General features: G+C 39.7%; 50 protein-coding genes and 1 pseudogene (1 of these 51 running past the window's edge). 34 read left to right on the top strand and 17 right to left on the bottom strand.

Features of this window, described 5'->3' with window-relative positions; translation table 11 throughout:
* Positions 1–228: 228 nt before the first annotated feature.
* Positions 229–666, top strand: coding sequence for a VOC family protein (locus AC58DT_RS13730; RefSeq protein ID WP_497217387.1), 438 nt, complete (start codon positions 229–231; stop codon positions 664–666).
* Positions 667–791: 125 nt separating this feature from the next.
* On the opposite strand, the gene AC58DT_RS13735 is transcribed toward AC58DT_RS13730, so the two are convergent.
* The gene (locus AC58DT_RS13735; RefSeq protein WP_497217388.1) at positions 792–3,065 is read right to left on the bottom strand and encodes a T9SS type A sorting domain-containing protein; all 2,274 of its coding nucleotides are present in this window, start codon (positions 3,063–3,065) and stop codon (positions 792–794) included.
* 185 nt (positions 3,066–3,250) lie between these two features.
* Between AC58DT_RS13735 and AC58DT_RS13740 the strand changes: the two genes are divergently transcribed.
* The 4 genes from AC58DT_RS13740 (at position 3,251) to AC58DT_RS13755 (ending at position 6,068) form a co-directional block, all read left to right on the top strand.
* Entirely contained in the window at positions 3,251–4,543 is a 1,293-nt protein-coding gene (locus tag AC58DT_RS13740) for an aminopeptidase P N-terminal domain-containing protein (RefSeq protein ID WP_497217389.1), read from the top strand.
* A 109-nt stretch (positions 4,544–4,652) separates the two neighbouring features.
* A complete protein-coding gene (locus tag AC58DT_RS13745; RefSeq protein WP_497217390.1) occupies positions 4,653–4,967 on the top strand; it encodes a DUF3784 domain-containing protein in 315 nt (104 codons plus the stop codon).
* 21 nt (positions 4,968–4,988) lie between these two features.
* The gene (locus AC58DT_RS13750) at positions 4,989–5,759 is read left to right on the top strand and encodes an alpha/beta fold hydrolase (RefSeq protein WP_497217391.1); all 771 of its coding nucleotides are present in this window, start codon (positions 4,989–4,991) and stop codon (positions 5,757–5,759) included.
* A 63-nt stretch (positions 5,760–5,822) separates the two neighbouring features.
* Entirely contained in the window at positions 5,823–6,068 is a 246-nt protein-coding gene (locus tag AC58DT_RS13755; RefSeq protein ID WP_497217392.1) for a DUF1660 family phage protein, read from the top strand.
* A 73-nt stretch (positions 6,069–6,141) separates the two neighbouring features.
* Here AC58DT_RS13755 and thiL read toward each other — a convergent pair whose 3' ends face one another.
* Positions 6,142–7,197, bottom strand: coding sequence for a thiamine-phosphate kinase (gene thiL, locus AC58DT_RS13760; protein WP_497217393.1), 1,056 nt, complete (start codon positions 7,195–7,197; stop codon positions 6,142–6,144).
* 168 nt (positions 7,198–7,365) lie between these two features.
* Between thiL and AC58DT_RS13765 the strand changes: the two genes are divergently transcribed.
* The 16 genes and pseudogenes from AC58DT_RS13765 (at position 7,366) to AC58DT_RS13840 (ending at position 21,187) form a co-directional block, all read left to right on the top strand.
* Positions 7,366–8,775: a choice-of-anchor B family protein gene (locus AC58DT_RS13765; RefSeq protein WP_497217394.1), complete on the top strand. Its 1,410-nt coding sequence runs from the start codon at positions 7,366–7,368 to the stop codon at positions 8,773–8,775.
* Between the two features lie 19 nt (positions 8,776–8,794).
* On the top strand, positions 8,795–10,147 hold the full coding sequence (locus tag AC58DT_RS13770; protein WP_497217395.1) for a hypothetical protein: 1,353 nt from the start codon (positions 8,795–8,797) through the stop codon (positions 10,145–10,147).
* Between the two features lie 33 nt (positions 10,148–10,180).
* A complete protein-coding gene (locus AC58DT_RS13775) occupies positions 10,181–10,948 on the top strand; it encodes an MbnP family protein (RefSeq protein WP_497217396.1) in 768 nt (255 codons plus the stop codon).
* Between the two features lie 25 nt (positions 10,949–10,973).
* The gene (locus AC58DT_RS13780; protein WP_497217397.1) at positions 10,974–12,062 is read left to right on the top strand and encodes a cytochrome-c peroxidase; all 1,089 of its coding nucleotides are present in this window, start codon (positions 10,974–10,976) and stop codon (positions 12,060–12,062) included.
* Between the two features lie 154 nt (positions 12,063–12,216).
* Entirely contained in the window at positions 12,217–12,546 is a 330-nt protein-coding gene (locus AC58DT_RS13785; RefSeq protein ID WP_497217398.1) for a HesB/IscA family protein, read from the top strand.
* Between the two features lie 13 nt (positions 12,547–12,559).
* Positions 12,560–14,008 (top strand): Fe-S cluster assembly protein SufB, encoded by a 1,449-nt coding sequence (sufB, locus tag AC58DT_RS13790; protein WP_497217399.1) that lies wholly within the window; start codon positions 12,560–12,562, stop codon positions 14,006–14,008.
* A gap of 48 nt (positions 14,009–14,056) precedes the next feature.
* Positions 14,057–14,461, top strand: a complete 405-nt coding sequence (locus AC58DT_RS13795; RefSeq protein WP_497217400.1) for a hypothetical protein — start codon at positions 14,057–14,059, stop codon at positions 14,459–14,461.
* Between the two features lies 1 nt (position 14,462).
* On the top strand, positions 14,463–15,212 hold the full coding sequence (gene sufC, locus AC58DT_RS13800) for a Fe-S cluster assembly ATPase SufC (protein ID WP_497217401.1): 750 nt from the start codon (positions 14,463–14,465) through the stop codon (positions 15,210–15,212).
* 47 nt (positions 15,213–15,259) lie between these two features.
* Positions 15,260–15,649, top strand: a pseudogene (locus AC58DT_RS13805) (four helix bundle protein).
* 38 nt (positions 15,650–15,687) lie between these two features.
* On the top strand, positions 15,688–17,001 hold the full coding sequence (gene sufD, locus AC58DT_RS13810) for a Fe-S cluster assembly protein SufD (RefSeq protein ID WP_497217402.1): 1,314 nt from the start codon (positions 15,688–15,690) through the stop codon (positions 16,999–17,001).
* Positions 17,002–17,095: 94 nt separating this feature from the next.
* Positions 17,096–18,313, top strand: a complete 1,218-nt coding sequence (locus tag AC58DT_RS13815) for an aminotransferase class V-fold PLP-dependent enzyme (RefSeq protein WP_497217403.1) — start codon at positions 17,096–17,098, stop codon at positions 18,311–18,313.
* Positions 18,314–18,370: 57 nt separating this feature from the next.
* Positions 18,371–18,805, top strand: coding sequence for an META domain-containing protein (locus AC58DT_RS13820; RefSeq protein WP_497217404.1), 435 nt, complete (start codon positions 18,371–18,373; stop codon positions 18,803–18,805).
* A 12-nt stretch (positions 18,806–18,817) separates the two neighbouring features.
* Positions 18,818–19,243: a SufE family protein gene (locus AC58DT_RS13825; RefSeq protein WP_497217450.1), complete on the top strand. Its 426-nt coding sequence runs from the start codon at positions 18,818–18,820 to the stop codon at positions 19,241–19,243.
* Between the two features lie 4 nt (positions 19,244–19,247).
* On the top strand, positions 19,248–19,577 hold the full coding sequence (locus AC58DT_RS13830; protein WP_062622830.1) for an SUF system Fe-S cluster assembly protein: 330 nt from the start codon (positions 19,248–19,250) through the stop codon (positions 19,575–19,577).
* Between the two features lie 66 nt (positions 19,578–19,643).
* Positions 19,644–20,147, top strand: coding sequence for a DUF2480 family protein (locus tag AC58DT_RS13835; RefSeq protein ID WP_497217405.1), 504 nt, complete (start codon positions 19,644–19,646; stop codon positions 20,145–20,147).
* Positions 20,148–20,260: 113 nt separating this feature from the next.
* Entirely contained in the window at positions 20,261–21,187 is a 927-nt protein-coding gene (locus tag AC58DT_RS13840; RefSeq protein WP_497217406.1) for a DUF3078 domain-containing protein, read from the top strand.
* Positions 21,188–21,265: 78 nt separating this feature from the next.
* On the opposite strand, the gene hflX is transcribed toward AC58DT_RS13840, so the two are convergent.
* Positions 21,266–22,477, bottom strand: a complete 1,212-nt coding sequence (hflX, locus tag AC58DT_RS13845; protein WP_497217407.1) for a GTPase HflX — start codon at positions 22,475–22,477, stop codon at positions 21,266–21,268.
* A 253-nt stretch (positions 22,478–22,730) separates the two neighbouring features.
* On the opposite strand from hflX, the gene AC58DT_RS13850 reads away from it, so the two are divergent.
* The 3 genes from AC58DT_RS13850 to AC58DT_RS13860 are packed head-to-tail and all read left to right on the top strand — an operon-like array spanning position 22,731 to position 28,088.
* Positions 22,731–25,223, top strand: a complete 2,493-nt coding sequence (locus AC58DT_RS13850) for a T9SS type B sorting domain-containing protein (protein ID WP_497217408.1) — start codon at positions 22,731–22,733, stop codon at positions 25,221–25,223.
* Between the two features lie 37 nt (positions 25,224–25,260).
* Positions 25,261–26,178: a PorP/SprF family type IX secretion system membrane protein gene (locus AC58DT_RS13855; RefSeq protein ID WP_497217409.1), complete on the top strand. Its 918-nt coding sequence runs from the start codon at positions 25,261–25,263 to the stop codon at positions 26,176–26,178.
* A gap of 23 nt (positions 26,179–26,201) precedes the next feature.
* Complete coding sequence (locus AC58DT_RS13860; RefSeq protein WP_497217410.1) at positions 26,202–28,088, top strand: OmpA family protein; 1,887 nt, start codon at positions 26,202–26,204, stop codon at positions 28,086–28,088.
* A 365-nt stretch (positions 28,089–28,453) separates the two neighbouring features.
* Here AC58DT_RS13860 and AC58DT_RS13865 read toward each other — a convergent pair whose 3' ends face one another.
* Both AC58DT_RS13865 and AC58DT_RS13870 read right to left on the bottom strand, forming a co-directional pair.
* Positions 28,454–29,824 (bottom strand): DUF5689 domain-containing protein, encoded by a 1,371-nt coding sequence (locus tag AC58DT_RS13865; RefSeq protein WP_497217411.1) that lies wholly within the window; start codon positions 29,822–29,824, stop codon positions 28,454–28,456.
* Between the two features lie 29 nt (positions 29,825–29,853).
* Complete coding sequence (locus AC58DT_RS13870; protein WP_497217412.1) at positions 29,854–32,604, bottom strand: carboxypeptidase-like regulatory domain-containing protein; 2,751 nt, start codon at positions 32,602–32,604, stop codon at positions 29,854–29,856.
* Positions 32,605–32,736: 132 nt separating this feature from the next.
* Here AC58DT_RS13870 and AC58DT_RS13875 point away from each other — a divergent pair, with 132 nt between their 5' ends.
* On the top strand, positions 32,737–33,786 hold the full coding sequence (locus AC58DT_RS13875) for an endonuclease/exonuclease/phosphatase family protein (RefSeq protein WP_497217413.1): 1,050 nt from the start codon (positions 32,737–32,739) through the stop codon (positions 33,784–33,786).
* Between the two features lie 83 nt (positions 33,787–33,869).
* Here the strand turns inward: AC58DT_RS13875 and AC58DT_RS13880 are convergent, their stop codons facing one another.
* The 8 genes from AC58DT_RS13880 to uvrC all read right to left on the bottom strand — a co-directional run bounded on the left by AC58DT_RS13880 (position 33,870) and on the right by uvrC (position 46,409).
* The gene (locus AC58DT_RS13880) at positions 33,870–34,310 is read right to left on the bottom strand and encodes a hypothetical protein (RefSeq protein WP_497217414.1); all 441 of its coding nucleotides are present in this window, start codon (positions 34,308–34,310) and stop codon (positions 33,870–33,872) included.
* Between the two features lie 95 nt (positions 34,311–34,405).
* Entirely contained in the window at positions 34,406–37,039 is a 2,634-nt protein-coding gene (locus tag AC58DT_RS13885) for a TonB-dependent receptor (RefSeq protein WP_497217415.1), read from the bottom strand.
* Between the two features lie 186 nt (positions 37,040–37,225).
* Positions 37,226–38,449, bottom strand: coding sequence for a M23 family metallopeptidase (locus tag AC58DT_RS13890; RefSeq protein ID WP_497217416.1), 1,224 nt, complete (start codon positions 38,447–38,449; stop codon positions 37,226–37,228).
* Positions 38,450–38,476: 27 nt separating this feature from the next.
* Positions 38,477–39,250, bottom strand: coding sequence for a DUF3108 domain-containing protein (locus AC58DT_RS13895; protein ID WP_497217417.1), 774 nt, complete (start codon positions 39,248–39,250; stop codon positions 38,477–38,479).
* A gap of 103 nt (positions 39,251–39,353) precedes the next feature.
* Complete coding sequence (hppD, locus tag AC58DT_RS13900; RefSeq protein WP_497217418.1) at positions 39,354–40,514, bottom strand: 4-hydroxyphenylpyruvate dioxygenase; 1,161 nt, start codon at positions 40,512–40,514, stop codon at positions 39,354–39,356.
* 157 nt (positions 40,515–40,671) lie between these two features.
* Positions 40,672–41,832, bottom strand: a complete 1,161-nt coding sequence (locus AC58DT_RS13905; RefSeq protein ID WP_497217419.1) for a homogentisate 1,2-dioxygenase — start codon at positions 41,830–41,832, stop codon at positions 40,672–40,674.
* A gap of 127 nt (positions 41,833–41,959) precedes the next feature.
* Positions 41,960–44,194: a patatin-like phospholipase family protein gene (locus tag AC58DT_RS13910; RefSeq protein ID WP_497217420.1), complete on the bottom strand. Its 2,235-nt coding sequence runs from the start codon at positions 44,192–44,194 to the stop codon at positions 41,960–41,962.
* 418 nt (positions 44,195–44,612) lie between these two features.
* The gene (gene uvrC, locus AC58DT_RS13915) at positions 44,613–46,409 is read right to left on the bottom strand and encodes an excinuclease ABC subunit UvrC (protein WP_497217421.1); all 1,797 of its coding nucleotides are present in this window, start codon (positions 46,407–46,409) and stop codon (positions 44,613–44,615) included.
* Between the two features lie 215 nt (positions 46,410–46,624).
* Between uvrC and AC58DT_RS13920 the strand changes: the two genes are divergently transcribed.
* The 9 genes from AC58DT_RS13920 to AC58DT_RS13960 all read left to right on the top strand — a co-directional run bounded on the left by AC58DT_RS13920 (position 46,625) and on the right by AC58DT_RS13960 (position 54,047).
* Positions 46,625–46,960 (top strand): hypothetical protein, encoded by a 336-nt coding sequence (locus AC58DT_RS13920; RefSeq protein WP_497217422.1) that lies wholly within the window; start codon positions 46,625–46,627, stop codon positions 46,958–46,960.
* Positions 46,961–47,026: 66 nt separating this feature from the next.
* The gene (locus tag AC58DT_RS13925; RefSeq protein ID WP_497217423.1) at positions 47,027–49,249 is read left to right on the top strand and encodes a TonB-dependent receptor; all 2,223 of its coding nucleotides are present in this window, start codon (positions 47,027–47,029) and stop codon (positions 49,247–49,249) included.
* A gap of 57 nt (positions 49,250–49,306) precedes the next feature.
* Positions 49,307–50,179 (top strand): ATP-grasp domain-containing protein, encoded by an 873-nt coding sequence (locus tag AC58DT_RS13930; RefSeq protein WP_497217424.1) that lies wholly within the window; start codon positions 49,307–49,309, stop codon positions 50,177–50,179.
* A 102-nt stretch (positions 50,180–50,281) separates the two neighbouring features.
* Positions 50,282–50,707 carry an ATP-dependent zinc protease family protein gene (locus AC58DT_RS13935; RefSeq protein WP_497217425.1) on the top strand — a complete coding sequence of 142 codons (426 nt, stop codon included), beginning with the start codon at positions 50,282–50,284 and terminating at the stop codon, positions 50,705–50,707.
* Positions 50,704–51,576, top strand: a complete 873-nt coding sequence (rimK, locus tag AC58DT_RS13940; protein WP_497217426.1) for a 30S ribosomal protein S6--L-glutamate ligase — start codon at positions 50,704–50,706, stop codon at positions 51,574–51,576. The genes AC58DT_RS13935 and rimK overlap by 4 nt, the downstream gene beginning before the upstream one ends.
* Positions 51,577–51,578: 2 nt before the next feature.
* Positions 51,579–52,580, top strand: coding sequence for a succinylglutamate desuccinylase/aspartoacylase family protein (locus tag AC58DT_RS13945; RefSeq protein ID WP_497217427.1), 1,002 nt, complete (start codon positions 51,579–51,581; stop codon positions 52,578–52,580).
* A 162-nt stretch (positions 52,581–52,742) separates the two neighbouring features.
* Positions 52,743–53,327 carry a 5-formyltetrahydrofolate cyclo-ligase gene (locus tag AC58DT_RS13950; protein WP_497217428.1) on the top strand — a complete coding sequence of 195 codons (585 nt, stop codon included), beginning with the start codon at positions 52,743–52,745 and terminating at the stop codon, positions 53,325–53,327.
* A gap of 32 nt (positions 53,328–53,359) precedes the next feature.
* The gene (locus AC58DT_RS13955; RefSeq protein ID WP_497217429.1) at positions 53,360–53,644 is read left to right on the top strand and encodes a CD225/dispanin family protein; all 285 of its coding nucleotides are present in this window, start codon (positions 53,360–53,362) and stop codon (positions 53,642–53,644) included.
* Positions 53,622–54,047 (top strand): DUF2752 domain-containing protein, encoded by a 426-nt coding sequence (locus tag AC58DT_RS13960; RefSeq protein ID WP_497217430.1) that lies wholly within the window; start codon positions 53,622–53,624, stop codon positions 54,045–54,047. Before AC58DT_RS13955 ends, AC58DT_RS13960 begins: the two co-directional genes overlap by 23 nt.
* A gap of 3 nt (positions 54,048–54,050) precedes the next feature.
* On the opposite strand, the gene AC58DT_RS13965 is transcribed toward AC58DT_RS13960, so the two are convergent.
* The 4 genes from AC58DT_RS13965 to ileS form a co-directional block, all read right to left on the bottom strand.
* Positions 54,051–54,659 (bottom strand): lipoprotein signal peptidase, encoded by a 609-nt coding sequence (locus AC58DT_RS13965; RefSeq protein ID WP_497217431.1) that lies wholly within the window; start codon positions 54,657–54,659, stop codon positions 54,051–54,053.
* Between the two features lie 83 nt (positions 54,660–54,742).
* Complete coding sequence (locus AC58DT_RS13970; RefSeq protein ID WP_497217432.1) at positions 54,743–55,372, bottom strand: DUF4097 family beta strand repeat-containing protein; 630 nt, start codon at positions 55,370–55,372, stop codon at positions 54,743–54,745.
* A gap of 139 nt (positions 55,373–55,511) precedes the next feature.
* Positions 55,512–55,895 (bottom strand): TraR/DksA family transcriptional regulator, encoded by a 384-nt coding sequence (locus AC58DT_RS13975; RefSeq protein ID WP_497217433.1) that lies wholly within the window; start codon positions 55,893–55,895, stop codon positions 55,512–55,514.
* Between the two features lie 3 nt (positions 55,896–55,898).
* On the bottom strand, positions 55,899–57,671 hold the 3' portion of the coding sequence (gene ileS / locus AC58DT_RS13980) for an isoleucine--tRNA ligase (RefSeq protein WP_497217434.1). The gene runs 1,632 nt beyond the window's last position; 1,773 of the gene's 3,405 nt are visible here — the last part of the coding sequence; the start codon falls outside the window, past its right edge; it ends in the stop codon at positions 55,899–55,901.

The following is a 57,671-nucleotide window of genomic DNA, read 5'->3' on the forward strand; positions in this document are numbered from 1 at the left end:
ATGCAATTAAATTATACAATGAAATAAGATTACATTTATCTTTAAATTTCAAAACCCCAAATATGGTATATTTAAAAACAGCGTAAATCAATTTTAACCTGTAGCCATATTTCAGGACAAGACAGTTGGCTACAAGCTGACAAAAGGTTAGTACTTGCCATGAAATAAATTTTAAACGCCATTTTTGATACTTTTTAGAATTAACAACCAACTGAAAAATAAAAGATTTTGGCACATATAAATCCACATATTAACTTCAATGGAAATGCCGAAGAAGCGTTTAAATTTTACAAATCGGTATTTGGCGGAGAATTCACAAAATTAATGCGTTTTAAAGATTTAGCAAATGCTGAATTTAAAGTGGCAGAAAACGAAGTGAATAAAATAATGCACATTGCCCTGCCAATAGGCAATAGTATTTTAATGGCAAATGATGTACCTGAGGTATTGGGGCTAACGAATGAAAATGAGCACAGAAGTAAAATTGTAATTAGTGCAGAAAGCAGACATGAAGCTGACAAATTATTTAATGGTCTTTCATCTGGCGGAAATATTGAAATGCCCATAGAAGACAGTCCTTGGGGTACCTATACAGGTATGTTTAGGGACAAATACGGAATAGAATGGATGGTGGATTTTGATCCAAAACAAAATTTGACTGAATAACATAGTCAACACTTATGAGTAAAAACCAATATCGAATAAGTAAACAAGCGATTGATGGAATTGACTTTGTCTCTAAACCAACCATTTATAAATTGGAATGATAAACTGTATTACAATTAAACCTATCAATTTTTAATAAGCTTTATTGTATGGCTTTTTTTGTTTGAAGTTATTTTACAGAAATAAATTCCTTTAGACTGTGGTGTCAGGTCAAGCAGGATGCTATTTTCACCAATTGAAACATCTTTTAAATCCAGACTTTTTATATTTCTTCCCAATAGATCAAAAACCTCTATGGAAACTGGACTAGTATTTTTTGAATGGAAAACTATAGTAGTAGTTTCAGAAAAAGGATTGGGGTAATTTAGCCCATCCATTTGTTCTGTAAAAGCGATATCATTTACACCCAGTGTTCTTTCCAGAGTTCGGTCTATACAGTCAAACCCATCAATTCCATCCGGATTATAAATACTGAAACCTTCGCTCTGGGTTAGGGCCCAAACATTTCCAAAAGAATCTACTGCTATATCTTCTACCTGTTTGTGCGCCAAGGGGGAGCTACCGTCCAAAAAGGTAGTAAAGGTATTTCCAGTGCCGTCAAAATATGAGATACCGCCATAATAGGGCCAAATTTGTGTGTTATGGGCGCTTATGTAAATATTGTTGGCCGTATCAAAATCTATGGCCGTTACATAATCAGCTGCAATGTTGCTGTTTGACTCATTCCAATTGGTCCAAGTTGTGCCGTCATATTTCCATAAACCGGTAGTGGTGCCTAGCCACATATTGTCATTGGCGTCAAAAGCGACGTGAAGTACGTGCTCGATGCCTTGAGGAGATAAGTCTATATTGGTCCACGATCCATTTTCAAATACATCTATACCTTGGTAAATACCCACATACATGGCATTGCCACGAGACCCCAGACTATATGGAGGACCGGACAATCCGTTGGACATGTTCCAGACAGTCCAAGTGTCGGCAACCTTATCAAACATAATAGCGTTATTGTCAGTTAGCGCAAACAATTTACCGTCATCAGTGGCATTCAATTCTTCAATAAATTGAAGCGCCGGGGTGGAATTGGTATTGTCATAAGTAGTCCAGGCGGCATAGTCCCAATAATTACCGTCCGGAACATGAATAATATAGCCCGAGGTGCCAGTATATGAAAACCAAATATCGCCATCGGCATCTTCAGTAATTGAGGTTCCGATGGTAGTGGAATATAACGTCTGCGGATTTGGGAATAAACCCCCGTTCTCCGGGCCATAGACTTCCCAATTTGGGCAATCAAAAACTTGAATGCCCCCATTGCCGTTGGCAAACCATCTACGGTCATTGCTGTCTATAAAAATATCCTCGTTGAAATTGGTTGGCAGTCCGGTATTGTAAGCTGTATATCGAATCCAGCCCGTACCATCGTTTTTTGCCACCTCACCGTAGCCAGATACCCAGTAAGTGCCGTTATCGTCAATATAGGAATCAAACATGCTTAGGTTCATATATTCTGAAGTCCATGTAGTTCCGTCAAATAGCAATACGCGGTAATTGGAACCCTCAGCTATAATGACCTGATCACCGTGTATGGCCAGCGATCTGCCCTGTACGTTTGAAATAGGCCAATCACTTTCGTTAATTTGTGTCCATTCGGTGCCGTCAAAAATATCGACTGCATTACCCACCAAAGCCCAAACCTTATTTTGGTCATCAATTGCAACTTCCCAAACATTATCTGCCGAAAGGCCACTATTTGCAGTGGTATAGTGCTGCCAGGTTGTACCGTCAAAAGAAATAAGGCCATTGTTTGAAGCTATCCACTTTACATCATTGCCATCAATGGCTATATCCCTCAAATTGGATCCCGAGGGAAGGCCTGAGTTTGAGGAAGTATAGTAATTCCAAGTAGCGCCATCAAAATAACCCACGCCTCCCAAAGCTGGGTCGCTATTGGTATTTACAGTCCAGACCGTATCGCCTGCACCTATGGCTATTCCCTCAACATCGGTACTTAAAAAAGGGGTGTTAGAAGCATCATAATGCGTCCAATTCAAGCCGTCGCCAGAAGTGGTAATACCTGCTTCAGAGCCGACCCATATAATACCCGTACTGGCAAAAGCAATGTCATAAATCAATCCGTTTGGCAAATATTCATCAGAATAGGTGGACCAATTAGTATAAACAGTATCAGTAGTAGCAATGCGCACCAAACTACCTTCGTCTGAAGACTCATAGCCTCCAGTCCATATATTGCCAAAGGCATCGCCCTGCACAACAAAATGTAGCGCCCCGCCTATGCCTGTATTTTCTTTACGGAGATAGGTCCAGTTGGGATCTTGGGCAAAAGTTTGGATTGTAAACGATAGTAAAATTATATTGATAAGTACTTTTGTTTTCATAAGTGTTCTTTTTAAAAAGACAATCATCGGCAAAAAAACCCTACCCTAATTTACAATTTTTGTAAATTATAAGTTTAATATTGAGTTTTTAGTGCCCCAAACCGAATTTAATTCACTTTTAACCCTTGAATATCCGTAGATAACTTTATAATAATTAATTTTGAAGAAATTCATAAAACAATACGATGAAGTACGATCAAATCTCCAACAAACTCTTTATAAAAAACCGCAAAAACTTTATGGCCCACATGAAGCCAAAGAGTGTGGCGGTCTTTAACAGTAATGATATTTTTCCAATAGGTGCAGACAGCACCATGCCCTTTCAGCAGGCACGCGATATTTTTTACTTAACGGGTGCAGACCAAGAGGAAACCATGCTTGTTCTTTTTCCAGACGCGCCAAACAAGGACCACCGCGAAATGCTTTTTGTGCGAGAAACCAACGACCATATTGCCGTTTGGGAAGGTGAAAAACTTACCAAGGAAAAAGCTACTGAGGTTAGCGGAATAAAATCCATATACTGGCTGAAGGAATTTGACAAGATTTTCTTTGAAGTAATGACCCAAGCCGAACGTGTTTATTTTAACACCAACGAGCACTACCGCCAGAGTGTGGAAACCGAGACACGCGAAGACCGTTTCATCCAAAAAACAAAGGAGAAATTTCCGGCACACAGTTGGGAACGCAGCAACCCGATATTACAGCGCCTGCGTTCCGTAAAGGACAAAATTGAAATAGACCTAATGCAGCAAGCCTGCAACATCACCGAAAAAGGTTTTAGAAGACTCCTGAACTTCGTAAAACCCGGTGTGTGGGAATATGAAATTGAGGCGGAGCTTATGCACGAGTTTTTAAGAAACCGTTCCCGCGGTTTTGCTTATACGCCCATCATAGCAAGTGGAAATAGCGCCAACGTGCTACATTACATCGAAAACAACCAACAGTGCAAAAAAGGCGATTTGCTTCTTTTGGACGTGGGTGCCGAATATGCAAACTACTCCAGTGATATGACACGTACCATTCCCGTAAGCGGAAAGTTTAGCAAACGCCAGCGCGAGGTTTATGATGCTGTGAAAAAAGTTAAGGACGATGCCACAAAAATGCTGGTCCCCGGCAATTACTGGAAGGAGTATCACGAAGAAGTGGGCAAACTGATGACCAAAGCCCTCTTGGACCTAAAGCTTCTGGACAAAGCCGATGTAAAAAACGAAGACCCAAACTGGCCTGCCTACAAAAAATACTTTATGCACGGCACCAGCCACCACATAGGTCTGGACACACACGATTATGGAATTCTTTGGGAAAAGATGACCGAGAACATGGTATTTACCGTGGAACCGGGAATCTATATTCCAGAGGAAGGTTTTGGAGTCCGTTTGGAAGATGATGTAGTTATCCAGAAAAAAGGTGAACCCTTTAACTTGATGCGCAACATACCTATTGAGGCGGAAGAGATTGAAGAAATTATGAATAATTAGAAGCCGAGAGCCAAGAATCAAAACTTTAGACCTAATAGATTTTCCTTCTTTCTACGAACTACTGTGAAAGAGAAAAAACTGTTAGGTCTTTTTGAGCCCGGCAGGATTTATGGAAATATCAAATCTTTTAATTGGCGTTTTTCTAATCATACTTGGAGTTGTTGTAAAACATTTCAAATTATATTTCTTAATTGCCGGTTATAATACCATGAGCAAGGCTGATAAGGAAAAAGTTGATATTGAAAGAGTAGCTACACTTTTAAGAAATGTCATGGTTTTTATGGGCTTGGCTCTTATTTTATTGGGATTAGCCAGTTCATACATGGATACGCCTGAAATTGCCGACTATCTGTTTTTTCCAATTATAATTGGAGGCGTAATATATCTTATTGTTAAATCGAATTCCAAAGCCTATAAAAAGTAGGTTTAATTAGCTTTTCACCAGGTGACTCTTCGTTATAAAAATATTCCTATCCATTACGAAACCTTCGGAAATGGTCCTGCTATTGTTTTACTTCACGGTTTTTTGGAAAGTGCCACCATGTGGAAACCCTTGATTCCGCAGTTGTCAAAAAATAACCTTGTAATCACAATGGACTTTCCCGGTCACGGAAAGAGCGGCGTTATTGCTGAAATCCATACTATGGAATTGATGGCAGAAGTGGTGGATGAAATACTCCAAAAGCTACAAATTTCGTCAGCAAGCTTTTTAGGCCACTCCATGGGTGGTTATGTTACCTTGGCCTATGTTGAATTATTTTCAGAAAAAGTAGAGAAAATAATTCTTTTAAATTCAACACCCGCCGCAGATTCCGAGGAAAGAAAAGAAAATCGTAACCGGGCACTGAAGGTTATAGACCAAAATCCGCAGGCTTACATAAGTATGGCTATAGGAAATCTTTTTGCCGAAAGCTCCCGTGAAAAATTTTCGAAGGAAATTGAAACTTTGAAAAGTGAAGCGTTTTCTTTTCCAGTGGAAGGTATAAAGGCCGCCATTAAAGGAATGCGAGATAGAAAAGACAGGACTGTGGTTTTAAAGGATTTCAAAAAAGACAAACATGCGATTTTGGCCAAGGAAGATCCAATCTTACCATTTTTAGAAGCAAAAAAGCTGGCAGAGCTTTGTGATGCATCGGTAAAAATTATTGAGGGCGGCCATATGAGTTTGATAGAAAACGGCAATTCTGTTGCGGAATACTTACATTTTATCGGATAAAGTTTGCACTTTATCTAGAAAAATGTTAATATTGGGAAATTAATCATAATTAAATTAACAAAGATGGATAAAGTTACGCCCCAAAGCCGACCTCCAATTTTGAGCCTTGTATGCACAGCATTTGGCCATGATTACATCGTAACCCGCAAAATTACCGATCACATTAATGAATATAAATGTGCCTGTTGCGGGAAAGAGGTTTCGAACAGCTATTCTGGTAAATTTGAGTTACTTACCCGCAAACAACGCGAAGTGAATGAGTGTTTATCTTCGTTTTTCATTAAAAAGAAAAAACTTTCAATTCATTAGGAATCTGCAACTTTCCTCAAGATTCTTTTCCCTCTGAAATAGGGAACAGGCTTTTTATTGCCTTATTTCAAATTTAATCTTTACTTTTCAAGGCATTCCAACCACGTGCAATCAATGGTATTTTTGAACCGGCACGGCTAATTAAATGCACTCCTTCCTTTTCATCGGTTATGTGTCCAATAACCGTTAAATGTGGATTTGCCTTTATTTTCGCAAAATCTTCGGTATTAATGGTGAAAAGCAATTCATAATCTTCCCCTCCGCTCAATGCTATTGTAGTGCTATCGAGATTGAATTCTTCACAGGCTGAAATAACCTGAGGATCCAATGGAATTTTATCTTCATACAAATTACACCCAACTTTTGAGCTGTTGCAGATATGTAATATTTCTGACGACAAACCATCGCTAATATCAATCATTGCAGTAGGCCCTACACCTAATTCTTTTAATAAGTTAGGAATATCCTTTCGGGCCTCTGGTTTCAACTGCCGCTCCACTAAATACGAGTATGGTTCCAAATCGGGTTGCGAGTTGGGATTCACCTTAAAAACTTCCTTTTCACGTTCCAAAACCTGTAGCCCCATATAAGCAGCGCCAAGGTCACCAGTTACAACCAATAAATCATTTTCTTTTGCACCACTTCTATACACGGCATCGCCTTTGCCCACTGTGCCTAGGGCAGTGATACTTATCAGCAACCCAGTAGTTGATGAGGTGGTGTCGCCGCCCACTAGATCAATATTATATATTTTGGCTGCCGCTTTAATACCTGCATATAGTTCTTCCAAGGCTTCCACAGGAAATCTATTGGAAACCGCCACGCTAACAGTAATTTGTGATGGTTCTGCATTCATAGCATAAACATCGGAAAGGTTTACGACCACAGCTTTGTACCCCAGATGCTTTAATGGAACGTAGCTTAAATCAAAATGAACGCCTTCTAGTAGCAAATCTGTAGTTACCACCATTTCCTTTTTCGAATCACAAGAGATTACAGCAGCATCATCGCCAACACCTTTGACAGTGGACTTTTGCTTTATTTTGAAGTTTTTGGTTAGATGGTCAATCAAGCCAAATTCTCCTAAATTTTCAATATCAGTATTGGAGTTGTCTTTGTTCTCAAACATGGATCAATTCTATTAGGGTTTTGGCAAAAATACAGCTTCAATAACCAATAAAAAAGCCAAATAGAATATTGCCATAAAATCACAATACTAATATTTAACCTTTTACGTTTGTAGAAAAGCACATAATATGTTTACATTTAGCCACTTTTAAACCTTATCTTAAATCCAATGAAAAAAATATTACCAGTTTTAGCTCTTTTTTTTGCAACTTTTTCTTTCGCACAAACCCCTTGTGAGAACGGTACGGCGGGACAATACCCTTGTAATGGCTTAGATCTTTTATCTCGCATAAGCCTTAGTACTTTTGGTTCTGACAGAGGAAATGATTCTTGGGGATGGACCGACCCTCTTGATGGAAAAGAATATGCATTGATGGGCTTGGGCAACGGTACTGCCTTTGTGGATATCACAGACCCCGTAAACCCAATATATCTTGGTAAACTTCCAACACATACAGATTCAAGTACGTGGAGAGATATAAAAGTTTATAACGACCACGCTTTCATAGTAAGTGAAGCTGGGGGGCACGGAATGCAGGTTTTTGATTTAACGCGCCTGCGCAATGTGACCAATGCTCCAGAAACATTTACGGAAGATGCCCATTACGACGGCTTTGGACATTGCCACAATATAGTTATTAATGAAGAAACCGGGTATGCTTTTGCTGTTGGAACAAGTACTTTTGGCGGAGGGCCACATTTTGTGAATATTCAAGACCCAGTAAATCCTGTTGCAGCTGGCGGGTTTAGCGGCGATAATTATTGCCATGACGCTCAAGTTGTTATTTATAACGGCCCAGATTCAGATTATACAGGACGCGAAATATTTTTCGGCAGTAATGAAGACAGAATTTCAATTGTTGACGTAACCAATAAAAATAACCCAATAGCTATATCAAACGGTTTTTACGGAAGTGTAGATTACACTCACCAAGGCTGGTTAACAGAAGACCAACGTTATTTTATGATTGGTGACGAATTGGACGAGTCTAATTTTGGATTTAATACCAGAACCATAATCTTTGACCTGAGCGACCTGGACAACCCTGTGGTTCATTTTGAATATGAAGCAGATGTAGCTGCAATAGACCATAACGGTTATGTAAAAGGAAATGAATTCTATTTATCCAGCTACCGTGCAGGATTGCGAGTTTTTGATATTAGCGATATCGAGAACCAAAATATGGTGGAGACCAAATTTTTTGACACTTATCCAACCAGTAATTCAGCCCGTTTTGATGGGGCTTGGAGTGTTTACCCATACTTTGCCAGTGGCAGTATTGTAATTAGCGATATTGACCGTGGACTATTTGTGGTTAGAGATCATCTTTTGGGAGTTAACGACAATTCAATTTCAAACTTCGCAGTTGCTCCAAACCCCGCAACGGAGGTGGTTACCGTCACATCAAAAACAGAGCCTATAGCACAAGTAGAAATTTTTAACGTATTGGGGCAAAAGATAATGGATTTAAATTTCACTGAAAGTCTTTCCGAAAACATAAACGTTTCTAACCTTCAATCGGGAATGTATGTGATGAAAATAAATTCAACTACAACAAAACGACTATTAATAGACTAAAAAAACTGTTATCCCCAATATGTTAAATATTAATACCCCAAACCTTAAAGCGCTCCCAATTCTGCTTTCGTTTTCATTATTATTTTTTTCCTGCGGAAAAGATGACGGCCCGGGACCTGAACCCGAAATAAATGGTGAAGTAGAACTGGTAAAAACCTATGGCGGGAGCGGAATAGATGAAGCAGTCTCAGTTGTTGAAGCTGCAGATGGAAGCTATTTAGTTTTAGGAACCACCCGAAGCTCCGACGGTGATATTACTGACCGTTCCGGCTCCGATAGCGATTTTTGGTTGCTAAAACTTTCCAAAACCGGAGATATAATCTGGAGCAAAACATATGGCGGTAGCGATGATGAAAACGCTTCCAGAATTACAAAAACCAATGACGGAGGATACTTATTATCCGGTTACACTACCAGCAACGATGGCGATGTTAATGGCAACGAAGGTTTTCAGGACTATTGGGTGGTAAAGGTTGATAATGCTGGCACCATTTTATGGGAAGAAAATTTTGGTTTTTCAGGCAGTGATCAAGCTTTCAAGGCCTTTCAAACCTCAGACGGCGGATATTTTATAACAGGTTTTTTTGATGTTTCAGCAAGTGGCGGCGCTGGAAATGATTTCCAAAGAGGTACCATGCACGGCGTTGGTGAGTTTTGGGGAATTAAACTAGCTGCTGATGGCACCAAGGAATGGAGACGTTATTTTGGCGGAACCAATAACGACCGTAGCTATGATGCCCTTGAAACTGCAGATGGCGGTTTTTTAATGACCGGCACCTCCGAAAGTGAGGATTTTGACAAAACTGACCCTAAAGGAAGTTATGATTACTGGGCGGTACGCCTAACGGCTGATGGCGATTTGGTTTGGACCAAATCTTTTGGAGGAGACGAGATCGATAACTCCTATGCTTCCATAAAAACCAATGACGGCAACTATATAATGGTTGGCGACTCTAGAAGCTCAGACCAAGATGTAACCTCCCCACGAGGAAATGCGGATGCTTGGATGGTGAAGTTTGACGATAACGGAAGTAAAATCTGGCAAAAATCTTTTGGCGGTTCCCAATTTGATACTGCCCACAGCATTGTGCAACGCAACAATGGAGATTATATACTCTCAGGTCATAGCCGAAGTGCAGATGGAGATATACAAACCAACAATGGCGTGAACGACGTTTGGGTTTTTATTGTTGACGGAAATGGAGCTATGAAGTTTCAAAAAAGTATAGGAGGCTCAAACCTTGATTTTGCGTCAGAAGCTATTGAAACTTCAGACAATAAAATTTTAGTGGTAGGCAATAGCGAAAGTAATGATTTGGATATACCTTCAAACAAAGGCTCCAAAGATTTTTTAATAATTAGAATAAAATAATATTAACAATATACAAATCCCTTCATTTAACCTATGAAAAAAATAGTTTTTTTATTAGCTATAGCATTTGCTACAATTGGCTGTAGTAACGATGATGATGGCAATAACATTCCGGTAACTGCTGCCGTATCTTTTAACTTTACCCAAAACTGGGGAGTAACTGAGATTACCCCATCCAATTATACCTCAGGAGTTTATGAAAATGCCGCAGGAAATTATGTTTCTATTGATAGACTTCGGTATTTAATTTCACGGGTAGAGCTTCATAAAGCAGATGGCACGACTGTTTCTTTTGATGGTTACCAATTAATTGATCTTGCCGATGCAGGTTCGTTGAGTTTTAACCCTTCAGAATCAGTAGCTACCGGTGATTATACGGGTATCTCATTTATCTATGGATTTAATGAAGAAGATAACGTAAATGGAGCTTATCCAGATTTAAATGCTGCTGATTGGAATTGGCCAACCATGCTGGGCGGAGGGTATCACTTTATGCAGATGGATGGTAATTTTGACGATTCAAACGGAGCGTCTCAACCGTATAATTTTCATAACGGTACTGCTAGGGTAAGTGATGGTATATTTGAACAAAACTTCATCAGTTTTGATTTTGACAAAAATTTCACCATCTCTGGCGATGTGACCATAGAAATAGCAATGGATATTTCAGAATGGTACAAAAACCCCTTAACTTGGGATCTTAACGACAGAAGTGTTAATTTAATGATGAATTATCTAGCCCAAAAAGATATGCAAAGAAACGGCGCAACCGTTTTCAGCATTGGCGCTATAACACAATAATTTAAAAAAATTGAAGGAACGGTCCATGAAATTGTTTCGAGTATTCTTTGGAATTTTAGCTTTAAGCCTCATTATTGCTTGTACATCAAGCGATCCAGACCCTGTGGATCCCAACGAAGATTATATACCCACTCCGAAACCATTGACCGTTCCTCCTATTTTTGACCGCTTACTACCTCCCCCAATCGTTCCTGCTGACAATCCACAAACTGTAGAAGGAGTAGCCTTGGGCCGTAAATTATTTTTCGACCCCATACTTTCCGGTGATGGAACACAAGCCTGCGCTTCTTGCCACCAACCGGCTAATTCCTTTACCGACCCCAATCGTTTCAGTATTGGAATAGACGGCTTGGAAGGTACGCGAAATTCCATGCCCATCTTCAATATGGCGTGGAACTCAAAGAATAAATTTTTCTGGGACGGTCGCGCCCTCAGTATTGAAGAACAAGCTCTTGGGCCAGTGGAAAACCCTGTTGAGATGCACAATACTTGGGAAAACGCTGTAGGAAGCTTACAAAGCCACGCCAGCTATCCCGAACTGTTCAACAAAGCTTTTGGCACGAGTAACATTACAAAAGAATTGACGGTAAAAGCTATCGCACAGTTTGAAAGAACCCTGATTTCAGCTAATTCTCCTTTTGATAAATATCTTTTGGGCGAAGGCAATCTTACGCCCCAGGAATTAAATGGTTTTCAAATATTTATGGATGAATCGCGCGGAGACTGTTTCCATTGCCACGGTAATGAAAACAGCCCATTGTGGACAGACAATATTTTTCACAATAACGGCCTCGATGCAATCATAACCGACAAAGGTTTGGGCAATGTTACCGGAGACCCAAATCACGATGGCCTGTTTAAATCACCCTCACTTCGAAATTTAGCTTACACAGCGCCCTATATGCACGATGGCCGTTTTGAAACTTTGGATGAGGTTATAAATCATTATAGCGAAGGCCTTGTGTATTCCAGGACCATTGATCCGCTGATGAAAGCCGTATCTCGCGGCGGAGTCCATTTAACAGAATCTGACAAAGCAGACTTAAAAGCATTTCTTCTTTCGCTTTCAGACCCCTCCTTTATCAATAATCCCGATTTTCAGGATCCCAATTAATTTCCGAAGAATTTTTGAATTCTAAAACCCCAAAAAATACGGGGTGTTAATTATTGTTTAAAACTATGGTCCGATAGTTTTAAAATCCTACTTCCGTATGGTTAAAAGTGCGAATTGATGTATATTTGCCGTCTAATTTAGAATTAATCTACATATGATTAAGGTAAGTGAAAGCGCAAAAACTAAAATTGCACAATTGATGGCCGAAGAGGGCTTCAATATTGCTGATGATTTCGTGCGCGTTGGCGTTAAAAGTGGCGGATGCTCAGGCCTGAGCTATGAATTGAAATTTGACCATAGTTTAGGCGAAGACGATAAACTTTTTGAGGAAGAAAATGTAAAAATAGCCGTAGACAAAAAGAGCTTTTTATATTTAGTTGGCACTACACTTGAGTATAGCGGCGGCCTGAATGGAAAAGGGTTCGTATTTAAGAATCCTAACGCAAACCGTACCTGTGGCTGCGGAGAATCTTTTTCACTTTAAAATATAAATGAGGATGAGCAAGTATACCGAAGATGATTTAAAAAAAGAACTGGAAACCAAGGAATACGAATATGGTTTCTATACCGATATAGAATCTGACACTTTTCCCATAGGGATAAACGAAGATGTAGTTCGTGCCATTTCAAAAAAGAAAGAAGAGCCCGAATGGATGACTGAATGGCGCTTAGAATCTTTCCGTTATTGGCAGAAAATGGTAGAGCCAGATTGGGCAAACGTCCATTACGAAAAGCCTAATTTTCAAAATATTTCCTATTATTCCGCGCCTAATAAAAAGCCAAAGTATAATAGTATTGATGAAGTAGATCCTGAGCTTTTGGATACGTTCAAAAGATTGGGTATTTCTTTAGACGAACAAAAAAAGTTGGCTGGTGTTGCGGTAGATATTGTTATGGATTCCGTTTCCGTGGCAACTACTTTCCAAAAAACATTGGCTGAAAAGGGAATTATTTTCTGCTCTATTTCCGAAGCCATAAAAACCCATCCCGAATTGGTAAAAAAATATTTGGGAACCGTTGTGCCGCAGCGCGATAATTTTTACGCAGCCCTAAACAGTGCTGTTTTTAGTGATGGTTCATTCTGCTATATACCCAAAGGGGTTCGCTGCCCAATGGAACTTTCTACTTATTTTAGAATTAATCAGGCCGGGACGGGACAATTTGAAAGAACGCTCGTTATAGCAGATGAAGGCAGTTATGTAAGTTATTTGGAAGGCTGTACGGCCCCAAGCCGCGATGAAAATCAATTGCACGCCGCAGTAGTAGAATTAATTGCCTTAGACGATGCCGAAATAAAGTACTCAACCGTACAGAACTGGTATCCCGGTGATAAAAATGGGAAAGGCGGTGTTTTCAATTTCGTTACCAAAAGAGGGGTTTGCGAAAAGAACGCGAAAATTTCTTGGACGCAAGTAGAGACCGGAAGCGCTGTAACCTGGAAGTACCCAAGTTGTGTACTTAAGGGTGACAATTCCATCGGGGAGTTTTACTCTATTGCCGTTACTAACGACTATCAACAGGCCGATACCGGCACCAAGATGATCCACATTGGTAAAAACACCAAAAGCACCATAATTTCAAAAGGTATTTCGGCAGGAAAATCTCAGAACAGCTACCGTGGTTTGGTAAAAATTATGCCCAATGCAGATAACGCCCGAAATTTTTCGCAATGTGATTCATTGTTGATGGGCAACAGTTGTGGGGCACACACATTCCCGTACATTGAAGCCAAAAACAAAACAGCCCAAATAGAGCACGAAGCCACTACAAGTAAAATTGGTGAGGACCAAATTTTCTATTGCAATCAGCGCGGGATTGACACCGAAAAGGCCATTGCACTGATAGTAAATGGTTTCAGCAAAGAAGTATTGAATAAACTACCAATGGAATTTGCTGTGGAAGCACAAAAACTATTGGAGATAAGCCTTGAGGGGTCAGTTGGCTAGGCACTATATGCCTTGGAAAATTAAGTAGAAAACTAAATTATACAACCTATGAAAAAAATCGTTTTGTTGTCAATGCTTTTAGCAGTAGTACTTTCTTGTAAAAATTCTGAAGAAAAAAATCACGAAGTTGAAGAAACAGCTGCCGAAAATGTTGAAGTTAAAGCTTACAAAGGAGATTATATCGATTCAAATGGCGCTTTGGTGCTAATGGGGACTAACTTTATTTACGGTGTGAAGCGCAACGAAATGTCAGAAAAACTCTCGCAACAGGTTGCTAATGTAAAAAAGAATGATTTTGATATGGTGGGCGTAGTTGTGAGAGGAAATATTTCAAAAAATACCGATACTGACAGCGAGTGGGAAGAAGTGATTACAATAACAGAAATAATGAGGGTTAGTGACAAACCTTCAGAAGCGGATATAAAATTTGAAGAATCAGCAAAGAATAATTAAAATGTTAAAAATAAAAGATTTACACGCCGGACTTGAAGGAAAAGACATACTACAAGGTATTAATCTTGAGGTAAAAGCAGGCGAAGTACACGCAATAATGGGACCCAACGGTTCAGGAAAAAGTACCTTGGCATCAGTTGTTGCAGGCAAAGAGGAGTATGAGGTTAGCAGAGGCTACATCACATTTGAAAACGAGGACATTTCAGAATTGGATCCTGAGGAAAGGGCCCATAAAGGCATTTTTCTTTCCTTTCAATATCCCGTTGAAATTCCCGGAGTTTCAGTGACCAATTTTATAAAAACGGCCATCAACGAAACCAGAAAATCCAAAGGAAAAGAAGATATGCCAGCTTCTGAAATGCTTAAAATGATAAAGGAAAAGGCCGATATGCTGGAGATTGACCGTAAATTTCTTTCACGTTCACTAAATGAAGGTTTTTCCGGAGGTGAAAAGAAACGAAATGAAATTTTCCAAATGGCAATGCTCGAACCAAAGCTTGCTATTTTAGACGAAACTGACTCTGGGCTGGATATTGATGCCTTAAAAATTGTTGCCAATGGGGTGAACAAACTGAAAAGCGATAACAATGCCGTGGTCGTAATCACACACTATCAGCGTCTGCTAGATTATATAGTTCCAGATTTTGTTCACGTTTTAATGAACGGAAAAATAGTAAAATCCGGCACCAAGGAACTTGCTTACGAGCTTGAAGAAAAGGGTTACGACTGGATTAAGGAAGAATTGGTTTAAAATAGTTTCTGGTTTCAAGTTTCTGGTTGAAAAAAAACTAAAAATTTATGGCCACAATTGAAAGGTTCGAAGATTTAGATGTTTGGAAGGAAGCAAGACTTCTTTCCAAAGAAATAATCCAGTTATCAAAAAATACTGAACTGAAAACCGATTACAAACTAAGAGACCAGATAAAAAACGCATCGGGCTCCGTAATGGACAATATAGCCGAAGGGTTTGAAAGAGACGGAAATTTAGAATTCAGGTAATTTCTATCAATTGCAAAAGGTTCCGCTGGTGAATCTCGCTCGCAATTATATAGGATTTATGATTCTGAATATATTTCAGAAGAAGAATTATCTTCTCTGGTTAATAGATATTTGAATTTAAATAAACGAATAGCGAACTTTATCATATATCTGAACAAAAATGAATTTAAGGGCAACAAGTTCAAATAACTTGAAACCTGAAACAAGAAACTTGAAACAATATTTTCATGAGTTTTAAAGACAAATTATTATCATCATATATCGCTCTCGAAGATTACTTAGAGTTTGATTCGCCATTGCACGATGTGCGCAACAACGCTATTAAAATTTTTGAGGAAAAAGGCTTTCCCACTAAAAAGGAAGAAGCTTGGAAATATACTTCGCTTAATTCGCTATTGAAACCGGATTACAGCGTCTATTCAAATAAAGAACGAAATGTAGAACTAAAGAATGTTCGCAAATATTTTCTTCACGAAATTGACACTTACAAGCTTGTTTTTGTAGACGGAGTTTACAATTCTTTCCTTTCAGAAACCACCCACGATTCATTGGATGTTTGCTTGATGTCAGCCGCTTTGAACAAAAGCAAATACAAGCCCGTGATTGAAGCTTACTTTAATAAGGCGGCAAAAAGCGATAGTTTAACTGCGCTCAATACTGCCTTTACAAAAGAAGGGGCATATATTCACATTCCTGCCCATAAAGAAGTTGAAAAACCTATTGAAATAATTAATTTTTCTACTGGAAATGAAGCTGCAATTTTTTTACAACCAAGAAATCTAATAGTGGTTGGCGAAAATGCGCACGTACAAATAATTGAACGTCACCAAAGTCTTTCCAGCAATGAAGTCTTGACCAATTCAGTTACGGAGATTTTTGCTGAAAAACGGGCTTATGTAGATTACTATAAAATTCAGAATGATGAAGCAACCGCTTCACTTATTGATAATACTTACATTTCGCAACAACGCGATACTGTTTGCCGCGTGCACACCTTTGCTTTCGGCGGAAAGTTAGTGCGCAACAATCTCAATTTCTTCCAAAAAGGAGAACATTGTGATTCTACGTTAAAGGGAATAACCATTCTTGAAGGAAAACAGCATACAGACCACAATACTCTTGTGCACCACACAGCGCCAAATTGCGAAAGCCATCAAGACTATAAAGGGCTTTTTGCAGAATCTTCTACAGGCGTTTTTAACGGAAAAATTATAGTTGAAAAAGATGCCCAAAAAATTGATGCATTTCAACAGAACAATAATATTTTGATTGATGATAAGGCCACGATAAATGCCAAACCACAGCTGGAGATTTTTGCAGACGATGTAAAATGCTCACATGGCTGTACCATTGGCCAGTTTGATGAAGATGCTTTGTTTTACTTGCGCAGCCGTGGAATTGGCTTGAAAGAATCGCGTGCTTTATTGATGTATGCCTTTGCAAACACCGTTTTGGAAAGCGTAAAGATTCCAGAATTGAAAGTGCGGATCAATAAACTGATTGCCAATAAAATTGGCGTTAGTTTGGGGTTTGAGCTTTAAATGTAAATTGTTGCCGCGAATTCACGAATAATAATATAATTTGTGAATTCGTGGCAAAACCTCAACCTTAATTACAAATTCATAAAAACTTCAAATGCCCTTTAACATCCAAAAAATCAGAAAAGATTTCCCGATACTTTCCCGAAAGGTAAATGGCTATCCACTGGTGTATTTGGACAATGCTGCGACTTCGCAAAAACCACAACAGGTTATTGATTGTATTGTGGATTATTACAGTAATTACAATGCAAACATCCATCGTGGCGTACACACACTTTCTCAAGAGGCTACGGATGCCTATGAGTCTGCTCGTAAAAAAATCCAAACCCATTTTAACGCAAAGGAAGCCTACGAAATCATTTTCACCGCAGGAACAACCCATGGAATAAATTTGGTTGCAAATGGTTTTTCGGAAATTCTGAAAAAAGGCGATGAAATAATGGTTTCCGCAATGGAACACCACAGCAATATTGTGCCGTGGCAAATGCTTTGCGAAAAAACAGGAGCCATTTTGAAAGTGATCCCAATGAACGAGGAAGGCGTTTTGGTTTTTTCGGAATACGAAAAATTGCTTTCAGAAAAAACGAAACTCGTTTTTGTAAACCATATTTCAAACGCATTGGGAACAATCAATCCAATTGCTGAAATTATTGAAAAAGCACATGAAGTTGGAGCCGCTGTACTTATTGACGGGGCACAATCCTGTTCGCACATAAAACCCGATTTTCAAAAACTGGATGTAGATTTCTACGTAACCTCAGCCCACAAAATGTGTGGTCCAACTGGGATTGGTATTCTTTATATGAAAGAAGAGTGGGGTAACAAGCTTCCTCCCTACCAAGGCGGTGGCGAGATGATTGCTGAAGTTACTTTCGAGAAAACTACTTACGCAACACTTCCACATAAATTTGAAGCCGGAACGCCAAATATTTGTGGCGGGATAGCTTTTGGAGCGGCTATTGATTATTTAAACTCCATCGGTTTTGAAGCGATTGCAATGCACGAAAACGAACTTTTAAAATATGCCACTGAAAAGCTTTTGGAGATTGAAGGGTTAAAAATTTACGGCACGGGACAGGATAAAACATCTGTGGTTTCATTCAACATTGAAGGAATTCATCCGTACGATATAGGTACGATTGTTGACAAATTAGGAATAGCCGTAAGAACTGGCCACCACTGTGCGCAGCCCATTATGGATTTTTACAAGATTCCAGGAACGGTGCGTGCTTCCTTTGCATTTTACAATACATTGGGAGAAGTGGATGCCTTGGTAGCAGCAGTAAAAAAAGCTAAAATGATGTTAAGTTGAACCATCACTAAAAGTTAAAACTTGAACTTTGAATGTTCAATTTTAAAACAAAAAGACATGAAAACACTTGCCACTTTATCTATTCTTATTTTCAGTATAATCTTTACCAGTTGCGATGAAACCAAAAAAGTAATTGATGTTGCGGGCAGCGTACAACTTACGGGAAGTTATACTGTTTCAGCAATCAATGGGAAGAAATTAGTAAATACTAACCCAACTTTTACAATGTCTGCATTGGACAATTCCTTCCGTGGAACTACCGGCTGTAATTCAGTTTTTGGAAATTATACAATTGATCTCTATACAATTAATTTTAGTGATCTTGCGGTAAGCGAAAAATTTTGTGCAGAAAAGGAAATTATGAAAACAGAACGTGATTTTCTTGATGCGCTCAACAATACAGGTTCGTACGCCTTGGATAATGGGGTTCTTACCTTCTATTCAAAAACAGATCGCAGTGTACTGTTGAGTGCAAAGAAAGATGAAAAATAATTTGAATAAATGATGACGATTGAAGCAATACAGGAAGAATTAATTGACGAGTTTTCTATGTTTGACGACTGGATGCAGCGTTATGAATATATGATAGAGCTTGGCAGATCCCTCCCGTTGATTGACGAAAATTTAAAAACCGACGATAAACTGATAAAAGGCTGCCAAAGCAAAGTGTGGCTTAATTCAGAAATGAAAAACGGGAAAATTATTTTTACCGCAGATAGCGACGCCATCATCACCAAAGGAATAATTGCCGTGTTGGTGCGCGTTTTTTCAAACCAAAAACCTCAAGCCATACTTGATGCCAATACCGATTTTATTGATGAAATAGGATTGAAAGAACACCTTTCGCCTACACGGGCAAATGGTTTGGTCTCTATGATTAAACAAATGAAAATGTATGCCCTGGCATACCAAACACAACTTAATAATTAATTAAATGGGAGCAGATACAGAAATAGACATGGCCGAACTGGGCGAAAAAATAGTAACCGTCCTAAAGACCATTTATGACCCCGAAATACCCGTGGATATCTATGAACTTGGATTAATCTACGACGTATTCATAAATGAGGATCGTGAAGTGAAAATATTGATGACACTCACCACCCCCAATTGTCCGGTAGCAGAAAGCTTGCCGCTGGAAGTTGAGGAAAAAGTAAAGTCGATGAAAATGATAAAAGATGCAGAGGTAGAAATAACTTTCGACCCGCCGTGGACACAGGAACTGATGAGCGAAGAAGCAAAGCTAGAGCTAGGGATGCTTTAAAAAAAGTGTTCAGTATTCAGTTGCAGTTGGCACTGACAAATAACCCAAAATTTAATATCTTTTTCTGTGAAAGAAATAGTAAATCGTGTTGCGAATAGCAAATTGGCAACTTTTGACCTTGAGGCAATCTATCCGCAAGGTGAAAGGATCGCTTTTGATATTTCGCAATGGTTGTTGGAAGGTATTGTACTTCGCGAAAGTGAATTTCGTGAACAAGCCAAGGAACACGATTGGAGCCAGTACCAAAATAAATATGTTGCTCTTTTTTGCAGTACTGATGCCATTGTTCCAGGCTGGGCATACTTACTTTTATCACTTCATTTAGCTCCTTTTGCAAAAAAAGTTACCGTTGGAAGCTTAGATGAACTGGAAAGCGTTCTTTTTACGGAAATACTCCAAAACATTGATATTTCAGAATACAAAGACAAACCTATCATTATAAAAGGTTGTGCCCATAAACCTATTCCACAGAATGCATACGTATTATTGGCCCAAAAACTCCAGCCAGTTGCAAAAAGTATTATGTATGGCGAAGCCTGCTCGTCAGTGCCACTTTTTAAAAGAAAGTAGGAAGATTTGAATTTTACCGTAAGAATTCATAACAAACACACTGTTTTTAGCGCTGTTTTTACCACATTTTGAAAAGAGTAAGTACTTTTGCAAAAAATAAAACTATTTTAAAAATGAAAAAACTTTTACTCCTTGCTGTTTTGTTCACTACACCTATGGCAATAGTAGCACAAGATGAAAATGCAAAAGACACCATCCCCAATGGATGGACCCGTGCGGGAAATCTTTCGCTATTGTTCAACCAAGCAGCTTTCAACCACGAATGGACAGGTGGTGGAACTTCCAATTATTCGGGAAATCTTTCACTTACTTATGATTTCAACTATAAACATGACAAACTGAGCTGGAACAACCGCTTGATAGGTGAATATGGCCTTACTAAAAACAAGGATGATAAATATTCCCGAAAAACAAACGATCGTTTGGAGCTTAACTCTATTTTAGGGCAACAGATAAAAGAAAGCAATTGGTATTATTCATTGTTCCTTAACTTTAAAACGCAGTTTGCGAAAGGTTACGTATTTAATTCAGATTTAACTCCTGAAGATGAAGGCTACCGAACAGAAACTACACATATATTTTCACCCGCCTACATTCAGTTTGGCCCTGGTATGCTTTGGAAAAAAAGCGACAACCTTTACGTGAATATTTCCCCAGCAACGGCTAAATTCATTTTGGTAGATAAAGATTTTACCGCTGTAGATGAGTCAGTGCCGGGTGCTTTGGACGCTTATAACGAAAACAAATACTTTGGGGTTGATGCCAATGAAAGCAGCCGTTTTGAATTTGGTGCTTCGCTTTCTGGATATGCAAAATTTGATGTTATGGCGAATGTATCCGTAGAAAACATATTAAACCTTTATTCAAATTATCTTGAAGATCCACAAAACGTAGATATAGATTACACGCTTAATCTTGTGATGAAGGTGAATAAATACATCTCATCAAATGTAACTTTTCAAGCTATATATGATGACAATGCAGTACAAGGTTTCCAGATTCGTGAAGCTTTGGGCGTGGGTTTAACCTATGGCTTTTAGACGATAGAATGTATAAAAATAAAAAGCGGCCAAGTTTTAATTCTTGGCCGCTTTTATTATGTTCTTACTTAAAAATTTTTAATCTTCCTCGGTATATTCGTCATACAAAAAGTTGTTATATGGGAAACGAGTAGTGTGAATTTCCTTCACTTTATCGTAGACCAACTTTCGAAATTCGCTGAAGTTTTCCTTGTTCAATGCGGATATAAATATGGCGTCGCCATTTACTTTGGACATCCAGGTTTGTTTCCATTCTTCCAAAGTATAATGCGCCTTGGTTTTTTCGGTCATCAAATCGTCGTCTTCAATCTCCTCTGCTTCATAAGCATCAATTTTATTGAAAACCATAATAGTAGGTTTGTCTGCGCTACCTATTTCCTCCAAAATTTTATCTACTGAATCTATATGGTGCTCAAAGGATGGATGGCTAATATCTACTACGTGCAGCAGTAAATCTGCCTCTCGTACTTCATCTAACGTACTTTTGAAGGATTCCACAAGTTGCGTGGGCAATTTTCTAATGAAACCAACGGTATCCGTCAACAAAAAGGGAAGGTTGCCTATAACCACTTTCCGAACCGTGGTATCGAGGGTTGCAAAGAGTTTATCTTCGGCAAAGACATCACTTTTACTTATCACGTTCATCAGAGTAGATTTGCCAACATTTGTGTAACCAATAAGTGCCACGCGTACCAAGGAGCCGCGATTGCCACGCTGCACTTCCATTTGGCGGTCTATTTTCTTTAATTTATCTTTCAGTAAAGCAATACGGTCGCGCACAATACGTCTGTCTGTTTCAATTTCCGTTTCTCCCGGACCTCGCATCCCGATACCCCCACGCTGGCGTTCCAAGTGAGTCCACATACCTGCCAGTCTAGGCAGTAAATACTGGTATTGCGCAAGTTCTACTTGTGTTCGGGCATAACTGGTTTGTGCACGCTGTGCAAATATGTCCAGAATTAAATTTGTACGGTCTATAATTTTACACTGCAGTATCCTTTCAATATTTTTTTGTTGTGCGGGCGAAAGCTCATCATCAAAAATTGCAACGCCCACTTCGTGCTCGTCCACAAAATTTTTTACCTCTTCCAATTTTCCGGTCCCAATAAAAGTCTTCGGATTGGGCACGTCCATTTTTTGGGTGAAGCGTTTAAGCACTTCGCCACCTGCCGTATATGCCAAAAACTCAAGTTCGTCCAGATATTCGTTAGATTTTTCTTCGTCTTGAAACTGGGTTATCAATCCGATTAAAACTGCCTTTTCATAAGATATATCCGTTGGTTCAATCATACTATGTAATACTCTAAGTTGTAGTTGTTATCGATTCTTAAGTTACAATTTATTTAAGAATTAATATTTCCACAAATGTACAAAACACATGTTGAGACCTCTATGTACCTTATAACCATTTTATGATTGTAATTAATAACTTTTTTATTCAAACTGAGAAAAATGAAAAGGTAATTCTTAGAAAATTCATATATTTCGCTGTTAAAAAAAAGTTAACGCTGAATGCCATTTAATAACAACCAATAAAAACTTTATGAATAAAAAATTACCTCTCTATTTACAAAGTTGCCATCATTTCTTTAAAGTCAACTTGAAAAAAAACTTACTTGCTTTTTTTAGTGTTTTATTTATCTCTTTATCAGCATTTTCACAAGGGCCGGGATGTCCTAATGTATATGCAGGGGAAGATGTAGAATTAGGTTGTGGCGAACCCTGTACCGACCTTACCGCAAGTTTTTTAGACACTGGTGAAACTACCAGTTATGAAGTTTCTTCAATTACATATGACCCTCCTTTCCCGTTTACGGGGGGAACTCCTGTTTCAGTGAATACAGATGATATTTGGTCTGATGCTATCCAATTACCTTTTGATTTTTGTTTTTTTGGTGAAACCTATACTGAGATGGTCATCGGATCTAATGCCGTCGTTTCTTTCGACTTAGCAAACAATCAACCAGGTGCTTATTGTGATTGGTCTTTTGATGACCCCATTCCAAGTCCCAACTTATTTTTCACTACAATCTTTGGCCCATATATGGATGTTGATCCATCGGTGCAAGGTTCAGGCATTATAAACTGGGCTGTTTTTGGTGAATCTCCTTGCCGTACAATGGTAGTTAATTTTCCTAATATCCCTTATTTTGGATCAGCCTGCCCAAACCTTTCCCTTACCTCACAAATAGTTATCTACGAAACCACCAATGTGGTGGAAGTATATGTTCAGGATAGACCAAGCGGCTGTACCTGGAATGATGGAAATGCTGTTTTGGGAATACAAAACCAAAACGGCACTGTAGGTTATACCGCTCCTGGAAGAAATACAAGTGATTGGGCTGCTACAAACGAAGCTTGGCGTTTTACTCCCAATGGCGCATCAAACGTTGCTTTTTCTTGGCTTGATTCTATGGGGACTGTTATTGGTACCGATACGACTATAAATGTATGCCCAACAGACCAATCAACTACTTACACCGCCCAAGCAGTGTACACAAACTGTAATGGAGATGTTATTACGGAAACCGATGAAGTTACGGTAACAAGAATAGGTTCCTTTACAGTAGATCTTGGAGGAGATCAGGAACTTTGTGATGCCGAAAACTATGATATTACTGCCGAAATCACTGGAGGAGATCCAACTGATGCTACATTTCTTTGGAATACTGGTGAAACCACACAGACTATTACTGTTACCACTTCTGGAACATATTCTGTAGATGTTACCATAGGTACTTGTACAGTTACTGCTTCCGTAGTTATAAACTTTAATGAACTTCCTTTAATAGAGCTTGGAGACAATATTGAAACCTGTTTTTTTGATCCTATAGTTTTAGATGCTTCTCCGTCTAACTATGACCCTACTGATGCTACCTATGAATGGAGTTTGGACGGGGTTGTGCTGGCTGGAGAAACAAATCCAACCCTCAATGCTACCCAGTATGGCGTATATAGCGTAAATGTTTCTGCAAATGCATGTTTGGCAACAGATGAAGTAACCATTTCTCCACAAGAACTCAATGTTGCATTAGGAGATGATTTTACCTCTTGTTTTGAAATTCCCGAAACTCTTACTGCTGAAGCTATAGATTTTGACCCAGCTACTGCAACCTTCGAATGGAGCTTGGACGGGGTCGTGATTGCGGGAGAAACCAACCAAACACTTGATATAACTGAACCTGGAACATATGTAGTTACGGCTAGCGTTAATTCCTGCACTGCCACAGATACCATTGTTGTTGGGTTGGGCAATATTGAAGTAACTGTAAATGATGACTTCCAAACCTGTTTTGAATCTCAAGTTGAATTGGAAGCAATGCTTACAGTTCAAAATCCTGAAGCAACTTACCAATGGAGCCTTGATGGTAACATTATTCCTGATGAAACAAATTCTACTTTAATAATTACCGAAGTAGGAACATATACCGTAACAGCAACCGTAGGGAGCTGTTCAGCATCTGATAGCGTAACGGTTTCCTTTAGAGACGACCTTGAAGTAACTCTTGATGAAGACTTCAAAACTTGCCCTAACGAACTTCAGGTTTTAACCGCAACAACTGATGAAGAAGGCGCAACATTCCAATGGTTCTTAAATGGAGATATAATTGCCGGTGAAACTAACAGCACCCTAGAATTTTCTTTGGAGACCGGCACTTTTGGCACCCAAACCTTTGAAGTTGTAATTTCTGTTGGCGGATGCTCTGGTACAGACTCAGTAGATGTTACTTTGTATGATGTTGGAAACTGCATAATATCTGAAGGTCTTTCACCAAATGGAGATGGATTTAATGATACACTTGACCTGACATTCCTAAATGATAGAACTGGAATCAGTAAACTTCAAATCTTTAATAGATTGGGAACCCTGGTTTTTGAGCAAAACAATTACACAAACCAATGGAGAGGCCAAACCAATGATGGCAACGACCTACCTACCGGAACATATTTCTATGTAGTTGACCTTGCTGGTAATGATGCTGTCTATGGCACACAAGCCACAGGCTGGATTTATCTTAACCAAGAAGCTAACTAAACCATTAAATACTTTTTAAACTATCAAAAAGATAAAAATGAAAAAACATATATATATCCTAATTGTATTGATGGCAGTGTTACTCTTTCAGGATACACAGGCACAGCAAGATCCTCAGTACACACAATACATGTACAATATGAACGTGGTGAACCCTGCTTATGCAGGCTCCAAGGAAAGCCTTTCGCTCACCGCGCTTTACCGAAACCAATGGTCTGGAATGGACGATAACCCCGTTACTTTCACCTTTTCGGCACATTCGCCAATAAGTGAGAAAATAGGCTTAGGCCTTTCAGCCATAAAAGATGAATTGGGCCCCGTAAGTGAAACAAACGTCTATGCAGATTTTTCTTACACTCTACAATTGGGCAGCACCGTTAAACTTGCTTTGGGTCTAAAAGCCGGAGCTACATTTCACGAGGTTGGCCTAAGCAGTCTGGAACTTCAGGACCCAAATGACCCTTTCTTTTCGGAAGACATAAATAAAACCTACCCAAATGTTGGTGCTGGTGCTTTTCTTTATGGCGAAAAGTTTTATTTGGGATTGTCTGTTCCAAATATGCTGAAATCAGTCCACCTTGATGAAAACGGAATTAAATATGGTTCTGAAACAAACCACTATTTCGCAACTGCGGGATACGTATTCCAAGTTTCTGAAAACTTTAAGTTGAAGCCTTCCGTAATGGTGAAATCTGCCTTTGACGCGCCCGTTTCTTACGACGGAAACTTAAACGCGCTATTTTATGATAAATTTGAACTTGGTGCATCTTACAGATTGGATGATTCCTTTAGCGGTTTGGTTGGGTTCCAGATTAACCCGAACATCCGTATAGGATATGCTTATGACCACGTAACATCCGACTTGAAAACAGTGGGTCCAGCTTCGCACGAAGTGGTGCTCACCTTCGATCTGTTCTTTAAGCCACGTGTTTTACGTTCACCAAGATTCTTCTAATAACCAAACAAATTTCATTTAAGATGAACAAGATATATACAATCCTTTTACTCATAGCGGTAAGTAGTACAATGGCTTTCGCACAAAACAGTAAAACAAAAAAGGCCGACCAATATTATGACCGCCTTCAATATACCGATGCCGCCGAAGCCTATCAAAAGCTTCTGAAAAAAGGCGAAGGCAGCACATACGTTTTTGAACGTTTGGGAAACAGCTATTTCTTTATAAACGACACCAAAAAAGCCGAAACCTATTATAAAAGAGTAATAAAAAAGAAGGACGTTGCTCCTGAAACGGTTTACAACTACGCCCAATCCCTAAAAGCGAACGGCAAGTTTGGCGAGTACAATACCTATATGAAACAATTCGCAGAAATGAAACCGGACGATTCCAGAGCGGTAGCATTTATGAAGAATCCTGACTATCTACCGGAAATTGTTGACGAAAACGCCCAAAAGTATGCAGCTACAAACCTTGATGCCTTAAATTCCAAGTACTCAGATTTTGGTGGAATGGTTGTAGGGAACGATTTCTATTTTACTTCTGCTCGAAACACTTCCCGCAAAAAGTACGGCTGGAACGAGGAACCGTTTTTGGATATTTACAAAGCCTCAATGGTAGGAGGAGTTGAAAAGAATGAATCGCTGTTGAATGGAGACGTAAACACAAAATACCACGAAAGTACCGTAGCGATAACGGCAGACGGCAAACGCATGTATTTTGATCGCAACGATTACTATAATGGCAAATACAAAAAAGACGAAGAAGGCATAAACCAGTTAAATATTTATTATGCCGAAAACGTGAATGGCGAGTGGAAAGATATTAAGCCCGTACCATTTAACGATCATCAATATTCAAACAGTCATCCAGCTTTAAGCCCAGACGGTAGCACACTTTACTTTACCAGCGACCGTCCCGGCGGAAAAGGTAAGGCAGATATCTATAAAGTTTCCATAGCAAAGGATGGTTCTTTTGGAAATCCTGTAAACTTAGGCAGTAACATCAATACTGAAGGAAAAGAAGGTTTCCCATATGTAGACGCCAACGGCACGCTCTACTTTAGCAGCGACGCACATTTGGGAATGGGCGGACTGGATGTTTTTGCAGCAGAAGCTAACGGAGATACTTTTGGTGAAGTTAAAAACCTCGGTCTTGGAGTTAACAGTAGCGACGATGATTTTGCATATTCTTATAGTCCAGCCACTGAGGAAGGTTATGTGTCTTCCAACAGAAAAGGCGGCAAGGGAAGCGATGATATCTATAAAATAAAGAAATTGCAATCCTGCGAACTTCTAGTGATGGTTGTTGATGCCGAAACCGGGCAGGCCTTGGCCAACGCCAGATTGGATCTTTTTGATAGCAAGGAGAATAAATTAAAAAGCCAAAATACAGATGCCAATGGTAAGGGAACCTTAGCCGTTGCCTGCAACCAAGCACACGTAGTCCAGGCTTTTATGGATGGGTATGAAAGCAATGCCGAAACTATTGCTGCACAACGTAGTGGTGAGAAGAACGTGCGCATTGCCCTTCGTCCAATTGACGATATTGTAGATGGTGATATGGTAAAACTGAACCCAATTCTTTTCGATTTCGACAAGCATAACATTAAGCCGCAGGCTGCTTTTGAACTTGACAAGCTGGTAGAATTGATGAAGAAAAACCCAGATATGGTAATAAAAGTGGAAGGCCATACCGACAACCGCGGTAGCGATGCCTACAATATGGACCTTTCCGAAAGACGTGCCAGAAGTACGGTACAATACGTTATCTCCAAAGGAATTGCCAAGGACCGTATAAGCGGCCAAGGCTTTGGCGAAAGCCGTCCGGCTGTGGATTGTGCCCCTAACTGTACCGAGGTCCAGCACCAGCAAAACAGACGCTCGGACTTTATTGTGGTGAAGAGATAACCACTAGTTAATAGTAACTGGTAACCAACCAGAAAAAGAACCCCTGCCATTTCCGTTGTGGAATGTGGCGGGGGTTTTCGTTTGGGTAAATGGTAATAAGTCAAGCTTTAAATTCCTCTAAACCCTTGCGGGTATCAATAGATAACTTCCTTTGAACAATTTATTGCGCTATTTTTTGGAAAATATTGCGCAATAAATTATTGAAAACACTTTAGGTTTTATTGCGCGGGTAAGCATCTTTCCTAAATGGGCTGCTGTAGATCTTCTTTAAAGGAAATAAAAACCGCTCCCAAAGGAAGCGGTTTTATCATTTTTTGTAAGGCCTATAAGGTTTTGGAAACCTTGCAGACAAATTTCCCAAGTGGTTACTCTACGGAAACATTGTCTATTTGGTAGGTAGTAGTAGTTCCGTTTGATGCGCCTTCGTATTGGTAAGCAATATAAACTACCTGACCTGCATACGCTGAAAGATCAACATCACCCGATGGTGTAAACTCATCGCCATAACCGTTTGTGTTTCCACTGGAGATGGTTGCGTTCAAATTTGTCCAAGTTGCTGTTGTGACGTCACCTGCAAAATCAGTTGAAATTTTCACTGTAAGCGCAGCGCCGTTATTAAAACCATCATTGGTTTCAAAAGTAAGAGTTGGAGCAGAGCCGCTAGGCAAAATAAGCCCTGGGGTAACTAACCACACTTCATATGGGTTTTCGTTTGAGTTGTATGCAGAGGTCTGCGCATATTTATTTGAATCGTACTCACGCACTTCGTAAAGGCGGGTACCGCCATTTACGTTTACATTTGTCCATCCTGAAATGTTTACATTCATGCCAGTACCTGCAGTTTGACCTTCAAAGTTTTCTGAAAAAGGCAATTCCAAAGCATCGCCGGGACCACCATTGCTGCACCGCTCTCCGTCCATCTGCACATCATCTGTATCGCGAATAAACAATTGGTAATCGCTGTTGAAAATACTCAAAACAGCAGTAAGGGTACCATTGCCTTCGGGTAGTGTCATATTTTTGAAATCTGCAAAGCCACTGGTTCTAAGCAATACCGTCTGTCCATCACAGTTTTCTACTGTTCTATTTACGCCAAAAGTATTGTTTAGGTTTCCGTATGCCTCAACACCCGCTACACCGTCCGGAAATTGAACACCTTCAAACTTAACTAGTGTATTCAATCTTGCTGGGTTTGATGCTTCTGCAACCCCTATAACGGTAGGAACTAATTCTACATTTTCAGTAGAACGCATGATGCGGCTTTCAAAATCTTCAATCTCTATCCGGCCAACCTCATCACCATCCTGAGTACCGATGGTGGGTAAACCAGCATATTCGCCAATATACAATCCGTCAACGCGGAAGTAGATTTTACGGCCAGGACCATATTTAGTGTAAAGGTCAGTTGCATTTGTAGAGATAGATAGACCTGCTGTTGGATTTTCAGGTTTATCCTGAATGATAAGTTGCTTGTAGTAATTGCCAGACTCGTCGCTGGAAACTACATAAGCTTCAATATATAGCGGCTCTGTAGAATCGGGCCCTGCTTCAACTTTTACAGGTTCAAAACCGCCATACATTTCTTTAACTGCGGTAATGGTGGTGTTTACGTCAACGTTTGGTTCTTCCACGTTAATCTCCGGCACATTATAATCATCATCCTGCACACAGGAAGTAGCAATCATTCCTAAGAAAAATAGGAAAGGTATAAGTTTGATGTTCAGTATTCTTTTCATATTTATAAAATTAATTCTTTTTTTCTTAATTAAAATCGAACGTAAAGGTTTAGGTAATAAGTTGTTCCGTAGCCGTACCAGTATTTTGGTCCAAATACACGGGTGTCGTTTGCGGTGTCTTCAGAAAGGGTTCTGTAATTTGCGCTTCTTCCCTGTTCAAAACCACCAGTTTTGTATTTTTCGTCGAAAATATTGTTGATACTTGCAAAGAAGCCAACAAAATAATCTTTTATTTTCCATGACTTTCCACCTACAACGTTTACCAACATATAGTCGTCAAACTTTTCCTGTTTTAACAATTCCCTCGCTACCGCTGGGTCGTAATCGTTAAAAGGAAGTCCGTCTGTATCCAAATAAAAGTTTGAGGTTCTTGTAAGTGGTGAAACGTCTATATAAGCATTATTGAAATAGTTGGTTGTAGCACCGAACCACCAGAAGTCTGGATCGCGGTATTCAAATCCTATTTGGTAGGCTTGCTGAGGGCCACCTGCAACTTTATAGTTTTCCAAATATGACTTTCCAAAGTTTACCACGTTGTCAAAATCATCAGAGGTTATATATAAATTTGGGTTATTGTCATAAGTATTTTGGCCGTATGCAGCAGCACCTTTTAACTTGATAGTGGGAGTAACTTGGGCTTCTATACCAAACTCTGCTCCTACGTTTCTTTTGTCAATATCAGTCAAAACCTCTTGCACAAAAGCTGTGGTTGAATTGATTCCGGGAACTGAAATACCGTCGGCATAATAGAAGGAAATTTCAGAAGCATCCTGCATTAAAGTGTAGTAACCCGTTAAACGTGCTTTCACGATTGGAGAACGGAAAATATAGCTTCCGTCTATACTTATATTTTTTTCTTCTGTTAAACCAATAACGGTATTGTTGTTCTGGCGCGAGTTTGAAAAGGAATTTCTAAGCGAAGGCGCATCAGTAAAATAAGCACCGTTTACTTCCAAAATGTGTCTTCCAGAAATTTTATAGGTAGCCCCAGCTTTTCCGCCGTAGGTTGTAAAATCCAATGCTTCACTTTGGCCAAAAGAATTGTCGGGGAAGTTTCCATTGCGGTACAAGCCATTTCTTTGGTATGTGGTTTTTCCTAACTTTCCTGCCAAGTAAAAATCTACTTTGGAATAGCTGAACTGGCCTTGCACAAACCCGTGATAGTCCGTGGCGTCAAGCTCAAAATTATATTTGAATTTATCTCCTTCCCCCACCACGCGGTCTGGGTTGTTCAAATCGCTTTGTGATTCATCGCCAAAGTTGAAGGTATCCACATCCAAATAACCATTGCCACCAAGTAAATCTATCATATTGGCAAAATTGCTTGAGTTAAGGTTTCTATAATTAAAAGAAGCGGTCAAAGCAATGTTATCAGTCAACTGCGAGTTCAAAATAGTATTTGCTGAAAGTTGTTTGTCATCGTTTCTGTCTTCATACAAATAGTACCGTGAAGTACCACCATAAAAAATATTTGTTTCGTAAATATCCTGCCAGTCTATTTGCCCGTTATTCACAAAGTTTGAATAAGCTTGGTAGGCTCCTTCATAGTTTGTACCCGTTGGGTCTGCCAAAAAGTAACTTGGTAATTTTTGGTAATAGGTAGGGTCTGGGTTGGGCGCATTGTCGTAACCTAAACGGCTGTTACCGGTTTTACCAAATTGGTAGCCCACATTGGTATTAAGTTGTGTTTTTTCTGAAATATCCCAGAAATGGTTCAGCATAACAACAGGTTCTTCTATTTCCCTGATACGTGAGTTGCGAATTTCACCGTCCTGTTCTCCCCAATATGCATTGTATCGGGTTCCCTTAAGATCATAAACTTCTTGGGTATTTGGTGATGATTTTCCTCTTCGGTTGGGCGTATAAAATGCTGTAAGGTTAAGGCTGTGGGCATCGTTCAATCTTTTTTCTACTGAAGCAAAAAATGAATTGGCGTCATATAAAGTACCGTCATTAAAGCCTTCTTCCCCAAAGCGTCTCGCTATCAATACAGAATAGGCCCATCCACTAGGCAGCAGGCCGCTATTGTAGGAGCCCATAACTCTTCCTCGGTAACTTCTGTTGCTTGTGGCATAAGAAATGCGGCCACCCTTGCGATATTGGGAAGCTCTCATTATTATATTTGTTGTGCCCGCAAGATGACCAAAATTATATTCGTTGGCCGAAATTCCCATAGAAAACATCTGGTTGCGCTGCGCATCGTTAAGTCCGCCCCAATTGGACCATTGCGGTCTTCCGTTGTAAAGTTTGTTCATCTCCAAACCGTTAATAAGTACTTTTCCATCTTCAGAATCGTAGCCTCGTGGTCTGAAAAAAGTTGCGCTAAAATCATACGAAGCCGCATTCAAGAAAACATCTCTTGAAGCCTGAAGCAAGCCTGAAACATTGTAAGAGGTTCCCTCGTCTTCGTCCAGTTCGTTGTCGGAAAGACTGATAACTCCAATTTGAGCTTCAACGGCAGATAGATCTACTTCCATCAAGATTGATTCTAGAGCTACGGGTGTATTGGGCTGTATAGTTACAGGAATACGCAATGAAACATAACCTGATTTTGACAATACCAAAACTTGTTCTCCCTGCGGAAGGCTTTGTTGTGAAAAAGAAAAAATTCCTTCAGCATCTGTAGTTGTGCTGAAAATACTGTTTAAAATACTGACTTCTACGTCTGGTATCGGTTCACTGGAGTTGGTGTCTAGCACTCTACCAGTAATAACGGTTTCTTGGGCAAACATTGAAAATCCCGAAAAGAAAACCATGAAAGTAAAAATGAATCTGTTCATTCTAAAATTTAAAGTTTTAATATTAAGATATCTTTAAAATAGGGTGCAAAAATAAATTTTTTAAATGAAATAACTACTTTTGGCCTCATTAATGAATAAAACTTTACGCAAACATAATATTTAAACATCACTATGAAATTACCCATTTGGTTTTTCACCTTAACACTGCTAACATTTACCGCATCCTTTGGGCAAAATGAAAAGCAATACAAAGTAAACACTATCGCCTTTTACAACGTTGAAAACCTTTTTGACTATGAAGACGACCCACTTATTTTTGACGACGACCGTACCCCTGAAGGGAAAGATCATTGGACCCAAGAGATTTATGAGGCAAAATTGGCTAATATGGCAAGGGTAATTTCAGAAATAGGCGAAGATGTTACAGGAACCTCTCCAGCAATCATTGGCGTTAGCGAAATAGAAAATCGGCGTGTACTCGAAGATCTTTTAAACCAGGAACCCTTGGTTAAAAAAGATTACGGCATTGTCCATTTTGACAGTCCTGACCGCCGTGGGATTGATGTTGCAATGTTATACCAGAAAAAACTTTTTACACCTACCAATTACAAGGCCTACGAACTTATAATCTATGACGATCAAGACCGCAGCAAGCGCATTTATACCAGAGATCAATTATTGGTAAGCGGTATGCTGGATGGCGAAAAAATTCACGTGATCGTTAACCACTGGCCCTCGCGAAGTGGCGGCGAAGCACGCAGCAGGCCCAAGCGTATAAAAGCCGCAGAACTTAACAAACAAATAATGGATTCATTATTCAGTGAAGATCCGTATGCAAAAATCATCACTATGGGCGATTTAAATGATGACCCCACCAATGAAAGTGTTAAAGAGGTTTTAAAAACCAAAAGTGAACGTGAAGAAATGAAACTAAAAGAGCTGTACAATCCTATGGAAGATATGTTTAAACAAGGATTGGGCACCTTGGCCTATCGGGACGGCTGGAACCTATTTGACCAAATTATTATTTCTACTGAATTAGCAAAAAAAGACTATTCAAGCTATCGTTTTTACAAAGCGGGAATTTTCAATAAAAACTATTTGGCCACTCCGCGCGGACAGTATAAAGGCTATCCGTTCCGGAGTTTTGTGAATGGATATACGGGTGGTTACAGCGATCACTTTCCTGTATTTATTTATCTTATTAAGGAGAAAAATTAGGGTAGAACAAACCTCTTTATTCAAACAAAAAAATCCTGCTGAAAAATAGTTCAGCAGGATTTTTTTTGAAAATATATTTTCTTTTAGAACCAATCGTTCCACGGAATCCTGCTTAACATTAAAACCAATGCAATGGTATAGAAAATTGCCAAGGTTTTAAATTTGCCACTGGAAAGCAGTTTCTTTTTATGTTTTGAATAACCTATGGTTATAAAAACTACGGTCAAAATCATAATCAAAGGATGCTCCACTGCATACAGCCGAGCGGTGGAATCTTTCATTACAACGCCCATTCCCGAACTGGTAATATTTTGCAATCCCAAGGGTGAAACAAAATAAAGCACCAACCCGATTAGAAATTGGATGTGCGTAACAATAAGCGCGAAGAGTGAAATTCTAAAGTCTTTGGCCCCGTATTCCCTTTTTGAGAAAAATCCTGCCAGTGCATTGATGGTTGCAAGCAAAATAATGAGGAGTACTAGATAAGCCCAGTAAGAATGAATAAATTGAATTGTTGTGTACATATGTGAGTGTTTTTGAAGTGCATCAAAGATAAGGTTTATAAATAAAAAAAATGCCCCAAAAAATTGGGGCATTTTATAAACTAATTTAATATTTGTTAGAAGTCATAACGGATGCTAGCGTTCCAAGTTCTTCCGTTACCATAATAGTAACCGAAGGAATCTTTCTGGCTTAAATACATCTCGTTAGTAGCGTTGTAGCAGTTTGCTCTAACAGTAAGGTCTTGTCCTCCAAAATTGAATTTGTAAGTAATTCCAGCGTCTAATACACTATATGCTGGCAAAAGCTCAGCCTGATAAACCTCTCCCGATAAGGATGCACCAATTACATCGTCAGCATCAACAAATCCGTAAAGATCTGTATAAATGTTATAATCAGCATCTACGGTAAGGCCACCAATAACGTTGTATTTGAAACCAAAACCAAAAGAAGTTTGTGGAGCATTGCCCACTTTTGTTCCGCTCAAATCAACTGAACCTTCTTCCAACAATGCATTGGTTTCGTTATCTCTGGTTTGGAAAGGTGTTTTTCCATCATACTTCCAGTTACCTATACTTCCGAAAGCTCTCAACATAAAGGCACTTGAATGGCGATATTTCCCTTCAAATTCAAATCCTTTGTGAACTTGGGTAATGTCTGTAAACTTTTGGTAACGGTCTACTTGTTCAACAGGGTTTGATGAGCTAGGGTCTGCTTCAATAAATCCTCCTCTAAGGAATCTGTTACCCCAAGAGGTATAATATCCATTCAAATCCAATGAAAATCTACCTGAACGAATTCTATAACCTACTTCAACTCCTAAAATTTCTTCGTTTTCAATTTCGTTATCTCCTTCGAGGATATAGTTTGAGTTTCTAATATCATCAAAAATATTATCCAGGAAAGGCTGTCTTGAATAATAACCGGCATTGGCAAAAATGGTATTGTTTTCAATAAAGGTATAACCCATTCCACCTTTCAGGTTGTAGCCAAGTTTGTTTACTTTATCAGACTTTCCAAAGCCATCTACACCTTCAACTTCTACTCCTTGCGCGCGACCCTCTCTTTGGTAGCTTTGTGTAGAAACAGCACCTTGTACAAATGCTGAGAAGTTATCAGTTTTATACTCAGCTTGTCCAAAACCACCTATGTAATTTATATATTCTGAATAGTCAAAGTTGAATCGTTGCGCTTCATCTGCTCCATTAAATAACGCTGCCCATGGATTTGCTTCAAAGGTTTCACTTATTACGTAATCACTGTCTCTTTGGCCAGCGTAACCAAAATTATCTGCATATCCCTGAAGTCCTAAAAGGTCGTTCATTTGGTACCAGTGGCTTCCTTTATAAAAACGTGTGTCAACACCTATGTTTAAGGTGAAATTATCGCTTAGGTTACTTTCAAGGTTAGAAAGAAAACCATACCAGTTATGGTTGTTTACTGACATTCTGCGTGCAAGTGAACCACCACCAAAGCTTCCAATTCCATTTTCAGCTCCTTCAATATTGCTCTCTTCGATGGCGTCAAAATCTACCTCACCGTTTGCATCACGTATAATATTTCTTGAGCTTCCAGCAGGGCCTGTTCCTCCACCACGCCCAAAAGACGCATAAAGCACAGATGATAAGTTAGTTCTATCACTTATATTCCAATCCCAGTTAAGGTTGATAATTGGTTTGTGGTAGTAATTTCTTCTGAAGGTATATCGTTCTCCGTTATAGAATCCTGAATTGGCGTTATAGCGTTTTCCGTATTGATCATAATCTTCCAAAGAATCTGAGAAGTTTTGATCGTGCCACTGTGGCGCACCAGTCAACAAGAAATTGAAAGAGTGAGTGTCATTTGGCACATAACCTACGCCAATAAAATAGTTTTGACCTTGACCGGCAGTACCGTCTGAATATTTACGGTGTGCTTGCCAGTGATCAAACATAATGGAATAAGCCCATTTTCCTTTTAATCCGGAATCGTAACTTAATGTTCCTTTAAAATAGCTATCATTACCAGTCATAAATCGAGCAAAACCGCCCTCTTTTCTTCCAGCGGCACGAGATACGATGTTTACAGTTCCTCCAACTGACGAAATAGCCAATTTTGAAGAGCCCAAACCACGTTGAACCTGAACTGCATTAGCTACATCGCTCATACCTGACCAGTTAGACCAATACATTTTTCCGTCTTCCATACCGTTGATTGGCTGTCCATTTAAAAGGAAAGCGGTGTTTGTTTGGTCAAAACCACGCAAAAACATTTGTGAATCACCAAAACCTCCAGCTTGGTTAGAAACGTAAACACTTGGTGTGCTTTTCACCACCTCTGGAAACTCAACGTTACCAACTGCCTTAGCTTGAATTTCAGCAGCGGAAATAGTTGAAACGGCGATAGGGGTTTGACGGTCCTTTGCCATATCTATAATTCCTTTTCCCACGATAACTACTTCTTCAAGGGCATCAGAATCTACAGTAATTTTAACGGTACCTAAGTTTGCGGCTCCATTTACAGCTTTAAAAGGAACTTTTTCAATAGTGTACCCAATGTAAGAGATGGTAAGCGTACCCGTTGCAGCGGAAGTTTGCAATGTGAAATTTCCGTCAAAATCGGTAATGGCACCGTTAGTAGTGCCAGTTTCAACAACGTTGGCACCAGCCAAGGGGTCGTTGGAATCAGAATCGATTACCGTACCGGTAACCGTTGTTTGTGCAAAAGCGGCAAAACCGCCCAATAAAAAAACAAGAAATAGAAACTTTCTCATGAATTTGGATTTAGGTTTAAAATTTCGGCAAAAGTACAATCTTAAATAATTATCCGCCAATAAAATTGATTAAGAAATCTTTAAGAGAAATACTTAGGATTAAAGTTAAAATTTAGAGCCTAAATGTCTGATAAAATGAGAGTTAGTTAATAACAATGTTATTAACATGTTAAGCGAATGAAAAAATTAAAACATGATGCAGTCCAATTCTTCCTTCATAGGTAGCAGATTTGCGAAATATTGCTCGTGCAATTCTTTCGGTAAGGGCTGCGAAAAAGGGGTGTCTTCCTTAAAAGGATCTACTTCTTTTCCATTTTTCCAGAAACGGTAACATACATGTGGTCCACTCGTGTTGCCGGTCATACCAATCCAGCCAATTACATCGCCCTGGCTCACGTGTTGCCCTACTTTTACGTTTCTGGCTTTCATATGAAGATATTGTGTTTCATACGTGCCATTATGCCTTATTTTAACATAATTTCCGTTACCGCCACGACGCTCAGATTTAGTCACTACGCCATCTGCTGTAGCCAAAATAGGAGTTCCCACAGGCGCAGCAAAATCGGTTCCGCGGTGTGGACGAAGTTTAAAACCGTAATATTTTATTCTTCGGTTTAAATTATATCTGGAAGATATTCTACTGAATTTTACGGGAGCTTTTAAAAAGGCACGCTTTAAATTGTTAGCATTTTCATCGTAATAGCCTGAGAGTTTTCCCAAAGAATCTGAAGAAAATTTAAAGGCATACAGAGGTTTGCCCCTGTGCTCAAAATAAGCGGCCTTAATTTCCTTAAGTCCGCCAGGAATGGTATCATCAATAAATTTTTCAGTATAGATAACCTTAAAACGATCACCCGGCTGCAACTTAAAAAAATTGATGGTCCAGGCATAGATATTTGCTAATTGATCCGTCATATAAGGACTTAGGTTCTGTTCTTCCATAGTTGCGGAGAGTGAACTGGTAATAACTCCAGATGCCGTTCTATCTTCATAACGAACAGGCTTTTGACTGTTGAATATGGAAAGCGTATCCCTAAAATCTACTACCGCAAAATCTACCTTATTAGTTTCATAAATAAAGACTTGGGTTTTGTTGAGGGAATCTTTGGAATTTAAGAGAACATAGGGTTTTCCAATTCCTATTTTTCGAACATCGAAGCTATCACGAAATTTAGTGGCCACCTCCATGATTTTTTCCTGTGGCACGCCATTGGCAAAAAGTATATCTCCAAAAGTATCACCTTTACGAATAGTGTCCCGAATTACGTTAAAATCATTAAGTATATAGCCGTATTGCTCAATGATGGCTTCTTCAGCAACAGTGTTTGTTTCGGGAAGTTCAACATTATTGTTTTCACAAGCAGTGGTAAGCAGTATAAGGGTTAGCGTGGCTAATATTATTTTCTTCAATGATGGGGAATTTTCTGTATTAAGTATTTAATCTGCAATTATTTTAAAAGAGTGTTGCAATCCTTTAAATTCAGTCAGGGTTGCTTTAAGCGATCCTACTGCCAAATCTGCCTTCACAAGGAGGGGGATTTTGTTATTATCATCACTGATCCAGACCGTTAGGCTCTCTTTTTCCTTAAAGACACGGCCCGATTGTACATAGGGTCTAAAGATCAATGTTCGGACGCGCCCAAAATTAGTATCTAAAACTTCTTTTCCAAGGAATTTTAACCTGAATTTGTAATTTTCTTTGTCGAAAAACATATTCATCTCAACCACGTCACCCGCTTTTATGTTTTCAGTTTCCAGTTGATTCCGGAGATAATAAAAAGCTGAAATCATGTCCTGCGTATCTTTTGGGAACGAAAAGACCGTAATTTCATTGTGTTTTTTATCGTTTACTGTTGCTTTTTGGGTGCTATGGTTAAAGTCTATCTCAATATCTTTGGTATATCCGCCTTCGTCAATCTTCCGAATAAAACGGTAGGGAATATCCTTTTCCTTATCAATATAGGATTGATAATCATCCTCAACTTTAAAAAACCATTTTGAAACTCCCACGGTTTCACCGTAACCACGTACGTGAAAGACTTCTTTTCCCTTTATTGTGGTATTTTTTACTTTGAGGGTGGCATAACCTGCAGTAACAAAACCATAATGGACACGGAATTTGAAAAATTCGCCATCACCGTAAGCCCTTTCTTGTGCAGAAAGAAAAAAAATGTTACTAAAAAGAATTAAAAGCACAAATAGCTTTTTCATAAATAATACTTAGGTATTTATGGTTTTTAAAAATACAACTACCGTTCCAAAATAATAAAACCCCACCTTCTTTAAGACGATGGGGTTTATATAATGTTACATTTTATAAAGTTCCTCTCTGTGCCTGTTCCCGCTCAATAGATTCAAAAAGCGCCTTAAAGTTTCCGGCACCAAAACCTTTTGCACCCATACGTTGGATAATTTCAAAGAAAAGCGTGGGTCTATCTTCCACGGGTTTAGTAAATATCTGTAATAGATAACCCTCTTCATCGGCATCAATCATTATGGAAAGTTTTTTAAGCTCATTGATGTCTTCTTTCATCATCTTCATGTGATCGCCTAATCTGCGCGGAATGTCATCATAATAAGCTTGCGGCGGGGGTGGTAAAAATTCTACGCCGCGCTCCTTCAGCTGGCTAACTGTTTTAATGATATCATCCGTAGCCACCGCTAAATGCTGTACACCGGAGTCTTCATAAAAATCCAAATATTCCTCGATCTGTGATTTCTTTATTCCTTTGGCCGGCTCGTTTATGGGGAATTTGATGCGCCCATTGCCATTGCTCATCACCTTGCTCATCAGCGCCGAATACTCTGTGTGTATCTGCTTATCATCAAACGAAAGGAAATTTACAAAGCCCATTACATCCTCGTACCATTTTACCCATTTGTTCATTTGGCCCCAGCCTACGTTGCCTACCATGTGGTCTATGTATTTCAGGCCTGTAGGGGTTGGGTTATAATCGCTTTTCCATTCGCGGAAACCTGGTAAAAATGTTCCTTTGTAGTTTTTGCGTTCCACAAACATATGTACTGTTTCGCCGTAGGTGTATATCCCGCTGCGCACTACTTCACCGTGCTCGTCTTTTTCAACAGTGGGTTCCAAGTAGGGTTTTGCGCCACGCTTGGTGGTTTCCTCAAAAGCACTCGTAGCATCATCTACCCATAAGGCAATAACCTTTACGCCATCGCCATGTTTAACAATATGGTCATTAATGGGTGATTTACTATTTAAAGGCGTTGTTAAAACAAGCTTGATTTTGTCCTGTTTAAGAACATAGCTAACAGAATCTCTTGATCCAGTCTCTAAACCTTTATATGCGTAGGATTGAAATCCAAAAGCAGTTTTGTAGAAATGTGCAGACTGTTTAGCGTTGCCAACGTAGAATTCAACGTAATCGGTGCCCAATAAGGGCAGAAAATCTTCCGCGCCCTCAAATATTTTTTCCAGTCCGTAATCGACTGATTTTACTTCTTTGCTCATAATTTAAGTTTTCAATAATCTTATTAATTTAACTCAGAATATTTTAGATAGAATAGCTTCATTTATAATGAAAATAGTTTTCAAATTCATTTAACCGCAAAGGCGCAGAGAACGCAAAGACCACAATCTACTGCTTACTGCAACTGCGACTGCCAACTCATTCCTCCAACCAACTCTGGTAATACGTACCATCCGAGAGTTTTAAACCATCATCGGTAACCTGTAATGGTTTAAACGTATCAACCATAACGGCCAGTTCTTCTGTTTCCGTTTTACCAATACTTCTTTCCGCGGCGCCGGGATGCGGGCCATGGACAATACCGGCAGGGTGAAGCGTGATTTGTCCTGCTTCAATATCGTTTCGGCTCATAAAATCGCCATCTACGTAATATAACACCTCATCGCTATCTATATTGCTGTGGTTGTAAGGCGCCGGAATACTTAGCGGATGATAATCATACAGCCTAGGCACAAAACTACAGATAACCATGGCATCTGTTTCAAAAGTTTGGTGCACTGGGGGCGGTTGGTGGATTCTTCCGGTAATTGGTTCAAAATCGTGGATGGAAAAGGCATACGGAAAATTATAACCATCATATCCCACTACATCAAAAGGATGCGAAGCATACACCATTTCAAAAATATCATCTTGTTTTTTAACTTTTATTAAAAACTCACCCTTTTCATTATGGCTTTCAAGCTCTTGCGGTTTGCGAATATCGCGTTCGCAGAAAGGTGAATGTTCCAAAAGCTGTCCGAACCAATTTCTATAACGCTTGGGAGTATAGATGGGACTTCGCGATTCAACAATAAACAATCGGTTGTCTTCGGTATCAAAATCTATTTTATAAATAATTCCGCGGGGAACCAACAAATAGTCACCATACTTAAAATCGAGGTTTCCTAAAAAAGTTCGCAATTTTCCGCTGCCTTTGTGGATGAAAATCAACTCATCGGCATCGGTGTTTTTATAAAAATAATCCTTCTGCGATTCTTGCGGCGCGGCCAGTATTATGCTACAATCGCTATTGGTGAGTACCGTTTTACGACTGTTGAGATAATCTTTTTCAGGTTTTACATCGAAACCTTTTAGCCGAAGCGATTCCATATTATTGGCGCGTGCAATCTTCGGAGCTACGTTGTATTGCGTTTTTATTTCCTTGACCTGCGTGGGTCTGTGTTCGTGATAGATATTGCTATACATTCCATCAAAACCCACGGTACCGAAAAGTTCTTCGGAATAAAGGGTTCCGTCTGGTTTTCGGAATTGTGTATGGCGTTTGGGCGGTAATTTGCCCAGTTTGTGGTAGAAAGGCATTTTGTTTGAGTTATTGGGTTAACGAGTAATTTAAATTGGGAATGGTAATAAATTAACAACCAATCAATTTTGTAACTCTTCCCCACAAATATCGGAAAAATATTGAAGCTAAACCGCTAAGTTTTTACTAAAACCGATAGCCCAATGCCACATACCATTCGCTTTCATTAAGCTCAGGCGAATAGGAATATTTAATCTCCATCGGTCCTAGAACGGTTTCCAGCCCATACCCTGCTGAAAATCCCGAATAGTCTACCCCGTCAATCCACTGACCGTTTTCAAAAAGATCATTCCCCACATTGGCGATGTTTGCAGAAATATTGATATGGTTTTTTCTGAAAATTTCATAGTCAAATGTAAGTGTGGATTTAAGATATGTATTTCCGCGAAGCGAAATAGCTTCGTACCCCATAAAGGGAATAATGTTGTTCATCTCCTTAAATCCATAGCCCCCCAATGCAAAATCCAATGAGGTGGTTTCGGGTCCGCCCCATTTAAAACCACCCTCGGTAGTTAAATGAGCCGAAATTGTGTTAAAAAATGTATGGGCATAACCCATTTTTGCTTTTGCCAAAGAGAATGGCTCAAAACTCTTGTTTCGCCCGTGGGCCAATAAATACCAGTGAAAATCACCTGAAAAATAAGCTCCTTTTTTGGGAAAAAAGCTATTATCATAAGTGTCATACTTCAAAAAGCCAAACGCACTGTAATAATTAGTGCTTTCAAAAACGGTTCGGGGAAGGTTGTTTTCATCTGTACCTATAGTTTCCGAAAGATAACGAAGGTATTTATGCTCTCCTCCCAGACCGAAAATCAAGGTCCTGCGGAAAAGGGTCTCAAAATAAAGCTGGTTGGTAAAATCGCTATACTTAATGGAAAGTTTATTGACAGGCACCGATATCTCCGCATCAAAATCGGGATTGATAAAATCCAACGGCACATCGGTTTCAAAAAAATGATACTTGGAATTGAAGCCCACGCTCCAGTAAAATCCCTTGTCTATATAATATTCAAAATTGTACCGCAAGTTGTCGCCAGCAATTAAATCCAGCGAGGCAATATCGTTATTGGTAAGAAGCCGCTTTTTGGTAATATTTACCAATGCGGCCGTTCGGAAAAGATCGTCATAATGTGCCGCAAAACGAAGCATCATGGAAGACCGGCTCTCGCGCAGTTGTAGCAGGAGTGTATTTTCATTGTTTTCATCCTCAAAAAACCTATAATTAATATCCTGAAAATTTCCCGTTGCCGAGAGGTTGTTTATCCCCTCACTAAAATCTTCATAGGTTATTTCATCGGGCGTGCGCAATTTCAATTTCCCCAAAACATAGCTTCGGGTATATTTTTCGTTCCCCTCTATTTTAACTTCTTTTATATAAATAAAGTCATTGGCATCAAACTTTACTTCTTCACGGTTTACAGGCTTTTGCCTCGAAGCGATATTTTCAAGCTCCTCCCTATATGATTCTGCTGCAACAATTCCAGACTCTACAATATTTTTCCCTTCGTCAAAAGAAACTACCGAGAAATCCTCAATGTTCGGATGAATATAGACATCTGTTTTTTCACGCTTCTTAATCATGTCGTTAATGGTTCGATAGTTATTTATCTGGACCAATACATCAAAAGCAGATCTCAAATTGTCCCTATTTTTTAAGCTATCCTGTACATCAACCCCTATGATTATATCCATCCCTTTGGCACGCACCTCATTTACGGGATAGTTGTTCACCACCCCGCCATCAATCAATACTTTATCGTCAATCACCACAGGACTGAAAAGCGACGGCAATGCCCCGCTGGCCGTAACCGCACGCGGGAGGTAACCACGATCAAGGATTACTTCCTTTCCAGTTTCAACATTGGTTGCCACACAGAAAAAAGGAATGGGCAATTTGCTGAAATCTGAAACCGTGCTCACATGACTTGTCAATTTTGAAATCAGATTATATACGTTCTGTCCTTTTGAAAGCCCTGATGGAAAACCAACTTTAAATTTATCAAAAGGCAGCACCAAGGCATATTTTTCCGACTCCTGCTTTTCGTAAAAAGTCTTTGCGCTCCGCGGAATATTGTCCTGTATCAAACTGCTGAAATCCGTTTCCCGAAAAATACTGTCAAGTTGCGTTGCCGAATACCCCGAAGCATACAGCGCCCCGATAATTGCGCCCATGCTCGTGCCGCCAATGTAGTCTATCCGCACGCCCGACTCTTCAATAACCTTCAATGCGCCAATATGCGCCAAACCTTTTGCCCCGCCACCGCTCAAAACCAGACCTACCTTTAGGTCCTTCTCAGCTTTTTCTTGTGAAAAGACAAAGGTTGAAATTATCAGGAAAAATATAAAGAGCAATCTTTTCATTTGTACATTATTGGATTGAAAGATTTCTGAAATTTTAAAACTTTGGCACTGATTATTTTACGCATAGCCCATATCATTTTACTCATTGACCAAAAAACTTACTCATAGGCAATATCATCTTACTCATTGACCAAAAAACTTACTCATAGGCAATATCATCTTACTCATTGACCAAAAAACTTACTCATAGCCCATATCATTTTACTCATAGCCCAAAAAACTTACTCATAGGCTATATCATTTTACTCATTGACCAAAAAACTTACTCATAGGCAATATCATCTTACTCATTGACCAAAAAACTTACTCATAGGCAATATCATCTTACTCATTGACCAAAAAACTTACTCATAGGCCATAGCATCTTGCACATTGTCCATATCACCTTACGCAACGCCAAACAGCTATTACACTTGACTTAAGATTTATTGCTGAAATGTTCAACCAACTTCTTCGCCCTGCTCGGACCAATCACTTTTGAAAGCTCCTCAAAATCTGCCGAGGCAATCCGCTTCGTGCTTTTAAAGTGTTTCAACAATTCCACAACCGTTTTTTCACCAATGCCGGGAATGGTTTCCAGTTCAGTATTTAAAGCCTGCTTGCTACGTTTGCTGCGGTGAAAGGTAATGCCAAAACGGTGCGCTTCGTTGCGCAATTGTTGTATTATTTTTAAAGTCTCGCTCTTCTTGTCCAAATACAGCGGAATAGGGTCATCGGGATAAAACAATTCCTCCAAACGCTTTGCGATACCAATAATAGCAATTTTCCCGCGTAATCCCAGTTTGTCCATACTTTTTAGAGAAGAAGACAACTGCCCCTTTCCCCCATCTATGATGATTAGTTGCGGTAAGGGTTGCTCCTCGTCCAGCAATCTTTTGTAACGGCGGTAAACAACTTCTTCCATCGAGGCAAAATCATCTGGCCCCTCCACGGTTTTTATGTTGAATTTGCGATAATCCTTTTTACTCGGTTTCCCGTTTTTGAAAACCACACAGGCCGCCACCGGGTTTGTGCCTTGAATATTACTGTTGTCAAAACATTCTATATGTCGTGGTTCTTCGGTCAACCTTAAATCTTTTTTCATCTGAGCCATAATGCGCTTTTCATGACGGTCGGGGTCCACAATCTTTGCCTGTTTAAACCGCTCCATGCGGTAATATTTCGCATTTCTTTCGGAAAGATCGAGGATTGCTTTTTTATCGCCCAGTTTGGGAACATGCGTTTTTATGTCTTCGCCCAGTTCCACTTCAAAAGGCACGTAAATTTCCTTTGAAAGTGAGTTGAACCGTTGCCGAATTTCCACGATTGCAAGCTGAAGCAATTCTTCATCCGTCTCGTCAAGTTTCTTCTTTATTTCCAAAGTGTGCGAACGAATAATGGCGCCGTGCGAAAGCTGTAGAAAATTCACATACGCATAGCTTTCGTCCGAAATTATCGAGAAAACGTCCACATTGTTGATCTTCGGGTTTACAACGGTGCTTTTACTTTGGTAATTCTCCAAAATATCAATCTTTTCCTTTACCCGCTGTGCCTGCTCAAACTTTAAATCGGCCGCCAAGGTTTTCATCTGGGTTTTAAATTTATGTAGCGAATCCTTAAAATTTCCCTTCACAATATTCCGGATGGCCTCAATATTATCGTGGTATTCCTTTTCGGAATAAAGCCCCTCGCAAGGCCCCAAACAGTTTCCCAAGTGATATTCCAGACACACTTTATACTTGCCCGCCCTAATTTTTTCTTCGGAAAGGTCGTAATTGCAAGTGCGCAACGGATACAGGCCTTTTATCAAATCCAGCAGCGTGTGTACGGTTTTCATACTCGTGTACGGCCCGTAATATTCGCTGCCGTCCTTTATCATCCGTCGCGTTGGAAAAACCCGCGGAAACCGTTCGTTTTTAATACAAATCCACGGATAACTTTTATCGTCTTTCAGCATCACGTTGTAGCGTGGCTGGTAATTCTTTATAAGATTGTTTTCCAGCAAAAGCGCATCGGTTTCGGTTTTAACTACGATGTGCTTGATGGTCGCAATTTTCTTCACCAACAGTCGCGTACGGTTGTTATCAAAATTTTTAGTGAAATAGGACGAAACGCGTTTTTTCAGGTTTTTTGCCTTGCCCACATACAGCAGTTTCCCGTCCTTATCGTAATATTGATAAACGCCGGGCGAATCTGGAAGGGTTGCAATTTGAAGTGTTACCGAAGCTTGGGCCATAGGCTCAAAGATACTTGCTATTTTGTTTTTTAAGGAATTTTTCCGCTATCAAAAATAGTTAAGAAACGGTTAAATGAAGCTTATTCAAAATCCAAATTCCCCAATCTTGCGTATCTATTTACAACCAACCCGAAATAATGCTTAAAAGCAAATTACATATTTCCTTTAAAAAGTATTTTGTGCTTTCCCTGTCGATTTTTTATCTGCTCAACCCGATGCAGAAACAGCTATCGGAGGGAATGCACATTTTTTCGCACGTAATGACGCATACAGACTATGGGCATCACGAAGAAGACCATTTGTTGGGCCACGAACACACGCACGAACACAAACTGATTACATTTTTCTCCAAAATATTTTCTTCGGAAGAGACCAGCGATCACGACGGCGTGTTTTTCAATTATACGTTTGATAAGCATTTTGCACAGGAATATCCCCCAATCGATTTTAAAAAAGAAACTAGTACCAAACACAATTTCTTTTATGTTTTTCATATTCCAAAAAGCGTAAAAACCATCCTCAGCCCGCCTCCCGAAACATTCTTTTCATAGTTTTTTATCTGAATGAAATCTTCATTCAGACTATTCATTTATTATAATTTTTTAAACCAATCACCCATGAAAAGAATACTCTTAATGGGGCTGATGCTATGCTTTGGTATTGCGCAATCGCAATCGCTAAAAGGAAAAGTGGTAGGCCCAAATAACAACCCGCTGGAAAACGTGGCGGTTTTTGACCGCACCTCGGGCAATCACACGCACACCGATACCTCGGGAAAATTTTCACTTGAAAATGTGAAGGAAAACGACATCATTAGCTTCTCAATTTTAGGCTTCGCAACCTTCGAATATTCAGTTACCGCTGAAAGTTTTGCGGAACCCATAAACATAATTTTAAACGAAGCCGCGGTATCTTTGGAACAAGTAACCATCACGCCCGAAGTAAACACGCTCAGCCAAATAGTGGCGGTAGATTTAAAGACCGCGCCCGTAAAATCTTCGCAGGAAATCCTTCGGAAAGTTCCGGGATTGATTATCGGCCAGCACGCCGGCGGTGGAAAGGCAGAACAGATATTTTTGCGCGGTTTTGACATTGACCACGGCACCGACATCAACCTTTCGGTGGACGGAATGCCGGTAAATATGGTGTCGCACGCGCACGGGCAAGGCTACAGCGACCTGCACTTCGTAATTCCCGAAACGCTTGATAAAATTTCCTTCGGAAAGGGACCGTACAACGCGGAATACGGCGATTTTGCCACGGCAGGTTACGTGGCTTTCAAAACCTTGGACAAGCTCGACAAAAGCTCCATTTCCGTGGAATACGGGCAGTTTGATGCTTTTAGGACCGTTGGTCTTTTCAATCTTTTGGATACCCAAAACAGCAATGCTTATGTCGCGGCTTCGCTCAATACTTTTAACGGTCCGTTTGATTCGCCACAGAATTTTAACCGTTTCAATATGATGGCGAAATACAATCTGAAATTGCCCGACAACCAAAAACTGCAACTTACCGCTTCGCATTTCCAAAGCAAGTGGGGTGCTTCGGGGCAGATTCCGCAGCGCGCCATTGACGATGGTTCCATCGGGCGTTTTGGGGCCATTGACGATACCGAGGGCGGAAACACCAGCCGCACCAATTTGCTGATAAACCATTCCAAATTGCTTTCGGAAAACAAAAAGTTGGAAACCCGAGCGTATTATTCGCATTATGATTTTGAACTGTTTTCAAACTTCACTTTCTTTTTGGAAGACCCAGTAAACGGCGACCAAATTGCGCAACGCGAAGACCGAAATATTTTGGGTTTCCAAACCGAATTTTCAGATAAAATAAATTCTGAAACGCTTGATTTTAAATACACCGCCGGGATTGGCGTTCGTTACGACGATGTGAACGACGTGGAACTTTCACACACCAAAAACCGTTATGAAATTTTGGATCGGATTGCCTTCGGAAATGTTGACCAGATTAACAGTTTTGCATTTTTGAATACGGAATTCGGGCTGGGCGATTTCAAAATAAACCCTGCCGTGAGATTGGATTATTTCAAATTTGATTACGAAAACAAACTTTCGCCAACCTACGATAACCGAAGTGAAAGCAAGGTTTTCGCAAGTCCGAAGTTGAACTTTATTTACAGCCCCAACCGCGATTTCCAGTTGTTTTTGAAAACGGGAATCGGTTTCCATTCAAATGATACCCGCGTGGTTGTTGCCAATGGCGGAGAGGATATCTTGCCTGCGGCCTACGGTGCCGATTTGGGCGGAATTTACAAACTGACGGACAATCTAATTTTTAACACAGCCTTTTGGGCGCTCTTTTTGGAACAGGAATTTGTGTATGTGGGCGACGCCGGAATTGTAGAGCCCAGTGGAAAAACCCGCCGATTGGGCGTTGATTTTGGCCTGCGTTACGAAGCATTGGACTGGCTGTATTTTTACGGCGATGCAAACTATACCTACGCGCGAAGCACCGAAGAACCCAATGGTGAGGATTACATTCCGCTGGCTCCGGATTTTACCTCAACCGGTGGAATTGCATTTGAAAATCTCGCAAACTTTTCGGGCGGATTGAATTATCGTTTTATTAAGGATAGAGCCGCAAACGAAGACAAAAGTATTATTGCCGAAGGTTATTTTGTGACCGATTTCAACATAAATTATACTTTTAGAAACTTTGTTTTTGGGATTGCAATTGAAAATCTCTTAGATACCGAATGGAACGAAACCCAATTTGCAACCGAAAGTAGATTGTTTGACGAGCCGGAAGCTGTGGAAGAAATACACTTTACGCCCGGCACGCCGTTTTTCCTAAGAGGAAAGGTAACCGTTAATTTTTAACTAATGATTTTAGGGGCAATGTTCTTTTTGGTTAAATTGCACGCACAATAACCAACTATGAACATTGCCATTTTATCGCGTGGGGAGGCGCTTTATTCCACCCAAAGTCTTTTAAAAGCTGGCGAAGCGCGCAACCACACCATGGAGGTTTTGGACCCTTCCTATTGCAACCTAGCTGTGGAAAACGGAAAAGCCGTCCTCTATTTTCAAAATGAATTGGTGGATGACCTACACGCGGTAATTCCCAGAATTGGCGCCTCAAATACTTATTTTGGCACAAACGTGGTCCGCCATTTTGAAGCGATGGGGGTTTTTAGCGTGGTTTCTTCCGAAGGAATTAGCAATAGCCGCGACAAATGGACCTGCTTTCAAATTTTGGCAAAACATCAAATTCCCGTGCCTCGAACTGTTTACGCTTCGTTTTTTGAATTTGAGGAACAATTGAAAACCTTTAACGGCAAGCCAATAATTATCAAACTTTTGGAAGGCACGCACGGCGAAGGCGTTATTCTTACCGAAAGTCCGCAGAATGCCTTGGCAACGACTGAAACCTTAAATGCCGCCGGCGTGAAATTTCTGCTACAGGAATATATTGAGGAAGCAAACGGCGCCGACGTTCGCGCCATAGTGGTGGACGGCGTTGTGGTTGCCGCGATGAAACGCAAATGCAAGATTGGTGATTTCCGCAGTAATTTGCACCGCGGCGGCACTTCGGAAATGATCAGTCTTTCATCAGCAGAGGAAAAAATTGCCATAAAAGCAGCAAAAGCGATGAATTTGGGGTTTTGTGGGGTGGATATTCTGCAATCGAAAAACGGGCCTTTGGTTTTGGAAATCAACAGTACGCCGGGATTGGAAGGCATTGAAAATACCTCGGGGAAGAATGTTTCGAAAAGCGTGATTGGGTTTATTGAGCGGAATAAAAAGTAGCAGTTTTTAGTGGCAGTAGGCGGTAATTTCGTATTTTATCCTTATTAATTATCAGGATGGAATTTTTATTATTTAAATTGCAATTACAAAACCTCCAATACTTTGAAAAGAAACATCGGCAGAATAGACAAGGCAGACTTTCCATTGCTGAATCTCTTCGATATTGAAGTGAAAATTGACACGGGCGCCTACACTTCTTCCATACATTGCAAAAACATGAAAGTTGAAGACAACTACCTGAAATGCAACTTTTTGGACGAAGAACATCCCAGCTACCACGAAAAGGAAATCATTTTTGATGAATATGATGTAAAAGTGGTAAGAAGCAGCAATGGTCAATCTGAAGCGCGATATAGAATAAAAACGGAAATTGTTCTTTTTGGTAAAACCCACCCAATTTATTTAACACTGAGCGACCGTGAAGAGATGCGTTTTCCCGTACTTTTGGGAAGAAATTTTTTGAGCAATAAATTCATGGTGGATATTAACAAAACCAACCTTTCCTTCAAACTAAAAAACAAACAATGAACATCAAAATATTATCGGCAAACAGCCATTTATATTCCACCCAACGCCTCGTAGAAGCTGCAAAAAAAAGAAAGCACGACGTTGAAGTTATAAATCACGCCAAGTGCGATATTGTAATAGAAAAGAAAAACCCTGTTATTTATTACAAAGGCCACAAACTAGACCACACCGATGCGGTGATTCCGCGTATTGGGGCTTCCGTCACTTTTTACGGAACTGCCGTGGTTCGCCAGTTTGAAATGATGCGCGTTTTCACAACTACGGAAAGTCAAGCATTGGTGCGCTCACGCGATAAATTGCGAAGCTTGCAGGTTCTATCCCGTGCGGGATTGGGATTGCCAAAAACCGTTTTTACCAATTATTCCAAAAACGTAAAGGAGATAGTGGACCAAGCCGGTGGTGCGCCCGTAATTATTAAACTGTTGGAAGGCACGCAGGGCATTGGTGTAATTCTTGCGGAAACCCGAAAAGCAGCCGAATCTGTAATTGAAGCATTTAACAATTTGCAGGCGCGGGTTATCGTGCAGGAATTTATAAAAGAAGCTGGAGGCGCAGATATTAGAGCATTTATTGTGGACGGCCAAGTAATTGGAGCTATGAAACGACAGGGCAAGGAAGGCGAATTCCGGAGCAATTTGCACCGCGGCGGAACCGCAACCGTTATAAAACTTACCGATGAGGAAGAAACCGCCGCACTGAAGGCAGCAAAAGCCATGGGCCTTGGAATTGCTGGGGTTGATATGTTGCAATCGGCACGTGGGCCATTGATTTTGGAAGTAAATTCATCTCCCGGTTTGGAAGGCATTGAACAAGCCACAGGCAAGGATATCGCAAACTCAATCATAAAATATATAGAACGCAACGTATAACTATGGCCAAAAAGGAAGAACGTGATATTGTAATTTTAAACGAACGGATTGCGCTGGGCGAAAGTCGAACCGTGGATTTCAGCATTGCGAAACTTTACACTTCCACCAAAATTGAAATTCCTATTATCATTGAACGTTCGAAAATTCCCGGACCCACAGTTTTGATAACTGCCGCCATTCACGGAGACGAAATAAACGGGGTGGAAATTGTACGCCAACTCATTGCCAGAAAATTGAACAAGCCCAAACGCGGCACCATTATTTGTATTCCAATTCTCAACGTGTTTGGTTTTTTAAATGGCGACCGTTCATTCCCCGATGGGCGCGACCTCAACAGGGTTTTTCCCGGAACCAAAACGGGTTCGTTGGCAAGTCGTGTTGCCTATCATTTCACCAAAAAGGTTTTACCCCACGCCGATTATTGTCTTGATTTTCACACCGGCGGAGCAAGCCGTTTCAACGCTGCACAAATTCGCATAAAACCGGGCGATGAAAAATTGCTGGAGCTCGCAAAGGTTTTTAACGCTCCCTTTACGGTCTTTTCAAATACCATTGAAAAATCGTACCGAAATACCTGCCATAAAATGGGCATTCCCGTTTTGCTTTTTGAAGGCGGAAAAAGCCGGGAAAGCAACAAACATATTGCGAAAGAAGGGGTAGATGGCATTTTGCGCGTGCTGGACCACTTAGATATGTTGGGCAAAAGACACGTAGCCCCTGAGCCGAACGCCAAAACGGTAATCATCGAAAAAAGTAAGTGGATACGCGCTTACCGAAGCGGGTTGCTGCACGTAAAAATTGACTGCAACAAGCACGTGGAAAAAGGTGAATTTTTAGCAACAATCACAGATCCATATGGAAAAATGCGGTTTAAGGTTACTTCGCCCAATGAAGGCTATATAATTAACGTAAACCAATCGCCGATTGTAAACCAAGGGGATGCCATTTTTCATATTTCAACCGTAAATACCGCAAATACGGAAGACGAGGAAATGGAAGATTGAAAAGGATTTTGGATTGACGATTTACGATTTACGATTAACGATTGATGATTTTAGATTTGGCTTTTCGTGCCGATAACTCGGGAGCGTTCAGGGTGACACTATTGGGATTTGGAATTTGGGATTTGGGATTTGGGATTTAAAATTTGGAGTTTCTATATTATTATGGCTAATAAAAAAACGCTTCGTTTGAAATATAAAAAACTTCGGGAAGAGCTTTCCGAGGAATCCATTGAGGCAATGAGCCTTCAGATTGCCAACCAGGCTTTGAAACTTCCTATTTGGGATAAAACGTATTACCATATTTTTCTTCCCATTTTGGCAAAAAAAGAAGTGAATACGGAATATCTGCTGCATATTTTACAGGGAAAGGATAAGAGTATCGTCGTTTCAAAGGCCGATTTTGATTCGGGAGAAATGAAACATTTTTTACTGCAGGAAAATACCGTTTTAAAATCTTCAGCGTATGGAATTCCTGAACCCGTTTCGGGTATTGAGATTTCTACGGAAACGCTGGATGTAGTTTTTGTCCCGCTTTTAGCTTATGACGTCCACGGTCATCGCATCGGCTACGGAAAAGGGTTTTACGATCGATTTTTGAAACAGTGCAATTCTGAAGCTATATTTGTAGGGCTTTCCTTTTTTGAGCCCGAACCGGAAATTTTCTTTGAAGCTACCGATGTGCCTCTACAATTTTGTATTACACCAAAAAAGATAATGGAATTTAAAAATAACAGCTTATATTTATAAGCTAAAGTATTATTAACCAATTAGATAAAATTATGGAATCAACTAATCAACCAATGGGACCTCCGCCAGATAATAATTTGGTTTGGGCAATTTTATGTACAGTTTTATGTTGCCTACCTTTCGGTATAGTATCAATAATTAAATCCACAAAAGTGAAGGAACTTTGGGTACAGGGGGATACTGTTGGTGCCCAAAAAGCTGCTGATGAAGCCAAGAAATGGGCCATTTGGGGCGCTGTTGCTGCAGGCATTGTTTGGGTGCTTTATGTAATATTTTTTGTGGTAGTCGGTCTAGGTGGAGCTTTTGCAGGATATTAAAAGAATTTGGAAAATAGCCCTCTTAATTACTTTATTCGGGGGCTTTTTTCTTATTTATTTTATCTATAATCCTTCAGAAAATTCTTTTTTTATTCCCTGCCCCTTTCATTTTATAACAGGGTTTTTCTGCCCCGGATGTGGTTCACAAAGGGCTATTCATTTGTTGCTTCACGGAGATGTGGTTGGAGCATTCCGGTTTAATCCATTAATGGTTTTAACGCTACCGGTTTTAATTTACGGCTTAGGAATCACAATTTCCAATTGGATTTTTGAAACAAAGCATAGGTTTATGCTTTTTTATAGCAAGCTTTTTATTTTTGGATATTTTGGATCCGCAATTCTTTATTGGGTACTTCGGAATTTATCTTTTTATCCCTTTAATTTATTGGCGCCTTCAAGCTAAATATTATTCAGTTTCTTTTTTCGGGAATGCTTTTTTGTTGAAAATAAGCAGTAAAATCACTCCTATGCTTATTGAAGAATCTGCAACGTTAAAAACTGGGTCAAAAAAGGTAAAGTACTCTCCTCCCCAAAAAGGAACCCATTCGGGCAATGTGCCGCCATATAGTGGAAAATAAAGCATATCTACTACTTTCCCGTGAAACAAAGTTCCATAACCGCCGTCTTCGGGAAACAAAGTGGCTACTTGATGATGGCTATCATTGAAAATAATACCGTAAAAAACAGAATCGATAATATTGCCCAAAGCACCCGCAAATATCAAAGCCACACAAAAGATCAGTATGCTTGGCATATTTTTTCGAACGGAATCCCAAAGCCAATACCCTATTCCCGCAATAGCCACAATTCTAAACAGGGTTAAAAAGAGTTTTCCGTATTCACCAGGAATCTTTGCGCCCCATGCCATTCCTTCGTTTTCAACGAAAAGAATACGGAACCAATCAAACACTCGAATTTCATCGCCTAAAGCAAAGTGTGTTTTGATATAAAACTTTGAAATCTGATCTATTAATAGAATCAGTATAATTATAAGAGTGGCTTTTTTTAGGCTCATAAGGTTTTTTCTTTCGCTTTAGCGTTGCAATGCGAGGGCTCTCCGTAACTAAAGCTTCAAAGAGCGCTGCAAAAATAGCAATATTATTTGGTTTGCAGCAGCCTTATATTACCATTGACGCTTTCGGCTTGAACCGTAAATTTTCCGCGTTTGGGAAGCATATTTTCAACGGTTCCATTTATTGAAATGGCAATACCCGAGACACCGCTTTCAGCAACAACATTTATATTGCCATCTTTAGTTTTTAAATGGGCATTTCCTGAAAAATTTCTCAATTCACAGTTGGAGTTTTCTAGGGAAACAGCAAGTGCTTTAAAGTTTCCGTTTGCAAAAATGGAAGCCAACTTAGACTTGACCTCAACTGAAATTGTATTTGGAACAATCAACACTATTTCCACCGCCAATACTTTATGGGCAGCGAGTTTATCGTCTTCCAAAAACACGAAAGGGGAAAAGCCTGTCTTTAAAGAAAGTTTATTATTCTTTAAATTTTCCTCTATAATTACATCCTCGGAATGTTCTCCGGAAATATGCACGGAAAGCTTGATTTCTTTTTCTTCGGAAGAATGAATCGTAATTTTAAAAATGGCATCGTCTACAATGGAAAGTGCTTTTATTCCATCCGAAGAGAATTCTTTGTGAATGGTTTTTTGGGCCACGGAAGATTTCAATTCGAGGAAGACTATAGCGATTATGAAGAATATTTGGCGCATAATTTAACCACAAAGGTTGCAAAGAATTTCACTAAGAACACAAAGAATTTGATACAATAAAAAAGCCCCGAAAAATTTTCAGGGCTATAATAATTTTAAGAATTAATCCTTTTCCCTTTGGGAAGGGCTGGGGATGGGCCTATTTCTGCAAATTCTTTGCCTCGATGCTCAAGGTAGCGTGTGGAACAAGCTTTAAACGCTCTTTGTTTATCAACTTTCCAGTAACGCGGCAAACTCCATAAGTTTTATTTTCAATGCGTACTAAAGCATTTTTAAGATCGCGAATAAACTTTTCCTGACGAATTGCCAACTGCGAATTGGCTTCTTTACTCATCACTTCACTACCCTCATCAAAAGCCTTGAAAGTAGGAGAGGTATCATCGGTACCATTATTACTGTCGTTTTTGTATGAACTTTTTATAAGCTCCAACTGCTCGGTTGCTTTCTTGATTTTATCGTTCAAAATTGCTCTAAATTCTTCCAGCTCGGCATCGGAATATCTGGTTCTTTCTGTATCTGTCATAATCTAATGTTTTTTAATGCTTATACGTGTTTCTATATCGTCAAACGCAATTTCTGTTCCTTTATCAATTTGTGGCTGAAATTGCAAAATTTCCGTTAATGTCTCTTCTTTTATATACTTCAGGTTTTGGTTTACCGCCTCCGTCAGTTTTTCATTTTCCTCAAGGGTAACCTCAATCCTGTCTGTCACTTCAAAACCGCTGTCTTTTCTTAGGTTTTGTATCCTGTTTACCAATTCACGGGATATCCCTTCATTTCGCAACGCTGGGGTTATGGTAACATCCAGTGCCACAGTAACTCCATCTGCATTTGCAACCAGCCAGCCCTCAATATCCTGCGAGCTTATGATTACATCAGCGAGCGCCAAAATAGTATTTTTTTCGTTAATAAAAACTGATATTTCCCCATCTTTTTCCAAAGTGGCAATTTGTTTTTGGTCAAAGGCTGAAATGGCTGCCGCCACGGCTTTCATATCCTTTCCAAAACGGGGGCCCAAAGCTTTAAAATCTGGCTTTATCTGCTTTACCAGCATGCCCGAACCTTCATCTATCAGTTCTATTTCCTTTACGTTTACTTCACTTTTTATCAATTCTGAAACCGCCAGTATTTCTTCTTTTTCAGAAACTTCCAAAACAGGAATCATAATTTTTTGAAGTGGCTGGCGCACTTTTATCTTCTCTCTTTGTCGTAACGAAAGCACCAAGGAGGATATTGTTTGCGCTTTCTGCATTTTGTGTTCCAACTTTTTATCAATGAACGAAACGTCTGCCTTTGGAAAATCGGTTAAATGTACCGATTCCATACCTTCTTTTGAAGTTCCGGACGTTAAGTCCTTATAGAGTCGATCCATAAAGAACGGAGCTACGGGAGCGCCAAGCTTTGCAACGGTTTCCAAACAAGTATACAGTACTTGGTAAGCAGAAATTTTATCGTCGTTATTAGTGCTTTTCCAATACCTTCTTCTACTTAAACGAACAAACCAGTTGCTCAAATTTTCCTGTACAAATTCTGAAATTGCACGCGTAGCCTTGGTAGGTTCATAATCTGCGTAATAGTCATCTACTTTTTGGATGAGCGTGTGCAATTCTGAAAGTATCCAACGGTCAATCTCCGGACGTTTTTCCAGCGGAAGGTCTTTTTCAATATACTCAAAATTATCGAGATTGGCGTAAAGGCTGAAAAAACTATAGGTATTGTATAGTGTTCCGAAGAATTTATTGCGCACTTCTGAAATTCCGTCTTGGTCAAATTTTAGGTTATCCCACGGATTGGCGTTACTAATCATATACCAGCGCGTAGCATCGGGACCGAAAACGTCCAAGGTTTCAAAAGGATCTACGGCATTGCCGAGACGCTTGCTCATTTTCTGTCCGTTTTTGTCCAAAACAAGTCCGTTGGAAACTACGTTTTTATAGGCAACGTCGTCAAAAATCATGGTGGCTATTGCATGCAAAGTATAAAACCAACCACGGGTTTGATCAACTCCTTCAGCTATAAAATCTGCTTTTCTCCAAGTGTTTTCAACCTTTTCCTTGTTTTCGAAAGGATAATGCCACTGCGCGTAGGGCATGCTTCCGCTGTCAAACCAAACGTCTATCAGGTCGGCTTCGCGCTTCATGGGTTTTCCAAGTGGGGAAACGAGCGTTATGCCATCCACTATGTTTTTATGTAGATCAACTTTTGAATAATTTTCTTCGGAAAAATCGTTTGCTTTGAAACCTTCAAAAATATCTTTTTCCATGAATCCAGCTGTAACAGCTTTCTGCATTTCGGCTTT

Source organism: Aequorivita sp. CRS11 (assembly GCF_059693805.1).

What these genes read in the sequence shown, in the direction of transcription:
- AC58DT_RS13735 (WP_497217388.1), bottom strand. Translation starts at nt 3,065, where the DNA reads ATGAAAACAAAAGTACTTATCAATATAATTTTACTATCGTTTACAATC.
- AC58DT_RS13740 (WP_497217389.1), top strand. Translation starts at nt 3,251, where the DNA reads ATGAAGTACGATCAAATCTCCAACAAACTCTTTATAAAAAACCGCAAA.
- AC58DT_RS13745 (WP_497217390.1), top strand. Translation starts at nt 4,653, where the DNA reads ATGGAAATATCAAATCTTTTAATTGGCGTTTTTCTAATCATACTTGGA.
- AC58DT_RS13755 (WP_497217392.1), top strand. Translation starts at nt 5,823, where the DNA reads ATGGATAAAGTTACGCCCCAAAGCCGACCTCCAATTTTGAGCCTTGTA.
- thiL (WP_497217393.1), bottom strand. Translation starts at nt 7,197, where the DNA reads ATGTTTGAGAACAAAGACAACTCCAATACTGATATTGAAAATTTAGGA.
- AC58DT_RS13765 (WP_497217394.1), top strand. Translation starts at nt 7,366, where the DNA reads ATGAAAAAAATATTACCAGTTTTAGCTCTTTTTTTTGCAACTTTTTCT.
- AC58DT_RS13770 (WP_497217395.1), top strand. Translation starts at nt 8,795, where the DNA reads ATGTTAAATATTAATACCCCAAACCTTAAAGCGCTCCCAATTCTGCTT.
- AC58DT_RS13775 (WP_497217396.1), top strand. Translation starts at nt 10,181, where the DNA reads ATGAAAAAAATAGTTTTTTTATTAGCTATAGCATTTGCTACAATTGGC.
- AC58DT_RS13780 (WP_497217397.1), top strand. Translation starts at nt 10,974, where the DNA reads ATGAAATTGTTTCGAGTATTCTTTGGAATTTTAGCTTTAAGCCTCATT.
- AC58DT_RS13785 (WP_497217398.1), top strand. Translation starts at nt 12,217, where the DNA reads ATGATTAAGGTAAGTGAAAGCGCAAAAACTAAAATTGCACAATTGATG.
- sufB (WP_497217399.1), top strand. Translation starts at nt 12,560, where the DNA reads ATGAGCAAGTATACCGAAGATGATTTAAAAAAAGAACTGGAAACCAAG.
- AC58DT_RS13795 (WP_497217400.1), top strand. Translation starts at nt 14,057, where the DNA reads ATGAAAAAAATCGTTTTGTTGTCAATGCTTTTAGCAGTAGTACTTTCT.
- sufC (WP_497217401.1), top strand. Translation starts at nt 14,463, where the DNA reads ATGTTAAAAATAAAAGATTTACACGCCGGACTTGAAGGAAAAGACATA.
- sufD (WP_497217402.1), top strand. Translation starts at nt 15,688, where the DNA reads ATGAGTTTTAAAGACAAATTATTATCATCATATATCGCTCTCGAAGAT.
- AC58DT_RS13815 (WP_497217403.1), top strand. Translation starts at nt 17,096, where the DNA reads ATGCCCTTTAACATCCAAAAAATCAGAAAAGATTTCCCGATACTTTCC.
- AC58DT_RS13820 (WP_497217404.1), top strand. Translation starts at nt 18,371, where the DNA reads ATGAAAACACTTGCCACTTTATCTATTCTTATTTTCAGTATAATCTTT.
- AC58DT_RS13825 (WP_497217450.1), top strand. Translation starts at nt 18,818, where the DNA reads ATGACGATTGAAGCAATACAGGAAGAATTAATTGACGAGTTTTCTATG.
- AC58DT_RS13830 (WP_062622830.1), top strand. Translation starts at nt 19,248, where the DNA reads ATGGGAGCAGATACAGAAATAGACATGGCCGAACTGGGCGAAAAAATA.
- AC58DT_RS13840 (WP_497217406.1), top strand. Translation starts at nt 20,261, where the DNA reads ATGAAAAAACTTTTACTCCTTGCTGTTTTGTTCACTACACCTATGGCA.
- hflX (WP_497217407.1), bottom strand. Translation starts at nt 22,477, where the DNA reads ATGATTGAACCAACGGATATATCTTATGAAAAGGCAGTTTTAATCGGA.
- AC58DT_RS13850 (WP_497217408.1), top strand. Translation starts at nt 22,731, where the DNA reads ATGAATAAAAAATTACCTCTCTATTTACAAAGTTGCCATCATTTCTTT.
- AC58DT_RS13855 (WP_497217409.1), top strand. Translation starts at nt 25,261, where the DNA reads ATGAAAAAACATATATATATCCTAATTGTATTGATGGCAGTGTTACTC.
- AC58DT_RS13860 (WP_497217410.1), top strand. Translation starts at nt 26,202, where the DNA reads ATGAACAAGATATATACAATCCTTTTACTCATAGCGGTAAGTAGTACA.
- AC58DT_RS13865 (WP_497217411.1), bottom strand. Translation starts at nt 29,824, where the DNA reads ATGAAAAGAATACTGAACATCAAACTTATACCTTTCCTATTTTTCTTA.
- AC58DT_RS13870 (WP_497217412.1), bottom strand. Translation starts at nt 32,604, where the DNA reads ATGAACAGATTCATTTTTACTTTCATGGTTTTCTTTTCGGGATTTTCA.
- AC58DT_RS13875 (WP_497217413.1), top strand. Translation starts at nt 32,737, where the DNA reads ATGAAATTACCCATTTGGTTTTTCACCTTAACACTGCTAACATTTACC.
- AC58DT_RS13880 (WP_497217414.1), bottom strand. Translation starts at nt 34,310, where the DNA reads ATGTACACAACAATTCAATTTATTCATTCTTACTGGGCTTATCTAGTA.
- AC58DT_RS13885 (WP_497217415.1), bottom strand. Translation starts at nt 37,039, where the DNA reads ATGAGAAAGTTTCTATTTCTTGTTTTTTTATTGGGCGGTTTTGCCGCT.
- AC58DT_RS13895 (WP_497217417.1), bottom strand. Translation starts at nt 39,250, where the DNA reads ATGAAAAAGCTATTTGTGCTTTTAATTCTTTTTAGTAACATTTTTTTT.
- hppD (WP_497217418.1), bottom strand. Translation starts at nt 40,514, where the DNA reads ATGAGCAAAGAAGTAAAATCAGTCGATTACGGACTGGAAAAAATATTT.
- AC58DT_RS13905 (WP_497217419.1), bottom strand. Translation starts at nt 41,832, where the DNA reads ATGCCTTTCTACCACAAACTGGGCAAATTACCGCCCAAACGCCATACA.
- AC58DT_RS13910 (WP_497217420.1), bottom strand. Translation starts at nt 44,194, where the DNA reads ATGAAAAGATTGCTCTTTATATTTTTCCTGATAATTTCAACCTTTGTC.
- uvrC (WP_497217421.1), bottom strand. Translation starts at nt 46,409, where the DNA reads ATGGCCCAAGCTTCGGTAACACTTCAAATTGCAACCCTTCCAGATTCG.
- AC58DT_RS13920 (WP_497217422.1), top strand. Translation starts at nt 46,625, where the DNA reads ATGCAGAAACAGCTATCGGAGGGAATGCACATTTTTTCGCACGTAATG.
- AC58DT_RS13925 (WP_497217423.1), top strand. Translation starts at nt 47,027, where the DNA reads ATGAAAAGAATACTCTTAATGGGGCTGATGCTATGCTTTGGTATTGCG.
- AC58DT_RS13930 (WP_497217424.1), top strand. Translation starts at nt 49,307, where the DNA reads ATGAACATTGCCATTTTATCGCGTGGGGAGGCGCTTTATTCCACCCAA.
- rimK (WP_497217426.1), top strand. Translation starts at nt 50,704, where the DNA reads ATGAACATCAAAATATTATCGGCAAACAGCCATTTATATTCCACCCAA.
- AC58DT_RS13945 (WP_497217427.1), top strand. Translation starts at nt 51,579, where the DNA reads ATGGCCAAAAAGGAAGAACGTGATATTGTAATTTTAAACGAACGGATT.
- AC58DT_RS13950 (WP_497217428.1), top strand. Translation starts at nt 52,743, where the DNA reads ATGGCTAATAAAAAAACGCTTCGTTTGAAATATAAAAAACTTCGGGAA.
- AC58DT_RS13955 (WP_497217429.1), top strand. Translation starts at nt 53,360, where the DNA reads ATGGAATCAACTAATCAACCAATGGGACCTCCGCCAGATAATAATTTG.
- AC58DT_RS13965 (WP_497217431.1), bottom strand. Translation starts at nt 54,659, where the DNA reads ATGAGCCTAAAAAAAGCCACTCTTATAATTATACTGATTCTATTAATA.
- AC58DT_RS13970 (WP_497217432.1), bottom strand. Translation starts at nt 55,372, where the DNA reads ATGCGCCAAATATTCTTCATAATCGCTATAGTCTTCCTCGAATTGAAA.
- AC58DT_RS13975 (WP_497217433.1), bottom strand. Translation starts at nt 55,895, where the DNA reads ATGACAGATACAGAAAGAACCAGATATTCCGATGCCGAGCTGGAAGAA.